The sequence below is a fragment of the Paenisporosarcina sp. P4_D4 genome (assembly GCF_056401835.1).
Genome location: NZ_JBFUIO010000017.1, coordinates 1 through 42,554, shown reverse-complemented (window position 1 = coordinate 42,554; position 42,554 = coordinate 1). Strand labels below are relative to the sequence as shown.

Sequence of the window (42,554 nt, the reverse complement as noted above, 5' to 3'; positions counted from 1 at the left end):
AGCTAAGCGCATTGATTTGCCTTCGTATGTATCAACGTCTTTATTCGCTTATAAAGATCGTTACTACTTATACGTTAAAGCAGATGCTGAGTTAATGAATGACGAAGAAATTGAAAATATGGTCAGCATACTTTCTGAATATACGTCCGGTTCAACTGTGACGGTTCATCGTATGAAAGAGTATGGCAAAGAAATAATGGCCGATGAGGTTTTTGAGCAAATCAATAAATATTTCAGTTAATCGCCTCCCTTAACGGGGAGGATTTTTTTATGTCTTGCTTCAAAATAAATATTCTTTTTTGCATTGCTGTCATTGTTCTAAAGAGGTGCGTGACAATTTTTTAATTGCCTTTATGTCGGAATATTCGTAAAATGTTCAAAAGGAGGTGTTGTGTATTCTAACGGCACAAATAAATAACGAGAAAAATTTCACACTGGAAAGACACATGACAAAAAGTCAGTTGGAACTAATACGAAGTACAAGCCAATTTACATGCCCCCAATGCGGAAACCCCCTTCGCTTAAAAATTGGCAAAGTCGTCACTCCCCATTTCGCCCATATCGTGCTAAGCGATTGTTTTACTTCATTTTCAGAAAGAGAATCCCCAACACATTTAATTGGAAAACAGCAGCTTGCTGAATTCTTTACACGAGTAGGTTTTCAAGTAGAGGTCGAAGCATTCATTCCGAAAATTTCACAACGACCTGATTTATTGGTGCAAAAAGGAAGAAATTTATTTGCTGTAGAATTTCAGTGCAGTGTAATACCCATAGACGATGTCTATAAAAGAAATCTTGGATATAGTCAAGTGAAAATTCCATCCGTTTGGTTACTTCGCACCCCTGCTAATATTAATGTCAAGGCAGCTGGCGTAACTTTCATCAAATTATCCAAGTTTGAGCAGTCGTTTATCACAATAGATTCTTCATCCAAGCCCACGTTAATTACCTATGATCCGACCAGTACTCAATTTGTTTATATTAGTCATCTTTTACATATTAGCGGGTCATCATTTATTGCCAAGATTTGTACTTTGCCGAATATGTTGCAAACTTTTCCTTTTGCACACATAAAACCACTTACTCAGACCGAAGCAAATCAGTATTGGAATATTTACCAGCATAAACGCTCAAAGTTTTTAACCAATCGAATTTATTCCAGTAAATTTGGTACCAGAGATAAGTTTTTAAACAATTGTTATGTTGAACGCATTCTACCAAAAGATTTACCGTTATATATAGGCTTTCCACTACTTGGATCACAAGTCTTCCAAAACCATTCTACAGAATGGCAGTTAGCGCTAGTATGCGCGCTATCCCAAAAGCAAGTAGATTTCGATAATATCAGCGAAGTGTGGATCGAAGCATTTCTTGCCGAATACTGTAGAGTAATAGACTTTAAAATAGCGAAAGATGTAGTCATGCAATATTGCCAATTGCTACAGCAAATAAATTTCGATTTATCTAAATTAGTATCACAACAAATCATGCAAGAAACATTTTTAAAACAACTTTTTCATAGGTTAATAGTTGCAAAACGTTAGGAAAATTGAGAAAATATAGAAGTTATTCGATTTTTCTATCAAATCGGCTCAAGGGGGAACGGAAATGACGACAGAAACAAAAAACAAAATTTTATCACGTAGTGAAGTACCAACAGATTTGACATGGAAGCTTGAAGACATTTTCTCTAGCGATGAAGCATGGGAAAGTGAATACAAAGAAGTAAGTGGGCTCGCAGAAAAAGCAGAAACATTTAAAGGTACCTTTGAGAACGGGTCAGAAGCTCTTTTCAATGCTTTTACGTATAAAGATGAAGTGTTGGAGCGTATTTATCGCTTATATACTTACTCTCACATGCGTTACGATCAAGATACAACAAATAGCCACTACCAAGCAATGGACAGCCGTATTAAGACGTTGCTTGTAAAAGTATCAACAGGTTTATCTTTCATGACACCAGAACTATTGGCGTTGGATGAAACGAAAGTCAAAGATTATGTAGAAGAACATGAAGGTTTGAAATTATATAAACAAGTATTAAAAGAAATTAATGAAATGCGTCCACATGTTCTTCCTGCAGAACAAGAAGCGTTATTGGCTCAATTCGCGGAAGTGGCAAATGCTTCTTCTGAAACATTTGGAATGTTGAACAATGCCGATTTAGAATTCCCTACGATTAAAGATGAAAATGGGGAAGATCTGGAATTGACCCACGGTCGATACAGCCGCTTACTTGAGAGCTCTGATCGTCGAGTGCGTGAAGATGCTTTCCGTGCCATGTATGGTACATATGGAAAGTTCCGTAACACATTCGCTTCAACATTAGCTGGGAATGTTAAACGCGATAACGTGAATGCTAGAGTTCGTAATTATACTTCTGCACGTCACGCTGCAATGTCTGAAAATCATATTCCTGAGCAAGTGTATGATAACTTGGTTGATACCGTAAATAAGAACTTGCACTTATTACAACGTTACGTCTCTTTACGCAAGAAAGTATTAGGTGTCGACGAATTGCATATGTGGGATCTTTACACACCATTAGTTAAGGAAGCAAAGATGGAAATTCCTTATGAAGAAGCAAAAGAAATTATGCTTAAGAGCTTTGCGCCACTTGGTGAAGAGTATGTATCGATTGCCAAACAAGGATTGGAAAATCGTTGGGTGGATGTTGTAGAGAATAAAGGAAAACGTTCAGGTGCATATTCTTCTGGTGCATATGGAACAAATCCTTATGTACTAATGAACTGGCAGGATAATGTGAATAATTTATTCACACTTTCCCATGAGTTTGGTCATAGCCTTCACAGCTATTATTCACGCGCAAATCAACCATTTATTTATGGGGACTATTCTATATTTGTAGCTGAAGTTGCATCAACGTGTAATGAAGCATTATTGAACGAATATATGTTAAACACAATTGAAGACGAGCAAAAACGAATTTACTTGCTGAACTATTGGTTGGAAGGGTTCCGTGGTACTGTATTCCGTCAAACGATGTTCGCTGAGTTTGAGCATTTGATTCATAAAATGAACCAAGACGGGGAAGCATTGACAGCAGATAAGTTGACTGAAGTTTATTATGATTTGAATAAAAAATACTTTGGTGACGACTTGGTTGTTGATGAAGAAATCGGTCTGGAATGGGCTCGTATCCCACATTTCTATTACAATTATTATGTTTATCAATATTCGACTGGTTACAGTGCTGCAGTAGCTTTGAGCAATCAAATCCTTTCTGAAGGCCAACCAGCAGTTGATCGCTATATCAACCAATTCCTGAAAGCGGGGTGCTCAGATACGCCGATTGAAGTGCTGAAAAAAGCAGGAGTTGATATGACATCCGCTGCACCGATAGAAGAAGCGTGTAAAGTGTTTGAAGAGAAGCTAGCTGAACTTGAAAGTCTGTTATTAAAATAATCATTATCCACCTCCATCTGAAATAGATGGAGGTGTTTTAGTTATATCGGTATATCATTCAAATGGTAGAAATAGAATCGCATTTTACTGGAAGCGCTTACCTTATGACGATTTTGTGAAAAAGATTGTGAAGGATTGATTTACTCGTTATGTCATGATATCGTTTAAATGTGAAATAAATCACACACAAACATACACCCCTTTGTTTGAACGTGAACATTTCTCCCATCCCCTTTGTGAAAAGAACCGTCACTCCAGAAATGGAAGGACGGTTCTTTATTTTTTTCTAAAACTATACTGTTGTTTATCTTACAGTTGCGCAAGCAGCCTGTTCCGCATGAGCCTTCAAGTATTAAAACCAATTACCTTCAGGTCTCACGATTCACGCTCTTGCGTCAACACTCCAGTGGGCAATACCCTGGAGCGATAACGATGGAACGAAGGCTAAGAACGCCACTTTGTGGAAACGCCTTCGTGACCAACATCCTGTTGGCCAAAGAGGCTTGTCTGTTCGTCCGCGGAAAGGAAAAGGGATTCTATTGCCTCTCTTTTTTCATGACTAGTATTAACAGCATTCTTTAACAAACCATGTTTAATGGATATATCTCCATAAAAACAGCACCCCACTTGTTAGTTGTGGCTAACAAGTGGGGTGCTGTTCACTTTTGTCTTTGGATCGTTTTTATAAAGCGAATGCCCGATTTAAAGGGAGGTTTCACGCTTTTTGCATATAAGATTTGAGTCTCCATTGATTTGTATCTGCCAATGGAATGCGTTCAAGTTGCTGTAGTAGTGTTCGTTTTTTTAATTCTCGCTCCGCGGCATAGTTTGTCACACCGTAAATGGAAGCGATTTCTTTAGTAGACAATGTATGATAGCGTATAAAAAGTTCATCTAGTGTGGGTGGTTCTTGAGGACTTAGTTCCATATCCAACATCTCAGCCAGAATTTTCTCGTATACTTCGTAAGAATACACTCCACACACTTTCAGTCCTTCATCCTCAATATGTTCATTGAAAAATACCATGCTAGGCGATTCACTGACTTCCATTTCCCGACTGATATGGAGATCGCATTGAAAGGCGCGGGTGGCTTCTTTTGACTGAATATCTGACTTGAATTCTTCTACATCCAACTGTGCTTCTTCCGCAATTGCTATGAGGCTTGTAAATGAAGCAACGTTTTTTGTATCCAAGAAAAACTGTTCTTGAAGTTTTTGAAGATATCGGACTCCAGCTCGTTTACCTTGTAGCTCCGCAGCTTTAATAGCAACAGAGGGAAGTGCTGGATGTGTAAAATCATCGGCATCTACCGAATCATTTGCACAAAATGAATTAAGAGTAGAAAGCTTCGTACTAAGTACTACACGTAACGTGAAATATTGTTCATATTCGACTTGTAATTTTCGCACAATCGGTTGTAAATCAAAGCATGAAGAGCAGAGTGGGTCAATAAATGCGTAAAGCTCAATTGGCTTTGTTGAACTCGTAGAAACTATCGCTTCGGGCGGAATCTGCAAGTTATTCACTCGATTTCCTCCTCTTGATCTGGCCGGTTCGTCATATGATGAGCCGTTAGCACAAGGCGATGATAAAAGTCGTCACGGATTTTTCCTTCTAACTCGACCTCATCCATTGCATCATGCATACACTCAAGCCATGCTTGTGCTCTGTCTGGTGTGATAGGGAAAGGCATATGTCGGGCACGTAACATCGGGTGTCCGTGTTCTTGTGAATAAATATTAGGTCCACCTAAATATTGTGTCAAAAATTGTTTTTGTTTACGAGCGGTTTCCATCAAGTCATCTGGAAATATAGGCTTAAGCTTTGGGTGTGCCGCGACTCTCTCGTAAAATGCATCAACAAGTTGCGACAATTTATCCGGACCAATTTCCTCATAAGGAATAATAGGTTTTCGGGTCATTTTATAAACTCCTTTGCTTGCGCTGTATTCCCATTCTATCAACCTCACGTATATTTCTCAAACAAATCGATTTTGTTAATTCTTACATACAATTTTATTTTCGTAACAACGAATGGAAGTTTATAAATGTACAAGCGGTATTACTATTCATACAGTTTATTTATGCTGAGCCGCTTTCATGAACCGGGCAATTTTTTTTGGTGTTTTACGAATTGGAATTCTATAAGTTGAAAGCATTTCATTAAAGCTATGTTGTCCACTTAAATAATCATTCACTTCAAATTCAACTTCATAATCTGTCTTCCCCAAATAGTCGGAGCGATCCAATACGAGCAAGCCATCTTGATACGGAATTTCTACACGATGTGTATGAAGCGATCCAAATGCGAATAGAACCTCGGGTAAAGACTGGAATTCACTGTAAGATTGGGGCATAATAAAGCCGTTTTGCAAAATTTCATCTTTTTCTTTTGCACTTAACAGGCGTGTAGTTTCAATCATGGTATGTTTATTTTCACCAGGTGCTTTTAAGGTTAATTCAGTGCGCTGTCCAACGACTCGTAAACGAAATCCCATGTAAGCATCACGTAACTGAAAATCCTTCGTGTCGAAGTATGTGTTTGTCTGCATGCGAAAGTCATGCTCAGATACGCCAAATTCACGGCATAAATTATGAAACTCTTCTTTTTCCAACAGATTTTTAAATTCTATTTCTTTTTGAATGGACATCGTGATTCACCACCTTCCTTCTTATTATGCTGAAAAAATTGCAAACTGCAACATATGGGAACCTATGATAAAATATGGGGTAGTAAAGATTGAAAGGAAGAGCAAACATTGCGTAAAACTTATATTGTCGATAGCGGCGTGCAAAATGAAAACGATATCCGTTTTTTATTGCAAGAAGATCCAACCAATCAGGAAGTAAAAGCGGCTGGTCAGTTAATCACTGATTCAGATGAGAATGCATTCGTTTATTTAATGGATGACTCCGATGGGTATACATATGTTCTATTTCCCAAAACAGTGTGGCCATTACTGGCAGTGTCACTTGGTGCAGACAAGGACCCAGTGTTAGTTTGGGGAAAGACGGATATTGTGCTTGATAATTTCAGAGAAGAATTAAATATGCTGATCTTCAATATCGAAGGAAATCACAATTACGGTGAAGAATTTGCAAATGCAGTAGAAGAAGCTTTTAAAGAACAACTGGCTGCAAATTGAATTCGTAATAAATTCACGAAGATAGCATTGGCAAGGGGGACTGGTCATGGGGCAATGGAGACGTTTTTTAGAGCCTTATAAGCAAGCAGTAGATGAATTGAAAATAAAATTAAAGGGTATGCGGACGCAATATGAAATAGCAAATACAAACTCACCAATTGAGTTTGTTACTGGCCGTGTGAAACCTCTTGCAAGTATCTATGATAAAACACTTGAAAAAGGAATTGCTTTTGAGCCCTCTGCCATACTAGTTAATGAACTGCAAGATATTGCAGGGTTGCGCATCATGTGTCAATTCGTTGATGACATAGAGACAGTGGTAGAGTTACTGCGTAATCGTCACGATATCAAAGTGGTTGAAGAACGTGATTATATCTCACATGAGAAACCAAGTGGCTACCGTTCATATCACATGATTGTTGAATATCCCGTCCAAACCATTCATGGGAAAATTCATATCCTGGTGGAAATTCAAATCCGCACGTTGGCAATGAATTTTTGGGCATCCATTGAACATTCGTTAAACTACAAATATAAGGGATTATTTCCCGAAGAAATAAAAAACCGCTTGCAAAGTGCAGCTGAAGCAGCATTTCGTTTAGATGAAGAGATGTCACTAATCCGTGATGAAATCCAGGAAGCACAAAAATATTTCAGTGAATATAAAGAGAGTGGAAATGCGAATTTCCCATCTAACTCTGGGGAAGGTAGGTCCAAGCATTTATGAAATTTGCCATTCAATCAAGGAATGATGCACACTCAAACGAATTGATGGCCAATGCCAAAACCTACTTGTCGGATTTTGGACTGGTGTGGGATGAAGAGTCACCCGATATCGTGATTTCAATCGGTGGAGATGGGACATTGTTGCACGCGTTTCATCGCTATAGTGAACAATTGTCGAAAGTAGCCTTTGTTGGAATTCATACAGGTCATTTAGGATTTTATGCAGATTGGAAACCAGCTGAAATCGAGAAGTTAGTGATTTCCATTGCCAAAAAAGAATTCGAAGTGATTCAATATCCTTTGCTCGAAGCGACCATTAATTATCGTAATACGGATGAAGAAAGTGTTTATTTGGCTTTAAATGAAAGCACAATCAAATCTCCAGATGTGACATTGGTGATGGATGTCGAACTGAATGACAGCCACTTCGAACGTTTCCGTGGCGATGGGTTATGTATGTCGACACCTTCTGGAAGTACCGCCTACAATAAAGCGCTTGGTGGAGCAATTATTCACCCATCTTTGGAAGCGATGCAGTTGACGGAAATGGCGTCCATCAACAATCGGGTCTTCCGTACAGTCGGCGCTCCTCTGGTTTTACCATCACATCATACATGCGTTTTGAAACCAGTGAAGGCCGTTGATTTCATGGTGACGATTGATCATTTGCAATTGCTCCATAAAGACGTAAAATCCATCCAATATCGTGTAGCAAAAGAAAAAGTGCGATTTGCTCGATTCCGTCCATTTCCTTTCTGGAAACGTGTACATGATTCATTTATCGACAGCGATGTATAAACAATTTCATTTACTATTTAACGTAACGGAGCCTATATTACTTCGTGAAGCCCTAGGTAAATGGGGGATTTCCAAACGCACTTTAACATCAATTAAATTTGATGGCGGTTCCTTACTAGTTAATGGACAAGAAAAAACGGTCAGACATCCACTTTCAGTTGGGGATGTAGTGACCGTTCTTTTTCCCTATGAAGAAGTGAGTGCAGGGCTGATTCGCCAAGAAGGTCCACTGGAAATCATTTACGAAGATGATGTCCTCTTGATTGTCAATAAACCACCTGGTCAAAGCACCATTCCTTCCAGGGAACATCCATCAAACACGTTAGCCAATTATGTAGCTCACTATTATGAAGAAATGTCGATTCCTTCGACAGTCCATATTTTGACTCGACTAGACCGTGATACATCTGGCTTAGTCTGTTTAGTTAAAAATCGACACATCCATCACATCATGAATCAAGGACATGTCATGAATAAGACATATGAAGCCATTGTTCACGGCAGAGTCGAGAAACAGACACAAGAAATCATCGAACCGATTGGACGTAAAGGAAGCAGTATTATTGAAAGAGAAGTACGGAATGATGGTCTATTTGCTCATACCGATGTCAGTATCATTCGATACGATTCACATTTTTCACACGTGAAATGTCTATTGCACACGGGAAGAACTCATCAAATTCGTGTACATTTGGCTCATATTGGTCATCCAATCATGGGAGATGATCTATACGGGGGGAAACTGGACTTAATTACACGACAGGCACTCCATTGTGCATCTGTAGATATTAAACATCCTTTAACCGGAGAAATTTTAACCATTACGAGTCCATTGCCAGACGATATGAGTAAATTACTCCATTAGTTTTCATAGTTTTCATAGTCGTGAAATTTTTCTTCTACATATGGCTGGAGTGAAGGTACTGAAACCACTTCCATCTCAGGATATCTGAGGGCAGATAATTTCCCGCCGAACACACAGCCCGTGTCGATATTCACCGTTCGGTTTTTAAAGCGTGCTTCTTTGGTAGGTGTATGACCGTATACAACAAATGCAGGACCTTTATAATGTTTGGCCCAATCTCCCCGTATTGGACGACCATCAGCATGTTGTTTACCGGAAATATCACCGTATAAGACAAAAACAATAATATTTTTTTGTATCGGTTTACCGATCATATCTTCGCGTATTCCAGCATGAGCGATAATCAGTTGATCATCGTCAAGCTGCTGGTAGGGTGAAAGTGCTTCATAAAAAGCAATATATCGCTTTCTGAATGGATCTTGTTTATTTGGAGATAATTGCTTAAATTCTTCTACGGTCGTTTCCAGACCATGAGTAATTTGAACTTTATGACCTTTAAAATAGCGATAAAGTTTGTTGCAATGATTTCCCGGGGAATAAATTAATTGCGTGGCATCCTGCAAATCAAACAATAAGTTCAGGACTGCCAAGGATTGCGGTCCTCTATCAGCTGCATCTCCGACAAAGGCAAGTTTGCGTCCATGTGGATGAACGAATCCCTCTTCAGTCGGTTGATAGCCTAATTTTTCAATCAATGCAGTCAGTTCTTCGTAACATCCATGGATATCTCCAACGATATCGTACAACAATTCTTTCACCTCATTATAAAAATAGTTTGCTATAACTTCAGTTTACCCCATACAATGGGGAATGTAGAATTGTAACGGGCAAAGAAAGGAGGGGGCATACATGACAGAGGAGCGTAAACATAACGAAGAAAACCAATTCGATGCTGAACAACTGCTAGCATTTCTGACTGACCAACAAGTAGATGAATTCAGAGATGAATTTTTAGCGCTTCATCCATATGATCAGGCACAATTTTTTGAAAAGGTGGGACCTGACAGCAGGCAAATTATCTATCAGTATCTCTCTCCGAAAGAAATGGCAGTAATTTTCCAGTCGATTGAACTCGATGACGATGAATATGAACCTTTTCTAAAAGAAATGGACAATACGTATGCGGCGGATATGTTATCCGAAATGTATGCCGATAATGCTGTAGACGTACTAAATGAGCTGGGCAAAGATCAAGTAGCCAGCTATTTGACTATCATGGATGATGAGTCGGCTAAGGAAATCAAAGACTTGCTCCATTATGAAGAATATACGGCCGGATCCATTATGACGACCGAATATGTAGCAATTCCCGAAAATTCAACATGTCGCTCTGCGATGACCATCTTGCGAAACGCTGYCCCTGAAGCTGAGACCATTTACTACCTTTTCGTCGTCAACGATGATCACCAGCTGACGGGAGTTGTTTCATTACGTGATTTAATTATTGCCGAAGAAGACACTCTTATACGTACGATTCGAAATGAACGTGTAGTAAGTGTGTCAGTCAGTGACGATCAGGAAGAAGTAGCAAGAATGATAAAAGACTATGATTTCCTGGCAGTGCCTGTAGTAGATTTTCAAAATCATTTACTTGGAATCATCACAGTTGATGATATTTTAGATGTACTCGAAGAAGAAGCGAATGATGATTACTCGAAATTGGCAGCCGTATCAGAGATGGATACATTTGATAAAGGGCCATTAACAGCAGCAAAAAAAAGGTTGCCATGGCTCATCATTTTATTGTTTTTGGGGATGCTCACTGCAAACTTGATGGGTATTTTTGAGGAAACACTAGACCAGGTTGCCATTTTAGCCGTTTTTATTCCGTTAATTGCAGGAATGGCAGGCAACAGTGGGACCCAAGCTCTTGCTGTAGCCGTTCGGGGTATTGCAACAGGCGATATCGCCGAACAAAGCAAATTGAAATTGTTGATGCGTGAAGCGGGTACAGGCCTAATCACCGGTATTGTTTGTGCGGTATTTGGCGTGGGCATTGTGTTTTTCAGTCAACACGATTTATTGCTTGGACTGTTAGTCGGGGCAGCAATTTTCGGCTCCATTTTTGTTGCTACCTTGTCGGGATCTTTCATTCCGTTACTCATTCACCGGATGAATATCGACCCTGCTGTGGCGTCTGGACCATTTATTACGACACTCAACGACATTATCAGCATCTTAATCTATTTAGGATTGGCTAGCATGTTTCTCACACAACTTTAGCTTAATGAAAACCAGAACCCCATTGATTTGGGGTTCTGGTTTTTTGTTATATGAAAAGCGCCTTCACAAACCCACTAACTATTACTAGTGTCATATTCTTTTTGCACTTTCTTTTTTTGTGATGTATTATTAGTACCAGGTATTAATGAAGAATATTAATTAGGGGGATTTTTATATGTCTTTGTCATTGCAGGGGAAAACGTTTGTCATCATGGGTGTAGCAAATAAACGCAGTATCGCTTGGGGAATCGCACAGTCGTTGGATAAAGCTGGAGCGAATATCATTTTCACGTACGCGGGGGAACGATTCGAGAAACCCGTGCGTGATTTAGTAGCAACATTGGAAGGGAAACATGAAATTGTTCTTCCATGTGATGTAACAAATGACGAAGATGTGGAGAAATGCTTCGCAACAATTGGACAAGCAGTAGGAAAAGTAGATGGTTTAGCCCATTGTATCGCATTTGCTAAAACAGAAGAGTTAGCGGGGAACTTCTCAGATACTTCACGTGAAGGGTTTTTGCTTGCACATAATATAAGTGCTTTCTCATTAACGGTGGTAGCGAAAGCTGTTAAGCCATTAATGACAGAAGGCGGAAGTATTGTCACTTTAACTTATTTAGGCGGAGAAAAAGTGGTACCGAATTACAATATCATGGGTGTTGCCAAAGCATCGCTTGATATGTCAGTACGATACTTGGCAGCAGATCTTGGGAAATATAACATCCGTGTCAATGCCATTTCAGCTGGCCCAATCCGCACGTTGTCTGCTAAAGGTGTAAGTGATTTTAACAGTGTGTTGAAAGAGATCGAAGAACGTGCACCGCTTCGTCGCAATACTACACCTGAAGAAGTAGGGGATACGGCACTGTTCTTATTTAGTCAATTATCACGCGGGATTACAGGTGAAACCATTCATTGTGACAGCGGTTTTCACATATTGTAAACCTGCAGCATAAGCTATTTCAAAAAGGGTGTGTGTATTCCATTGGAAAATGATCCGCTCCTTTTTGTCCAAGGTCCGCCGGTCTATAGGTATGTCCGTAAGGTGTCTCGTTGGCAAGAAGAAAGTACTTCAATCTTCCCGGAGCCTGTTGTTAAAGACCTCGAAGCCAAATTTGAAGCCAAAGTCGAAGCCGAAGCCGAAGCCAAAGTCGAAACCGTAATTGAAACCGATCCATTGATGTGGCAAAGATTGCGCTTTTTGACGTCAGATTTTGCAAAGTTTGTATATAAGCCACTTTTTTTTCAATTAAAAGATGGTGAAAAAATTGGCGGTATCGTGGATGTGCTTTATTCAGATAGTGTCCAAATTAAATCAGCTGAAGACGAGATTATGGCATTTGAAATTAACGAAATTAAAGAGATTTGGTGGGGAGGAAAAATTCTCCCGACTCGAGTGTGAATAGTAGTGAAGAAAACATCCATTTTAACATAGTGGATGTTTTTTCTTTTTATCTGGAACTAGCCGAATTATTTTTGTCATTTTACACATTCTGTTGACAAACCAAAACTAAGCCCGACTCCTTTTGATAGGAAGTCGAGCTAATTAGACACTGCACGCTTGACGTGTTTATTAATTAGTCACAAACACCTAGAAATACGTCTGCTACACATTCAATGCCACAGAAGCAATTCAAGTCAACGGTAATACAGCTATTAGAAAGTCTGAAATCTCGAACTTTACAAATTTTTCTTAAATCCAATTTGTCGCCACAATCGTTTAAAAGATCTACTTCTTTATGATGATGATCCAAAGGTTCTAGTACACGAAGTGTTGCACAGCAACCATCGAATATTTCTTCTACACGGAAGAATACAGAGAAGCAATCACAGTCTTTACGATCATTATCGCGGAAGAAAGCTTTGAACGGTGTACCGTCATCCGTCAAAAGCATGAATACGCGAGTATCAGCTTGGTGACGAGAAGGACTTACTAATCCACCAAGTGGCTCCAAGAAGCAATTTGTTGGACATACCGGACAGTCCATGTCCGTTGCTCGATCTTGAATGTCTTTGATTGCACGAACTACATCACAGATACATTGATCTTTCTTCTTGAAATGTCCAGAAGATGAAGATGACGATGACGATGATGATGATGATGATTCCAAGTTACGTCCACATCCCATTTTGTTTTCACCTCACTCTCTTTAAGAGTCTTTATACAATATGTAGATTGTGTTCGTTGGTCAGGGCGCGTAACCAATTTATACATAAATTTTTGGAAAAACATCATACTAGGATAAAAGGTGAATTGAAAATGAAAAAATTCGGATTGTTGATCTGTATATTATTGCTATTGGTGGGTTGTTCAAATGACCAACCGCAAGTATCCATTTATCATGTTGATGATGATCAGGAAGAAATTGAATCACTCAAGAAAATCCTCCAGGACAATGAAAAAATAAGCGAGGCTGCTGCCGTGTTCTTTGATCATCAGTTGGTTGTGTCCTTGCAAGTAGAACCAATGTCGAAATTCAGCAAAGAAAAAATTGCAAAATCAATTGAAAAAGAAGTGAAATCGCTTTTCCCTGATCATGATGTATTTGTATCTCCTGATTTGAAAATCACTTGGGAACTTAAGAAAATAATTGAAAAGAAACCGACAGAGGATGCTTTGAAAAAAGATTTAGATAAACTTCGAGCATTGGCAAAGGAGAATACGTAATGGATCCCAATTCATATCAACAAACAGTGGACGAGATGGCACCGAAGCGACCCGTTTTAAAGAACTGTCTGAAAGCATTTCTGACTGGCGGTATCATTTGTGCTGTCGGACAAGTCATTTCATTTTTCTACATGGCCTATTTTTCATTTACTGAGCGAACTGCGAGCAATCCTACCGTAGCCACGATGGTTTTTATTTCCATGTTATTAACAGGGTTCGGTATTTATAAAAAAATTGGCCAGTTTGGTGGTGCAGGTTCGGCAGTTCCTGTAACAGGTTTTGGTAATGCCGTAATCTCTGCAGCAATTGAACATAAATCGGAAGGTTTTATTTTAGGAGTAGGAGTCAATATGTTTAAACTGGCAGGTCCAGTAATCGTCTATGGTACTTTCTCTGCCTTTGTCGTAGCGCTCATCAAAACCATACTCGTTAAGATGGGGGTGATCTCTTGGTAAGTAATTCGCGGACGTATCAGTTTGCTTCAAAGCCAAGTATCGTATCAACGGCAGTTGCTGTTGGTCCTCTAGAAAAAGAAAGTCCCTTCCATCCTCATTTCGACCATGTCTACGATGATGAACGTCTTGGACAAGACACAAACGAAAAAGGGCATTCCCAGTTAATAGAGGATACTTGTAATTTGGCCATCATGAAAGGTGGATTTCAACTCCCGGATATCGATTTGTTTCTTGGAGGGGATTTAGTCAATCAAATGACACCAACCAATTTTGCGGCACGCCAGCTCGCTACTCCGTTTATGGGCATGTTTTCTGCTTGTGCAACAAGCATTTCTTCTCTAATTACAGCAAGTTTCTTTCTTGAAACCAAACAAATGGATCGGATCTTATTTGGTGCAGCCAGCCAGCATAACGCTGTTGAGAGACAGTTTAGGTATCCAATTGAATACGGTGCACAAAAGCCTCCTACAGGCCAATGGACTGTAACAGGAGCAGGTTACGGAGTTCTTTCCCACAATCAAGTTGGTAAACCGTTCGTGCAGTCTGCCACAATTGGTCAAGTTATGGATTGTGAATGTACGGATCCACTTGATATGGGGAGTGCTATGGCACCGGCAGCCTTTGATACAATTCAGCGACATTTAGCTCAAAATAAAGGAACTTCTTATGATTTTGTCATGACTGGGGATCTTGGGAAGAATGGCTTTGCCATTTTACAGGAACTTATCAAAACAAGTGGAGTTTCTTCTTATCTTGTTGATAAATATCGTGATGCAGGATCGGAATTTTACGGAAATGACGATAAATTTTTATCTGGAGCCAGCGGAGCTGGTTGTTCTGCAACGGTCTATCTAGGACCAATTTATGCTGAATTATTAGCGAAACAGTATAAGAAAATACTGCTAGTAGCCACTGGTGCTTTATTATCCCCACTTTCATTTCAACAGGGTGAAACGATCCCATGTATTGCGCACGCTGTTGAATTGTCGATGGAATGAGGTGACAATATGATCGTTTCAATCATTTTAGCATTTATCGCTGGTGGACTTATTTGTGTAGTGGGACAACTACTTTTTGATGTGGCGAAATTAACGCCAGCGCATACATTAAGTTTATTGGTAGTCATTGGTTCTGTTCTAGATGGGTTTGGCTTATATGAGCCTTTCATCGATTTTGCAGGAGCAGGAGCAACTATTCCCATTACTTCTTTTGGTAATTCACTTACTCATGGAGCTATGGCGGAGGCAGAAAAACATGGTTTTATCGGCGTATTAACCGGTATGTTCGAAGTGACAAGCTCAGGTATCAGTGCAGCCATTGTATTCGGTGTGGTTGCAGCAATCATTTTCAAGTCCAAAGGTAAAGTATCCTGAGGAAAATGCCCTCTTCCTTTTAATTCGTTCGCATATTCTAGTTCGAATGGAAAGGGAGGGAATCGTATGTGTGAGGGTTATAGTCCTTGCGGTGGTTATCCAAAAATGTATCCAGCTCGTGCTCCTTATCAAGGGTCAACATTTATCCTCATAGTTGTACTATTCATCCTATTAATCATCGTAGGGAGTAGTTTCATCAGATAGGAGGGGAACAAATGCAAGACTCATTTTTTAAGAAGATTGAGCAAAAAACTGGTGTATCGATGGATGAAGTTTTTACATTGGCCAATGCCATCCAGCACGCTGATTTTTCAGATGAACGCCAAGTGAAAAAAATCGTTCGAAGAGTATCTAAAATTGCTGGAAAGCAGATTTCAAGCGATTTCGAAGACCAAATTGTTCAATCAGTTGTTCWAAAAGGAAACAAGCTAAATCTTAATGAGATAGCAAACATGATGAACCAAAAAAACGAATAAAAAAAAGCACTTGTTCAGTTGAACAAGTGCTTTTATTATAGATTTTTTTCCATGGCACGATGGGGTATACCTGCATCCATAAATTCAGGCGAGGTAATTTGATAAGAGAGTTTTTCATAAAAAGGAACGGCATAAGACTGAGCATTTAGTTTAACTGTCGTTAAACTAGCTTCTCTCGCATAACTTTCCATCGTTTCCATCATCAAATTTCCTAAATGCTTGCCACGATATTGAGGCAAGATACAGACACGTTCAACTTTTGCGACACCTGGTTCAGGTTCTCGAATTCGGCCCGCACCTATAGGCATTTCATCGTCATACGCCACGAAATGAACAGCAGACTGATCATATTCATCCATCTCTAAATGTACTGGGACATCCTGTTCATCCACGAATACTTTTTGACGAACAAAAAATGCATCATCCAGCTCTTTTGGTATTTCCACTCGTTTGGCAGTAATCAAATCAATTTTCAGCTCCAGTCAAACGGAATGTTTCATAAACCGTCCAAGAGCCATCTTCAAGTTGATACAGCAAATGCAAGCGATCGATAGTTTCCTCGTGATCGACACCAATCATTTTCAATTGGCCATAAATATCGTCATGTTCACCGGATGACATTTTTTGTGCGATGGTAATATGAGGGACAAAGGCGTATTCAGCATTGCCACCCACTTCTTCAGAATGCAAATCTTCATGTAAATTAAGCAATTCTTCACTCGGTTCCACTTTGAAATAAATTGCATTCGTAACCGGTGAAAAGGAACTAACTTTAGTTGTGTGTATTTTGAAGGGTTTGTGACGTTTGACAACGTTGCTGATTTTTGTAGAAAGTTGTTCAATCTCAGTGTCACTAGCTTCGAATACGCCCTTGACCGTCATGTGGGGGGTGATGAGTGCATAATGTGGATCATAACGTTTGCGGTATGAGTTTGCCAAGTCTTGTAGTTTTTTAGATGGGAATGCAACGACTCCATATTTCATCCTAAAAACCTCCTTTTAGTTAAGTAAGTACATACTTATAGTATAGCAAATTTTCTGGATAAGGCTTCATTTGACGATCAATGTCCGAAATTCATTTTAATCGCACGTTTCAAATCCGGTTGCCAATGTTTCCAAGTATGCTCTCCTTCAAATTCGTCATAGAACAACGAAAATCCTTTGTCTTGCATCAATGAATTTAAAACCCTGTTCGGTTCAAGGAAGTTTTCAATCTCGCCATTGGTTAGCTTTACTGCATTTTCGCCAGTTCCAATGACATGATAAACCGAGAACGAATGCGGTGTCCGGACATTTTTAATTTTTTCCAATACATCTTCATTGACCATCGGGGAGTGTAAAAGAACTTTTCCAAATATATTGGGGTATTTGATAGCGGCAAGAAGGGAAGCAGTTGCTGCCAATGAGTCGCCGATTAGTGCTCGTCCCATTCCAATCTGATATGTAGGGTAGGTTAAATCCAAATAAGGAACAAGTTCATGTGCAAGAAAACGTAAGTACGCATCATGCTGATCCCCGGACGGATGGTATTTACGACGTCGATCTTCCACGTTTTTATACGGGACACCGACAATGATCATATTTTCAATTTCTTTGTTTTCGAGTAATTCGTCCGCAACACGGGAAATTCTTCCTAATTGGAAGTAATCTTTTCCGTCAGACGCAATTAAAACTGTATATTTATAAAGTGGTGAATAATTTGCTGGTATATAAATCAGCAGTTGCATATCTTCTTGTAAGGCGTCACTAAATAGCGTTACGTCTTGGATTGTACCTTTAGACAACGGTTTAACCTCCTCTAAATCTTGCTACAGAAATTGTACCATACTGAAGGTGGAAGGTATAATTATGAATAATGACAACAAGGATTGAAAGAAATGGAGATGGCACAATGGATAGGAATGGTTTGCGCGTACACTCTAAGCAAGTATTCGAAGCTACAAAAGAGGCTTTGCAGCGTCGAGGTGTATCAATTGAAGAAATAGCGAAAATTGTATACGAAATGCAAGTTGCATACAATGTAGGCCTTACATTGGAACATTGCATAGAATCGGTCGAAAGTGTTCTTAAAAAAAGAGAAATGCAACATGCCATTTTGGTTGGCATTGAGCTTGATGAATTGGCAGAGAAGAAAATGCTGTCTGCGCCATTGCAACAGATTGTTGAAGCAGATGAAGGATTATTTGGAGTAGATGAAACGATTGCATTAGGTTCCGTTTTTACGTATGGAAGTATAGCGGTAACCACATTCGGTCATCTGGATAAGAATAAAATTGGGATTATCAAAAAACTGGATACCAAAATAGGTGAAGGCATACACACATTCTTGGACGATCTTGTTGCAAGTATCGCCGCATGTGCATCGTCAAGAATTGCACACCGTACACGGGACTTAGAAGAGCATAATGAGACATTTGCCGATATTAAACCAGAAGAGACAGCTCCAGAAACAAATATTGAAGGAACAACGACCTAATAAGAAAAAAGTAGTACCATCTTACCATCTTTTTAAGCTAGAGTTATAGAAAAACGTTGAAGGATTTTCGTCTTCAACGTTTTTTTGTTCTGATAAACACATGTTGAATCACCCTTATCCTTATATAAACTTGAATATGATTTCATGTATATGGACAAGCTATTGATGAATAGAATAAATGAATCCATCAAAACAGCAGGAGGAGTTTAAATGGAAGAGCGACTCATTGAAAGCTTGGGACAATATTTCGTGTATCATAAAATTAGAGAACGATATGGTCTTACGTTTGAGCAATTTATTGAGAAGTGGGAACGTGGAGTTTGGAGAGCTTAGAGAAAAGTAGGGAAGCGTCTTCTCAAATGAGATGACGCTTTTTCGTTCATACGTTTAAAACATTTTTTCGCAATATGCTATACATGGAAGAGTATTATTTGAAACCTTGAAGTAAATGAGCTGACATCTTTTTTCTTTTTTTACCCAATCTTTTACCTCAGTCCCTGAGTAAATGTGATTGTGAATAATCGGTTTTGATTAAGGCAATGATTAATTCTACTTACTCAGAGGAGGAATATTAATGAAAAAACTTGCAGCATTTTTCCTTGCTTTTATGATTGCTTTTTCATTTGCAGAAACAACTACTTATGCTACACCTATCACGATAAATAAGGATGCCGTGGAAGACGACGTTGATGATATGGAATGGGGTTGGCTTGGATTGTTAGGCTTGTTTGGATTAATGGGCTTAAAAAGAAAAGATGATCACCGCGATCGCCATGTGAAATAGCTTGTTCCCACTCATTTTAGTGGGTTTTTTAATTTGTCGTACAAAGGAATTAAAGAAAGAAGCTCAAGTAGACTGAGCTTCTTTTTTGATTCGATTAATTCCGATTACATCTGACCTAGCCGATGTTCTACCGCTTGTACTACGTTATCAATAGACATTCCTGACATAGCTACAACCGGAAATTCAAATTCGTCATTATGACCTTCATTAATGGTCCTTACGACACCCATATCGTAACCTGAAACATTCTCATCAGTGCTGAACATCTTCACTGTGTGACCTTTTTCTTCTAAAGCCTTTTTAACGTCTTCATAGGGTTTTTCTACAGCAATCTTTGCCATTTCTTAATCCTCCTTCATAAAAATAAAACAACATCATTAATCTTCCCCAAAGTTGCTCCAATAACCGTAGAAGACATAGAAGAATAAAAAGATAACCTCTAAACAATATTGCAGACGTCAAATGGCAGTTAATATCTTGCCTGCTCGAATATTATCCACGATCCATGATTAAAAGCCTTTCTTAAAGAGATAACTATTCTTTTTTAACTTACCCTCAAATGATATATAAATGCGGGTGACTTTAGCTTATGGACACTTTATATCCAAAAGCAAAAGAGCCATCAAAAATAAAGTTAATGAGTAATATGAACTTGAGAGAAAGTTTAATAAGGGTTTAATAAGCAATTCTGTACATAAACAAGGTGGTATTGCATAAACTATATTGACTGCGGAACTTAACCAGGTTGTCAGTCAAACCAAAGAAGTGTCTAGGCAATTGCCTGGACGCTTTTCTTACTTTTAAAGGACTTTTTGCACTTTCGTCATTTTAAGCAGTTTATTCTGTTCTTTTTTTCGCTTAATTGGTAGCATAAATATAATGAAGTTGATGTAGTAGGACTTTTTGAAGAATTGAAATAGCCCAACCACAGTTATTGTGGATGGGCTATTATTTTGGCAATTTTTCTAGGATACTTTTTTCACTTGATCAACAATATTCTTTCAGATGACATTGTGTTAAAAGTATTTCAGAAGCGGAAGAGCATTTAAGACTTTAATGATATCTTAAGGGATCATAGTGATAAATGGAGAATGTTGTAACAAGATTAAAGAACTAGAAAAATTATTTAAGAGAAAGCAGACGGTCGATTAGTTTCAGATGCAATGGAACGTATGCTATTAGCAATCAAAAATTGTGCGCTGTAATAAGTCGTCATAATAAGGATTCCTGAATACGGAATATCGGACACAAACATATTCCAGGACAAAATGGAATCGGAAATGACAAACAAAATACTTCCAACAATCGCCCATTTGTTGCCTGTCATAAATGCGGACCATGCCATCAAAGAAATGACGATGATATAAAACAAGACGGGTAATACTAATGAATCGTTGCCATCAAGAGTTAGAGCACTGATGATTTCTTTACCGAAAAAGTAACCGTATATCGCAATCGGTACGATGGTTGCAAAACGGATTTTTGAAAAGTTCCATCTACTCAAAAATCCCGCAAAATAAAACAGGTGTCCAATCAGAAAAGCGGATAAACCAACGACAAACCAGTAGACGAGAAAGCCGTCTCCGAGCATACAAAAAAATAGACCGATTAACAGAAGCCAATGTGTAAGCAATTTCTTAGCAGGCGCTTGTAAATAGGCATAGTAAATAATCAGCCACATTGGAATTAATTTAAACAAGAGCTTAACAGCAAGTGCATCTTTAGGAATGATGAAAATGTAGAGAATGCTCATGAATAGAATGAGCACTGGTAACCAATATTTTTTAAGTGTCATGACTACCTCCAAGTGTAAATTAAGTAACTAGCAATTCTATCAAGTATTCAGTAATGTATTCTTCAAAAAATCTACGATTTCCTCTTTTATATTATGCATACTATCTAAGTTTCGAACTCCATCTAGACATGATGAACGTAGTGTCACTGTATCCTCTTTAACCACTCCGGCTTGAATTCGCTTGGTAACCCCATCAATAAATGATCGCCTACGGTATGTCCTAACGTGTCATTTATGTATTTAAAACGGTCCAAATCGATAACATGATACCAATTTTATTTGCCTGATTAAGTGCTTGAGTGGGGTGATCATTTAATAAATGACGATTCACCAACCCTGTTAAATTCTACTTGTTTTGTTTCACAATCGCGGCCGATTATGGAATATTTTTCTGCATTACCGTGCTGTAAAACCTTTCTATAAACTAATCTGCTTGCTTATATTTATTTAGTTTGCTAATATAACTTACGAACGTTCGTTAAATTTGAGGTGATATTATTGAAAAGCAATGAAATTAAGAAGGCAGCTCTAAAATATTTCACAATTCATGGTTATGAAGGAGCATCCCTTTCTCTAATAGCTGAAGAAGTCGGCATGAAAAAGCAATCCATTTATGCCCATTTTAAAGGAAAGGATGATCTTTTTCTGCAAGTTTTACGGGATGCGAAAGAGACGGAGCTATCTTCAAAACTTCAATATTTTAGTCAAGTTGATTCAGAAAACCCTGAAAAAGATTTATACGGATTTCTACAATTGGTCATCGATCTTTTCCAAAAAAATGAGCAGTTAAAGTTTTGGCTGCGTATGTCTTTTTTTCCGCCAGCCCATCTTGAAAAAGCAATCGAACAGGAAGTCATAGATATCGAGGAAAAGGTACAGATGATATTGGAAAGAAAATTTCAGGATTGGATCAATGCAAAATTAATCTTCGGAGATGTGGCAATAACGCCTACCTATGCTTTCTTAGGAGTAGTCGATTCCATTTTGCTGGAGCTTGTATACGGCAATAATGAGAAACGGCTGAAGGACAAATTAGCAGCCTCTTGGACAGTATTTTGGAGAGGTATTTCACATCAATGAGCCATATAGAAAAAAGGTGTTAAAACATGAAAAAACCAATTAAAAAACAAAAAATGGTATTAATTATTCTTTTAAGCAATATATTCATTGCATTTCTAGGAATTGGACTCATCATCCCCGTTATGCCGTCATTTATGAATATCATGCATTTATCAGGAAGTACGATGGGCTATCTTGTTGCCGTATTTGCGGTAGCGCAACTGCTTCTGTCACCATTCGCAGGTCGGTGGGTTGACCGTTACGGTAGAAAGAAAATCATCATATTCGGCTTATTCCTTTTTGGTGTTTCAGAACTTATCTTTGGTGTAGGCACGAACGTATCGGTTCTTTATATATCAAGGTTTCTAGGGGGAATTAGTGCCGCCTTTATTATGCCGGGTGTTACTGCATATGTTGCAGATATTACATCAGTTCAGGAACGGGCAAAAGCAATGGGCTATATTTCTGCCGCCATTAGTACTGGCTTTATTATAGGACCTGGTATAGGTGGATTTATTGCAGAATATGGTATTCGCTTGCCCTTCTTCTTTGCAGCAGGAATTGCTTTTTTAGCATGCATTTCATCAATGTTTATTTTAAAAGAGCCGCTAACAAAGAAAGAGCTTTCAGAAATTTCTGCTAATACAAAGCAAACAAACTTTATTGACGATTTAAAAAGATCACTTCATCCGCTTTACTTTATTGCATTTATCATTGTATTTGTACTCGCTTTCGGTTTATCAGCATATGAAACTGTTTTTAGCCTATTTTCTAATCATAAATTCGGCTTCACGCCTAAAGACCTTGCAGCTATTATTACAATAAGCTCAATCTTTGGAGTTGTTGTGCAAGTATTTATGTTTGGAAAATTGGTAGATATACTCGGAGAAAAGAAACTGATCCAATTATGTTTGATTATAGGTGCAATATTGGCGGTGGCGTCCACCTTGGTCTCTAGCTTCTTCGCAGTACTGGTGGTAACTTGCTTCATCTTCCTCGCATTTGACTTGCTTCGTCCGGCAGTGACGACATTTTTATCAAAAGCTGGCGGGAAAGAGCAAGGATTTGTTGCAGGAATGAATTCAACCTATACGAGCTTAGGTAATATCGTCGGGCCAGCCATGGCCGGAATACTATTTGACGTAAACATCCACTATCCTTATCTATTCGCAGCTGTCATTATGGTCTTTGGCCTATGTATTACAGTCATGTGGAAAGAAAACGAATTGGCAGAAAGCTTAGCGAATTAATTAGAAAAGCACAATGGCCTTCGGAACAATAAAAGGCCAAGATTGTTCCTGCGATGATCATTCAAAGTAGCTTCCATGTGGAGCTAGAAAACTCTCTTACTCAAAAAGCCATACTCTTATCTTTGAACCTAAACACCTTGTTCATATGAACAAGGAGTTTAGGTTTTTAAATTTCCATTCTACTTTAATTAAAAAGCTCTATTCCTTAAATCTAATTTTTAAATATCAAATATCGCTTATTCCACAATCTGGTCCAATTATGAATGCTTACACTAGAAAATAAATAGATATATATGGACCGTTAAATTAATCTGTCTTATTCAACTAACGGGTGCTTTACTTCAATAAGCAGGTATATTTGGTAGGACGCTGAAATAGGTAACAAAAGGGATTAGATTGAATTGAAGAATATTTCTATGTGCATTTTTATCATATGTTTAAAGAATAAACAGATGAAAAAAAGGAGGAAATGACATTTCAATTATTCGATTGAAGAGAATAAGTTTTCTGTTGCTTGTTTTAGTTTTATTACTCTTAGGATGTACAGAAGAAAAAGATAATGATGGAGATTGGAATCTAAGTCCTACATTCAATGTCGATAATCTAACTTTGCATGGAACTGAAGGGGAATTTGGTGTTATTAAAGTAAATGGAGAAAGCAATGAACCTGAGTTTCCAGYRAAACAAGGAAGACTTTATGCAGTTTATTTCTTGGATAGTCTCGAAGAACTTAATGGAAAAAAATATAAAATGACGGCTACACATAAAGAAACTGRYGAATCTGTCAARCTTCATGAAAAAAATATTGAAAMGGAACAGAATGGAGCGAAATTCGGATTTGACAAATTAGGGTTATGGAAAATTGATGTAACTATTGATGAAAAACCTTATACAAGTTTTGTTGTGGAAGCGAAATAAGGGATTGTGTTTTTCAACTAACGGATGCTTTACTTCAATAAGGAGTAAAGCCTTTTTCTTCTTCAACTAACGGAGCAGGTTAGTTGAAGAAGCTGTGAGAAAAAATATAAATTAAGTGTTGATGATAAACATTAATATATATAAATCAGGAGGAAATAATATGGGAAAATCTATAAATTATACGATAGAACCCCCTAATAACTTTGAGCAATTACTATCCTTATATGAAACTTTAGGATGGAATTCACTTGAATTAACAATTAATGATTTAGAGAAAATGTGCAATCAAAGTTGGTATGCAATTTATGCATTTGATGATAAACAATTAGTGGGTATGGGACGTGTTATTTCAGACGGTGTAATTACTGGTATAGTTTGTGGATTGTGTGTTCTACCAAACTATCAGACCGAAGGAATCGGCAAAGAAATGGTGAATCAAATAATTCAACATTGTGAGCAAAATCGGGTAATTCCCCAACTAATGTGTGTGGAAAGTTTAGAGCCATATTATGAAACTTTTGGGTTCAAGAAATTTACCATTGGAATGTCCAAAAATATAAATCGATAAAGTTTAATTTGTTGTTTAACTAACGGGTGGTTAAGAAAAAAGATCATCGGGTTGGTAAGCAACTCTTTTCATATTGAACAACGGGGTAATTTTATAAATAAAGAAACAAAACGGGAGAAAATAATGATATTTTTAATTGGAGTTTCGTTAATTATTGTTGGAATTGGGATTGTCCTTTTTATGGTTTGGTACCAAAGAGAATCTGAAAATATGAGTGAATTTGAGACATCAAGTTCGAAATATAGTGTACTAATAGAAATTTTTTCTGCATTACTTGGTTCAAGTTTTATTCTTTTGCCATTAGGTTTAATACTTTTAGGTGTAGTTATACTAATTTACCGATAGTGTAAAAAATCTTACTTCAAATTTGATAAGGTGTTTTAATTCTGAAAGCAGAGTTGGGATGACGCCTATTTTCTTGTACAACTAACGGGGCAGCTTAGTGCAAGAAGGTATAAAACTTTCAGGGGGAGGTTTTGTAAATGAAAAAAAATAGACAAGCCATTATTTGGGCTATAATCGCTTTTGTTCTTGTTTTAATTTGGCTTTTTACAAGATAGGGTTTGTTAAAATAACGGATGCTTTACTTCAAGAAGGAGTAAAGCATTTTTCTTTTTAAACTAAAGGGGCAGGTTCTTCAATAAGCAGAAATGGACTTTTGTTAATTTTATATGGAAATTTTTTGTAACTTATTTTTATTTCAAACGTATTAAAGTAAATGGAAAGTTTTGTTCAATTTAAATAAGGGGTGTTCTGAAAATGACTGTATTTAAAAATAGGCATTTTACAGGTGGGTTATTGATTTTAGTTTTAGCTTTATTTGGATTCGCTTTTTTAACGATTTCATCTAGTTATTTCAATACTTCAGAAATAAATTTAGCTAGTACTCGCTGTTATGAAATTGGTGGAGAAGTCATATTAGAAATCCATAATAATTTCACAAGTGAATATTCTTTTGAGTGTAAAAAATAAAAGGCATTGTGTTTGAATAATTCCTCATTTCTTATTCGACTAACGGGTGTTTTAGTTAAAGATCATCGGGCTATTTGTCAGCCCTTTTCTTATTGAACTAAAGGGGCAGGTTAGTTCGATAAGGATGTACTCTAATATTTAAATGAAAGGATTTTTCTAATTAAAAATAAGTTAGTTATGTTTTTTAGTTGTTTAATACTCGTCACTTTGTTAATTGGATGTTCAAAAACAGAAGAAGAATCAAAGGAAAGTAACTGGAAGGAGTTAATGACTCGTAATCCGGAACTGGAGACAAACCAAGAGGAAATCCCCGAAGATATCTTAAATAAAATAAAAATACCCACGTATACAACTATTCCGTTTAAAGTTGAAAGTGTTCAGATAACTCCCTTGCCGACCAATATAAGAGGTGAAGGACCAATGTTAATCGATATTGTATTTATTGGTGAGCAAGATGTACTACACGTATCCAACCTTTTCACCAAAGCATTCGATACGTTTGCCGCTCAGGAAACAGTGAAGTTAAGTAATGGAATAGACGCTCAATGGGATGATCAAGGAGATGCTAAAGTAATTTCGTGGCACGATAGTGAAGAGAATGTGGACATCGGTTTAATGATACCTCCTCACAAGGGAGAGAAGAAAAACTATACACTTAAGGAATTTTTAAAAATGGCTAATTCAGTTAAATGAATATTACAGTATTTGTTGTCCAACTAACGGGGCGGATTAGTAAGCGTCCTTTCTCTTCATTCCGCCAAAATGATTACTTTATATGATAAGATAAAATAATTTTTGGGAGGATTATATTGATGAAAATAATAAGAATTATATTAGGAATAATTGTTATTGCTTTATCCAGTTATAGTTTAATAAGTAGAAACTTTGAGTTGATGCCGTTTATGATGTTGTTCTTAGGTGCGTTTATGTTGGTAACAGGATTATCCGAAATTCAGAAAGACAGAAAGAGATTTGAAGGGTATATGTTCATTATTGTTTCTTTATTTATTTTCTTTGTTTCCATACAGGGTTTCTTATTGAACTAACTAGGCAGGATAGTTCAATAAGAAATGTAAATCCAAATCAACAAATTGTATGAGGTGAATTAATGAAAGAAGGATTACTCTTTTGTTTTTGTCTCTGTCTCTGTCTCTGTCTCTGTCTCTGTCTCTTGGCTGCTTGTAGTCATTACAGCGAACCCTTAATAGAAGATGAAATGATTAAACTCCACAATTGAATGTACAAGTGGTAAAACGATTGAAATTAATGAGCAAAAAACCATTAATAAAGTAATTAGGGAAATTAACGGTTCAAGAAGAGAAGGTACAGAAGAAATGGAATTCGATTTCGAACATCGAGCTACCCTTGAAAACATTGATGGAATGAAAGAATCTTTCGACTTGTTCACAAGCGGGAAATCCATTGTGTCTGGATATTATATTCACTCAAGCATTGATGACTTTTGTGGGAAGTAAACTATTTAGTATTTCTTATTCAACTAACGGGTACTTTAGTTGAACAATCGGCTGCCTTGTAAGGGATAATTGGCAATACACCTTAAATATTGATAAGCGAAATTCAAACAAAGTTTAGCCTGATACCTTAGTAGATATAGCTAACTCTTTGATTATTGAACTAACTTAAAATTTCTTCTTCAACTAATAGGTACTTTAGTTGGAACTTTCTGCCGCCTTTACAGGTGGCTTTTTCTTATGGATGAAATGAAGTTCTCACCTCAAAGATCTACATCAGAGCGAAAAAACCATGATAACAATAATATGCTTCTAACATTCTAATCGAAAAAGTGGAGTGGTATTATGAAATGCTTGGTTAGTTCAAGAAGGATTTCTTCTATTTTTAACGAATTACAAATAATACTAAAAGCTATCAAGATTAGGTGATATTAATAGAAGAGCAAATTAATTTTTATATGGACGACGAAACAAAAATAAGTATAATAACCAGGCTTCGGACAGCTGGTTGTGTATTCGCAGAAGATGAGGCACGGTTGTTTTTCTCTGAGGCAAGGACGCCGGCTGAATTTGCCACCATGGTGGAACGACGAATAAACGGCTTGCCCCTTGAATACGTCTTAGGGTGGGCTGAATTCTGCGGTATCCGGATAGCGGTGGACTCTGGAGTATTCGTACCCCGCCGTCGCACTGAGTTTTTAGTCCGTCAAGCAGCAGCTCTCGTAACACAAGGCGCCATTGTAGTTGACCTGTGCTGCGGCACAGGTGCGGTGGGCTTAGCGCTGGCCGTAGCTGTGGAAGGAATCGAGTTGTACGCCGCCGACATTGATCCAGCCGCGGTGCGGTGCGCCCGCCGAAACGTAACTTCCGTCGAGGGTCACGTGTATGAAGGAGACCTCTATGAGCCGCTGCCAGCCACATTACGGGGCCGTGTCAATGTACTGGTCGCAAACGCACCCTACGTCCCTACCGAAGCAATCGTGCTGTTACCCCTGGAGGCCCGCATACATGAGGCGCGGGTGGCACTCGACGGGGGGGCGGACGGGCTTGACGTCCAGCGGCGAGTGGCTGCTGAGGCAACACTCTGGCTTGCACCGGGCGGTCATCTGCTGGTTGAGACTAGCGAGCGACAGGCACAGTTGACCGTCGAGATTTTTGCTCAAAACGGGCTAATAACACAGGTGGCATATTACGACGAACTTGACGCTACAGTCGTCATTGGAACCAGGCCCAACCTATGAACATGGAACTTCGCCAGGAGCAGGAACGAGTGTACAGCGTAATTGGTTGATCAGATGAACAATTTTTGTCATATGATTCGTCTTGGTATTGAGCGATATATGGGAGGGAAAGAAATGAAACGATATGTACTAGAGTTTCGGGAGATTGATAAAACGAAACAAACGGTGGTCGGTGGCAAAGGGATGAATTTGGGCGAATGTTCGAGGATTGAAGGAATACTTGTTCCAAAGGGATTTTGTGTTACCACTGAGGCATATAAAAGAGTCATAGGAAAAAATGAGAAGCTTCATCAACTACTGGATCAATTGGCTGTTCTAAAAGTGGACGAACGGGAAAAAATTAGCCAGATTAGCAGGAAGATTCGTGAGCTGATCGAGGGAATCGAAATGGAGAAGGAGATCGAAGAAGATATCGATCGATGTCTCTTAACTTTTGGCTATGAGCAAGCTTATGCCGTGCGTTCCAGTGCCACGGCTGAAGATTTGCCATATGCTTCTTTTGCCGGCCAGCATGACACCTATTTAAATATCACCGGTAAAGAAGCCATTTTGCGGCACATCCGAAAATGCTGGGCTTCTCTATTTACGGATCGTGCAGTGGTTTACCGCATACAAAACGGTTTTGACCACAACCAAGTGTATTTATCCGTTGTTGTCCAACAGATGGTGTTCCCACAGGCTTCTGGAATTTTATTTACTGCAGATCCCGTTACTTCCAATCGGAAGTTGCTATCAATCGATGCCAGTTTTGGACTAGGGGAGGCCCTTGTCTCCGGCTTGGTATCTGCGGATTGCTATAAGGTGCAAGAAGATAAAATCGTAGATAAGATGATAGCAAACAAAAAATTGGCTATCTATGGACTAAAGGAAGGCGGAACAGAGACACAGCAGATTGATCCTGATCAGCAAAAGACGCAAACACTTACTGAACAACAAATTTTACAGCTCGCACGCATAGGCAGAGAGATTGAAGCTTATTTTGGTTGCCCACAAGATATCGAATGGTGTCTGGTTGATGATACATTTTATATTGTCCAGAGTCGGCCAATCACTACTTTATACCCGATCCCTGAAGCAAATGATCAAGAAAATCACGTTTACGTATCTGTCGGTCATCAACAAATGATGACCGACCCCTTGAAACCATTAGGAATGTCTATATTCCAGTTAACATCTTTTGGACCAAGGTTTAAAGCTGGTGGGAGGTTGTTTGTTGATATCACACATAAACTAGCTTCACCTGTTAGCAGAGAAATTTTATTAGATACCCTGGGACAATCCGATCCGCTCATAAAAGACGCACTTATTACCATAATAGAGCGAGGAGATTTTATTAAATCGTTACCAAATGATAAAAAAGAACTGAGTCCCAGTAAAAGCAATAAAGGTATGTCGTCTGCGGGTTTTCAAGCACAAATCGAAAACGATCCGACAATCGTTTCTGATTTGATTAAGAGTAGTCAAACATCGATAGAAGAGTTAAAACAAATCATCCAAACGAAATCAGGATCCGATTTATTTGATTTTATTCTAGAAGATATCCAGCAATTAAAGAAGATTTTATTTGACCCACAAAGTTTGGGTGTGATTATGGCTGCTATGGATGCTTCATCATGGATTAATGCAAATATGAACAAGTGGTTAGGTGAAAAAAACGTAGCAGATACGCTTTCTCAATCTGTACCAAACAATATTACTTCGGAAATGGGTCTGGCGCTATTGGATGTCGCAGATGTGATTCGTCCTTATCCAGAAGTAATTGATTATCTACAACATGTAAAAGATGATAACTTTTTGGACGAACTGGTTAAGTTTAATGGTGGACAGGAAACCAAAGACGCTATCTATGATTATCTCAGCAAATACGGAATGCGATGTACCGGAGAAATCGATATTACTAAAACTCGTTGGAACGAAAAACCAACTACACTTGTCCCCATGATTCTCAATAACATCAAAAACTTTGAGCCTAATGCTAGCAATCGAAAATTTGAGCAAGGGCGACAGGAAGCTTTGAAAAAAGAACAAGAGTTATTAGATCGATTGAAGCAATTACCGGATGGTGAACAAAAAGCCAAAGAAACAAAACGAATGATCGACCTAATCCGGAATTTCATCGGTTATAGGGAATATCCAAAATACGGCATGGTTAATCGCTACTTTGTTTATAAGCAGGCTTTACTGAAAGAAGCCGAACAACTCGTACAAGCCATCGTTATTCATGAAAAAGAAGATATATACTATCTCACTATTGAAGAACTTCACGAAGTCGTTCGCACAAATAAACTAGATTACCAGATCATCAGCAAACGAAAAGACGAGTACAAATTATATGAAAAACTAACTCCACCACGTGTTATTAAGTCTGATGGTGAAATCATTGTAGGTGAGTACAAACGAGAAAATCTCCCAGCCGAAGCTATTGTAGGTCTACCTGTTTCTTCCGGAGCTATAGAGGGACGAGCACGTGTCATCTTAAACATGGAAGATGCTGATCTAGAAGATGGAGATATATTAGTCACCTCCTTTACTGACCCAAGCTGGACACCATTGTTTGTATCCATAAAAGGCCTAGTGACCGAAGTTGGTGGACTGATGACCCATGGAGCAGTTATCGCACGTGAATATGGCTTACCAGCAATTGTTGGGGTGGGAAATGCTACCAATCTAATAAAAGATGGGCAACGTATTCGAGTAAATGGAACAGAAGGTTATATAGAAATACTATAATTCATCACATTTAAATCATAAAAGAAGAGTATTCGAATTAGGAGAATCATTGACATCATGGTGCTTTGCGGTCTATGTAAGAACCCTGTCACTAGGACATTTAAGGGGGCAGGAACTGAATCAATAAGGAAGATTAGTTTCTAACAAGCAAAACCCCTTCAAATAAGGTTGAAGGGGTTTTGCAATACTAATTTTTCTCGTTAATAACGAATAAAACACCAGTGAGAATTAGGATAGATCCTATCCAAAACGTTACACCTATGTTCTCGCCTAAAATAAGCCATCCAAGTAATGTTCCAACCACGGGCTGAAAGAAGAAAAATAAYCCGCCATTTGAGGCGTTAAGCATTTGCAATCCACGATTCCAAAGTAARAATCCAACTGCTGTTGAGATAACACCCAAATACAAAAGTCCTCCCCAAATAGTCGGGTGAGTCAGTTCAGAGATATTTACTTCGTGTAACCGAGGCAGAACAAAAGGGGTCAATACAATTAGCGCAACCAATATAGAATAGGTCGTTACTACAATTTGTGAATAATCACTCGGCAACTTTTTTACAAGTACAGACATGAGTGCCCATGTTAAAGCAGCAATAAGAAGCCAAATACCACCAAGTGTACTGGACATACTCATATTACCAATTCCAACAATGAGTAGTACTCCAATTGTTGCTAAACAAACGGAGATTCCCTTTTTTAAAGTCAAACGTTCTTTAAGGATTAAGCGAGCAAAAATAACCATAAATGCTGGTGTTGAAGAAGTTATAATGGCTCCCATTTGTGCTGTGGATAGCATTGTACCAGTTTCCTGAGCAACAATTGAAATCGCATTACCAATGACCCCAATAGCTACGATTAATAAGAAATGACGTTTCTCAATTCGCCAGTTTTGTCGTGTTATGAAGCCGATAACGAGAAGTGCAACAATTGCCACTAAATATCGCATCCACACAAGTTCGAGTGGAGGTATGACAGATACCACGACTTTAACAACAACGTACATACCGCCCCAAATACTTGATGCTAAAACTAAATATAATGAACCTAATAAGGTATTGTTTTTCATTTTTCGTACCCTCCGTCTTTTGTTTAGGTCGAAATTGTACCTAACGGAGAGATGTAGTCACCTTCACTCCATTAAGAGCAGAAGAGTACTACTGGTACATCGTTTTCAAATAATGGAGTCCAATACATATTGATTCACCTCTGTTCAAATCTAACTTCAAATATATGTGTATTATTATAGCAGAGAATATTAAGTATTTGGCCGAAACACCCACACAAAATAAACTCGTAGCTAACTGGTGCTTTAGTTGAACATTTGGTTGCCTTTCATGGCAGAACGAGTGCGTTAATCCACCAAGGAGCAATAAATCGCTATCTTGTAATGCAAAGTAGTTGATTTATTACATTTTATTAGCTATAGTGTATTACAAGTTACTTGTTTTCTTTGCATCATTTAATGAAAGGCAGTGAGTTTATTGGCTACGTCCACCCAAATGTTGAAAGGAATCTTGGAAGGTTGTTTGTTGGCGATTATCAAACGCGGAGAGACGTATGGATATGAAATGATCGAGAAATTAGAAGATTTTGGTTTCAATATGGTCAGTGAAGGGAGTATTTATCCTGTTTTAATGAGGATGCAGAAAGAAAATCTGGTCACAACAGTAATGAAAGCTTCACCAAATGGACCGAACCGAAAATATTATACAATCACCGAAGCAGGGAAAGATGAACTAGCTGATTACCAAGCAAGGTGGAAAGAACTTTCACAGGCAGTGCATGCTTTATTTGATAATGACATAAACAAAGGAGCGGAATAAATGCTAACAACAAAAAGTGTGAATTTCATTGATAACCTTCGAATGTACTTACTCACTTCAGGGAAAAATGAAAATGAAGTGAAAGAAGTAACAGAAGAATTGCGTGATCATTTAATTGAATCTGAAAAGCGTGGAAAGAATATAGATGAAATAGTCGGGGGTACTCCTGAAGCTTATATGGACTCCATCAAGCTTGAGATGAAAACAGATTATATAAGTATAGTGAAAAACATTCCGATATACTTTTTAGGGATTATTGCTTATTTTATTATGGGACCTGCAATTAGGGGTGAATTTGAATTGAACATTGTTCAATTAATAGGGTTTCCAATAATTTCAGTAATTGGACTACTCATTTATGTTTTTTTGCTCCAAAAAGCTGGAAAAAATCAATATTCAACAAAGAAACTCTTCTTTATTGGAACGATTGCCAGTTCAAGTGTTACTGCATTATTCATCCTTCTTTTGTTAGGAAGTAACTTTCTAGTAGAACCTTTCTACAAAGCTGGCCCTATAGTAACCGTGGGCATTATAGTAATTTGCGTGGCAGTTTTTATCTTGTTAGCCTTTTGGGGTAAGACATTGTCAGCCATTTGGATACCAACGTTATTGTTCATACCTGATTATTTTTACCGTTTTTCAAATTTAAAGGACGAAACAATATTGATTATCGCTGCTGCATCGTATGTTCTTATTTTCATTTTCTTGATGTTGAACTTATTAATTAGTGATCGATTAAGAATGGCAAAAGTTATGAGATAAAGGAAGTAAATAGCTAATATTAATTGTCGCGTATCTGAGCAACACATTCTCTAGATAATTATAAAAACGCTAGTAATGTTATGTGTTTCTAATACAAAAAAATCAGGGTGCAATTACCTCCTAATGCGGGGGGTATTTCAACTCATACACTCACTTTCGAAAGGCTCGGTAAAAAGACACGTGTTGATTTTCCTTTCTAATTAACCTTCCCCGTTATTAGTACGCTCCTTATTGAACTAACGGGGAAGGTTAGTTGAACAAGGAATTAGTTACCAATACATAAGTTCTGATATTTTGAGACAATCAAACAGTATCTAGACTTTAAAGGTAAGGGGTAAAGATGAAGAAATATATGTCGTTAAATTTAATTTTGTTTACTGCTTTTTTGACAGGAACCATACTTACGATATTAATAATATATAAGGATATTGATACTTCGCTATCTCTTAAATTTATTATAGGACATGTAATTTATCTTCTTCTATATGGTTTGTTCTTCATCTTTTTAGTTATTGCGAATACAAGGAAATTAAATTGTATTCAAATAAGAAAAAGGTTTTTTACGTTTATTATTTGGTTTATTTCTTTAAGTGCATTGCACTATCTTCTTTCTTATTTTTTCAGACGTTCGGAAATGGATGTTTGGGATTTAGGTACTCCTTTGGGTGTATCAATTGGATTGGCATTTTCTGATTTAATGTATTGGAAAAAGAAAGTAAATTGATCCTTAATGAACTAACGGGTGCTTTAGTTGAATAAGGACCACTAAAAAAAGCTCAAACTTTTTTATAAAAAAMGAAATAACTTATAACAAATTTAGAAGTCATTTTGATCAATCTTTTTTCAAAATGGCTTCTTTTTGTCTGTCGTAAAATATTGGTTTGCGAAATGACCCTAGGAAGGGGAGTGAACACTATTCGTCATTTTACTCTTCGGGTATTGTTTTAGCTAAAACAATACCCTTGGTTAACACCTGAATATTATTACCGGAGATGGCAATGGTCCACTCTGATAATATTGAGTTTGATACTATCTCCAATCTATCAATGGGGTAGCTTGGAGATATAGATTGAAAAAAAAATTAAGGATGTGTTTTTAAATGGGATTGTTTTTTGAGAAGAGAAAATATAAAAGCACAAAACCATTTATATTCATTAATGTCCTGATAGTAATGCTAATCGGATTTGTTCTGTTAATGGGGATCATCAATAATTTTGAAAGCTTTTATGTTCTTCTATCATTCATTTTAGTAGGAGTGAGTTTCATTATCGAAGGATTAGAAACTTATTTGCATAAAGAAAAAAGTTGGGTCTATCTTTCAAGCTTTGGAATAGGCGTTCTGTTTATGATCTTACAGTTCTAATATTCATACTGGGGCTAACAAGCTACTAAACTAATTTTACTTTTACTTTGCATGCTCATCTTCGGACAATAATTATGAAGAGGGTGGACTATATAGCTAAAAGAATTCAAGCAGATATAATCAGTGATTAAGCTCTGGAATAATGGTTGACTCAACAGATATTAGCGTCATGCTTACAATTGAAATGGAGTGATACATCTGGGAAGCTTTAAAGATCTTCTGCCACGACATAAAACTGATGATGAAAGAGTTGAAATGATCAAAAAAATGGATAGAGCTCAAGTATTACCATTGTTGCCTGGTCTTCTCGAATGGATCCAAGATATGAATTGGCCAGTGGCACGAGGCGTATTGGAACTACTATTGACCTTTCCAGAAGAAATTGTTCCCCATGTGCAAGATGTATTAACATCATCAGATGATGATAGTTGGAAGTATTTTATATTAAATCATTTAGTCAACTACTTGACTTTAGAGTCTAGAAGGCAATTTAAAGAGTATCTAACCAGAGTTGCCGAGGCACCTACAGAAAGTGAACTGTACGAAGAACTTAATGAAATCGCTAAAGAGATTTTAGATACAATCTGAATCTACTAATTAATGATTTTTACATAGATATTGGATTAAAACTCGAAAAATACTTATGGAGAAGAGGACATTGTAAGAATGGAATACAAAAAACTAGTCTATCAAGCATGTATTAAACAACACAAAGAAGGGGATTTTGGTATATATTTTCCTAATCTATTTCCTGAAGATGGCTGGGAATATCCATTAGCAGTAGGAACAACCAGACTTGAAGCGATAAAAGAAGCCCAAAAGCAACTTGCCTTTTCTTTAGCTGGAATCTTATATGACAATGAAGACCTTCCAAAGCCATTACCTATTCAAAACAAAGACCTACTAGAAGGGATGGAAATAATTGATATAGAAACTGCTACTAGTCTTGATTCTGAAGAAATAAAGGAGCATTTGAAAGGGCGCCATTGGCATATTAGCTATTACCTTGAAGACAATGAAGATGAGGGTATCGAGGCAATTGGATATAAAAATGACCAGGGAGAGTGGGATATATACTTCGATGATTATTCAGAGGACGAGAAAACCCTATTTTTTGATTCCTCTTATAAAAAAAATCATGAGTGGCCATATAATATAATCCTATTTTCTGTTCATTTACGTTCCGAAGCACAGGAGAAATTTAATCACTTTGTTGAAAATGTAATTTTAAAACGACGTACTTCTATTGAGTGGTTGGAGAGGGAAAAAGATCGATTAGAATCTGAAGCGAATTTTAATAAAGCTCTTAATGACTTAATTGATGAAAAAGTGAAAATTGGAGAGATTAGTGAAAATGAAGCTGCTTTAATGAAAAATGAAATCACCACTAATGTAGATAACTAATTCCAGTTAACTTTAATTGCATAGTGTAACCGTAGATTTTCTGGAATTCTGTTAAGTATTCTAATTAAACATAGTTAAAAAGAGAACAAAGGATAATTTGCCAATGCTAAATGAAACTTTTTTAAATATAGTTGTACATATGATGGACTCATCACGGAAATGGTAGTGAAAAAAGTTTATGGAATTGTTAAGAGTGTTTTTTGGTCTAATCGCAATTTGTTAAGGTATTTTTTTACTAATACAACTATTTAAGTTCAAGAAAGAATTTGATAAAGCAAAAAATAAGCAAGAGAACTTTGTGCAAAAATGGAAGAAGAATTTCTCGAGGTATATTATGTTAGCAGTTGTTATGGTAATCTGTGGTTTAACTGCTACAGTGTTGAGTTAGTTTTAGATGAACGCTTGAATATGAACACAACAAAAGGACCTTTCATTAGGTCCTTATTAAATATCATTAAAAGAGACGGAAAAAGATCTTACCTTTTCCGTCTCTTTGATAATTATATATATGGAAAATTTATTTAAAGTTGGAGCTTTTATTCGTTTCAAACGTATTAAAGTAAAGGGGCCAGGTTAGTTGAACAGTGTTGTATAACTTGTTTTCAACAATCGGGGTATGAGGAGGGAAATTATTGGCTACACAAAAGAAGAGTAAATGGTCACTTGCTTTAAGTATTATAGGAGTAATTGCATTTGGAGTTAGCTATTTTATATCTGAAAATCCGACTTTTATAGAAAAAATCGTTATTGGGATACTTTTTTTCTCTGGAATTATCMTTATGGTAGGCGGTATTATCTCGGGCATTTGTGCCTTTAAGACAAAGGAGAAGGGAATTCTCAAATATATAGGATTTTTAGTAATAATTCTTCTTGTTATTAAACTAGCTTTACCACTGTTGCTTATGGTTTTATTTGGATTTGGGGGATAATTTGTATACGGTGATTCTGCAAACGGGCGCGAATGTTTAAGAAGTGTCTCTGTTCATATTCAACTAACGGATGCTTTAGTTGAATAAGGACAACTAAAGACTATAGTTAGGTTTTCCAACGATCGTCTTTTTGCTTCAATGTCAAAAAACTCACCATGCAGTAACGCTGTTTCCTTGATTGATACATTTTATGGGCAGTATAAGCATAATCTCTCCTGTAAACCTTCCAAGACTTCTTCTGGCACTTCCCTGACCTTGATATCCCCACCTAGGAAAAGTAGCCAATTTGTTATTTCGGTCAATTCTTCGGTCTTATTAACATTGATAAAAGTCTTTAGAATAGCTGTGGTTTGGTAAGGATTCGTATAGGAAATTGAAACTTTTAAAGGATGGTATTTTTTGAACTGGGCAATCGCTTTTGGACCAAGTTCAAGGACAAGGTTGATTACTTCTTCCTGCTTACTTAGTTTTTCTAAAATCTTTTTCTTACTTAATCTTTTTTTCGTTGGGTAGGGTTTGACATTGGTGAGATGCTCGACAGGAAAAATCTGCTTCTTTTCTTCCTTTAAGTCAAAGCCTTCAATCAGCCAAAGGCTTTTTTCATGATAAAGGTGCAAGAGATAAATTGGATAAGACTTTATTACCTTCTCTTCTTTGATGTTAATCAATAAATAGCTATCCAAAAGAAGGATTTGGATGAGTTTTTCTAACATGGGATGGGGGAGGTCTGAAAGATCAAGTAGGTCGGGATTATTGGGGTTGGTCCCTTCAAAAAGCAAGATTTGATTTAAAAGAACAAGGTCATTTTGCTGGTTTTCTGAGATGAGGCCTAGTAATTTTTCAGCTAAAGACTGACGACTCTTTAGATAGGGAAGTTGTTGATTTCTTGTGGCCATAAAGGCAATAAAAAGAGCTTTGACCTCATTATCGGTAAAGCGAACAGCGGGCAGGACAGAGTTGTGCATGACAAAATAACCCCCATCCCTTCCAACTTCAGCGACAAGTGGCATCCCCATGGCCTCAATTTCTCTGATATCTCTAATAGCTGTCGAACGAGAGATGTTAAATTCTCGCATGATTTCAGAAATTGTAAAGTGGGCGCGGTTGTTGATATACCGCATGATGATATTAATCCGTTCAACTTTTTTCATCGTGACTCCTAAACAGTATCATTTTTTGACATGATTTAAGGCTATCATAAACCTATCAAGTGAAGAAGACAATTCATTTGATAAATATAAAAAAGAGGAAGGTTTTGAATATGGCAGATTATACCTTAGAAGAAAAAGACAGCTTTACCGTTTTAGGTTTTGGAACTGAGCTTAAGAGCGATTACACAGACTTTGCTGGCATAAACAAGGAAAAGTCAGACTTTTGGCAAGCCTTCAGCCAAGATGGAAGGCTTGACTCTTTAAAAGCCATAGCCACAAATGACTACATTTTTGCCGTGAACGAAGCAGTGAATAACAAGATGATGCATTATGCTGGCGTTATGACAGAGGCATCGGCACCAGAAGAAGCCAGAGTAATCCAATTTCCTAAAGGGGAATACCTAGTTGTTAATGGGGAAGGTAAGACGGCTGATGAATTGAATAATAAGCTTGCTGGCCTTGCCTTCGGTCAAGTCTTGCCAGAAGCAAAGAATTTTGCCTATGTTGGTGGGCCAAATGCAACGGTTGAGATGGGGCAGCGAAACGGCTTAGTTTTTGGTGAAATGTGGATTCCTGTTGTTAGGAAATAAAAAGATAAAAGGAGAGATGGAAATGTCCTATATCGTTGATTTTAAAAATGTGTCTACGGTTGGTTTAGAATCTTCACCTGTAGTAGAGGCGCTTGCTGGTTTACGTGCTAATGAAGCCCGTTACTTTATGAACAAATACAAGCATGAATTTACGGTTGTACCAGCTAGCGAAAGCCAGGAGACCCTTGATTATGTGAACCGAATTTTGAAAGAAGATCGTGATATTGAGTTTGCGGCCAAACCTTTAGAAACGTCGCGTTTTCAACTGGAAAATATCAAATTTGCCTACGTCATTTATGAGGATGGCCTTGTGGTCAACGTCATGTATACAGTTGATGGCCCTAAGAAGCGGGCCGTTGGTTTTAAGCTTTCTGAGGGGATGGAGGTACCAAAGGAGTTGGAAGGGAAGTTTAAGTTTGCTAGGCAGAAGTCTAAACTAGCTGGAACAATTCGGGGCTCGTTTTTTGTAATTAAAGGAGAATATTAAAGTAAGCAAAAGCGCAAGTCCTTGTTATTCCATTAAAGGGCGCGATTGTGGAACAACACAGACAGAAATGATCAAACTTTTTTATAAAACCAAACTTAAATCTGCTGATAAAGAATCCATTTTGATCAATTTCTTTCAAAATGGATTCTTTTAATTTATCGTAAAATATGGGTTTTCGTGGTACTTTTTAATCAAACTTTATTCCAAAGCAACAAGAAGACTTTCTCCGAAGATAATTGGATATTTATGTTTAAAATATAATAGAAATTGCGAAGGGAAGTTCTTAAGTTACGCAGCAAGTTAGGAAAGTAATTCACAAAAAAGGGGGTGTATTAAAAAATTGGATTTATTACTTTGGATAACTGTTGGTTTCATCATAATCGGATTTATTGTTCTCGCTTCTATGAAAAAAAATATGGATAGTAAGCTCACTTTTATAATAAGAAATATGGAAAGTAAGAAAAGTTCAACTAAATCCATAGTTTGGTGGATAGTGGGAACCACAGTTTGGGGGGGAGCGAGTCTCATTCTTATTGGGTGGTGGTTTAGTGGGATTTAGTAAGTTTTTGGCAATGGTTTTAGAGGGAGGTAGTTCATTTTTTGAAGAAATGTACTTAAACAAACGGCGGCTTTACTTCAATAAGGGGTAAAGCCTATTTATTATTCAACTAACGAAGCAGGTTAGCCTAACGAAGAGGTATTTTATGGAAGTTTATCGAAATAGTTCTTTTATGTTGAAAAGTTCAGTAATTGAAAAGAGGGCTGTATGTTGGAACAAAGCTGGAGACTGAAAGTAGGCAAAGTATTACATAAGAAGTATAAGTTAATAACTTATCTTTATCTTGCACTAATGCTTTTATTTTATATGTGTTATATCTTGCTCGAAAGTTATAGGCGAAATAAATCAGATTATTGGATATCGAAAATCAACCTAACCCAAGAAAATATTCAAAGTATTAGCCTTTTAGGGACTTGGACATCGATTATGGAAGTAATGTTCTTAGCTTTATTTATTATAGTAGCTAGCATTGTATTAGTTTTGTATCGGAAAGATAAGAACATGTTTAAGCGTTTTTTACTAATTCATATTGGCGTATTTATAGCTATCCTTCTTGTGAGTTATGCTTTAGCTTTGATTACACCATTACCTATTGGGAATTTAACTCAACCTTTAATTACACCACTTTTATTATTGGGGATTTTATCAATTTATTTTGGATTGTTGAGGATAAAAGGGATTTGCCTCTAGTTGAAGATCACTGAGCTGCTTAAACTGTCTTTTTCTTATTCTACTAACGGGACAGGTTAGTTGAAAAACGGTGACCATAGAAAAACTATAAGGGGTGATTTGATGAAGAAATGGGTTTTACTTTTAATAGGATTAGTGATCGTAATCAGTAGTGGCTATGCAATACTTTCTAATGGGTTTTCAAATATTGAGAGCATTAAAGTGCAAAAGTTCGATAGAGGCACAAATGATTTTAATGAAGGAAAAGTTATTAAAGATAATTCTACGATAAAGACTTCAAAGTTATTAAACAGAGCAAACCACGAAAAGAATGTCAATTATGAAATGGAAAAGCGAGAAGACTATAAGGTTACTGTTATATATGAAAACGGTACTAATGATGGATTTCTTGTTTGGAATCACGAAGGATTAAACGTATTTGTAATGAGACCATCTAAAAACGACGTATTAAGAATAAAGAATGAAAATCATAGAATAGAATTTCTCGAAATACTAAAATAAATGGAAAATGCTTGGAATATTCTATCCAAGCGTTTTGCCAATGTGAATTACTCATGATAAGAATAGTATCAAAATACTTCTGGTGTGGAGGAAGATGAAATTGTATGTTGCAGTTCTAATATGCGGTATTGTTGGCTTATTAATGTTCTTAATGGCATATCTAATTTGGGTAAAGAAAAAATTATTTCTAATAGCTGGATACAATGACGAAACGTTCGGGGGGGACAAAGAAAAATTAGGTAAAGTAATGGGTATTTATTCGATAATTATAGGAATAGTCATTTTCCCGTTACCATTAGCAGTAGAATATATTGGGACATATATTATTTATTTCTTTATAATTTTTATTTCATTATCAACTATACCTCTAGTAATTTATATTAATATTTTAAATAGGAAGAAGGTTAATTAGCATTACATTATGATTGTCAGTAGGAGTAACTTTCTGTAAAAGGAAATGGCGGATTCCACATAATCTAGCACGACCATAAACAAAAGGTATTTGCTGTTGATAGGGGGGAAACCTTATTGAACTAACGGGGCAGTTTAGTTCAATAAGAAGGAAGTATTAAGAGAGTGCCGAATTGGTGTAAATGTAAATAATAGTTTTCGAATGGGGGGGTTAATCTTGAAAAAAGATTATAAGAAAATTGGGTTAGGTTCGATTTCATTATTGCTATTTATAATTGGAATATTATTTTCCATTTCATTCGGTAATCGAGAGTCCTATGGAGATGGTTTATTAAGATTTTTAGGGTTAAATCCTTGGTCAAACGGTGACAATGGATTGCATTATACAATATTTTATTCACTTATTTTCTATATACCAGCATTGATTCTGGGTTACAAGTTCAAAAATGACTTTGGAGC

At 37.2% G+C, this 42,554-nt stretch carries 55 protein-coding genes and 1 pseudogene; 43 read left to right on the top strand and 13 right to left on the bottom strand.

Annotated features, from left to right (window positions below):
- From AC1DSL_RS06820 to pepF, 3 genes are all read left to right on the top strand, one after another.
- On the top strand, positions 1–241 hold a 241-nt coding region (locus tag AC1DSL_RS06820; protein ID WP_477531660.1), incomplete at its 5' end, for an adaptor protein MecA.
- Positions 242–446: 205 nt separating this feature from the next.
- Positions 447–1,544 (top strand): competence protein CoiA, encoded by a 1,098-nt coding sequence (locus AC1DSL_RS06815; RefSeq protein WP_477531659.1) that lies wholly within the window; start codon positions 447–449, stop codon positions 1,542–1,544.
- Positions 1,545–1,608: 64 nt separating this feature from the next.
- Entirely contained in the window at positions 1,609–3,426 is a 1,818-nt protein-coding gene (gene pepF / locus AC1DSL_RS06810) for an oligoendopeptidase F (protein WP_477531658.1), read from the top strand.
- A 715-nt stretch (positions 3,427–4,141) separates the two neighbouring features.
- On the opposite strand, the gene AC1DSL_RS06805 is transcribed toward pepF, so the two are convergent.
- The 3 genes from AC1DSL_RS06805 to AC1DSL_RS06795 form a co-directional block, all read right to left on the bottom strand.
- Positions 4,142–4,954 carry a ClpXP adapter SpxH family protein gene (locus tag AC1DSL_RS06805; RefSeq protein ID WP_016428007.1) on the bottom strand — a complete coding sequence of 271 codons (813 nt, stop codon included), beginning with the start codon at positions 4,952–4,954 and terminating at the stop codon, positions 4,142–4,144.
- Complete coding sequence (locus tag AC1DSL_RS06800) at positions 4,951–5,349, bottom strand: globin domain-containing protein (RefSeq protein ID WP_477531657.1); 399 nt, start codon at positions 5,347–5,349, stop codon at positions 4,951–4,953. Before AC1DSL_RS06800 ends, AC1DSL_RS06805 begins: the two co-directional genes overlap by 4 nt.
- 156 nt (positions 5,350–5,505) lie before the next feature.
- A complete protein-coding gene (locus tag AC1DSL_RS06795; protein ID WP_477531656.1) occupies positions 5,506–6,078 on the bottom strand; it encodes a CYTH domain-containing protein in 573 nt (190 codons plus the stop codon).
- Positions 6,079–6,186: 108 nt separating this feature from the next.
- On the opposite strand from AC1DSL_RS06795, the gene AC1DSL_RS06790 reads away from it, so the two are divergent.
- Genes AC1DSL_RS06790 through AC1DSL_RS06775 form a run of 4 tightly spaced genes read left to right on the top strand, consistent with a single transcriptional unit; the run spans position 6,187 to position 8,962 of the window.
- Positions 6,187–6,573, top strand: a complete 387-nt coding sequence (locus AC1DSL_RS06790) for a UPF0738 family protein (RefSeq protein WP_016428004.1) — start codon at positions 6,187–6,189, stop codon at positions 6,571–6,573.
- A 46-nt stretch (positions 6,574–6,619) separates the two neighbouring features.
- A complete protein-coding gene (gene yjbM, locus AC1DSL_RS06785) occupies positions 6,620–7,300 on the top strand; it encodes a GTP diphosphokinase (RefSeq protein WP_016428003.1) in 681 nt (226 codons plus the stop codon).
- A complete protein-coding gene (locus AC1DSL_RS06780) occupies positions 7,297–8,097 on the top strand; it encodes an NAD kinase (protein WP_016428002.1) in 801 nt (266 codons plus the stop codon). Before yjbM ends, AC1DSL_RS06780 begins: the two co-directional genes overlap by 4 nt.
- On the top strand, positions 8,069–8,962 hold the full coding sequence (locus AC1DSL_RS06775; RefSeq protein WP_477531655.1) for an RluA family pseudouridine synthase: 894 nt from the start codon (positions 8,069–8,071) through the stop codon (positions 8,960–8,962). Before AC1DSL_RS06780 ends, AC1DSL_RS06775 begins: the two co-directional genes overlap by 29 nt.
- Here the strand turns inward: AC1DSL_RS06775 and prpE are convergent.
- Entirely contained in the window at positions 8,959–9,711 is a 753-nt protein-coding gene (gene prpE, locus AC1DSL_RS06770; protein ID WP_477531654.1) for a bis(5'-nucleosyl)-tetraphosphatase PrpE, read from the bottom strand. The genes AC1DSL_RS06775 and prpE overlap by 4 nt on opposite strands.
- Positions 9,712–9,811: 100 nt before the next feature.
- Here prpE and mgtE point away from each other — a divergent pair, with 100 nt between their 5' ends.
- The 3 genes from mgtE (at position 9,812) to AC1DSL_RS06755 (ending at position 12,590) form a co-directional block, all read left to right on the top strand.
- Complete coding sequence (gene mgtE / locus AC1DSL_RS06765; protein WP_477531653.1) at positions 9,812–11,185, top strand: magnesium transporter; 1,374 nt, start codon at positions 9,812–9,814, stop codon at positions 11,183–11,185.
- A 175-nt stretch (positions 11,186–11,360) separates the two neighbouring features.
- On the top strand, positions 11,361–12,131 hold the full coding sequence (gene fabI, locus AC1DSL_RS06760; RefSeq protein WP_016427998.1) for an enoyl-ACP reductase FabI: 771 nt from the start codon (positions 11,361–11,363) through the stop codon (positions 12,129–12,131).
- 42 nt (positions 12,132–12,173) lie between these two features.
- Positions 12,174–12,590 (top strand): hypothetical protein, encoded by a 417-nt coding sequence (locus AC1DSL_RS06755; protein ID WP_477531652.1) that lies wholly within the window; start codon positions 12,174–12,176, stop codon positions 12,588–12,590.
- A 175-nt stretch (positions 12,591–12,765) separates the two neighbouring features.
- On the opposite strand, the gene AC1DSL_RS06750 is transcribed toward AC1DSL_RS06755, so the two are convergent.
- Entirely contained in the window at positions 12,766–13,317 is a 552-nt protein-coding gene (locus tag AC1DSL_RS06750) for a CotY/CotZ family spore coat protein (protein ID WP_016427996.1), read from the bottom strand.
- A 131-nt stretch (positions 13,318–13,448) separates the two neighbouring features.
- On the opposite strand from AC1DSL_RS06750, the gene AC1DSL_RS06745 reads away from it, so the two are divergent.
- From AC1DSL_RS06745 to AC1DSL_RS06720, 6 genes are all read left to right on the top strand, one after another.
- Positions 13,449–13,856: a YhcN/YlaJ family sporulation lipoprotein gene (locus AC1DSL_RS06745; RefSeq protein ID WP_477531651.1), complete on the top strand. Its 408-nt coding sequence runs from the start codon at positions 13,449–13,451 to the stop codon at positions 13,854–13,856.
- The gene (spoVAC, locus tag AC1DSL_RS06740; RefSeq protein ID WP_016427994.1) at positions 13,856–14,311 is read left to right on the top strand and encodes a stage V sporulation protein AC; all 456 of its coding nucleotides are present in this window, start codon (positions 13,856–13,858) and stop codon (positions 14,309–14,311) included. Before AC1DSL_RS06745 ends, spoVAC begins: the two co-directional genes overlap by 1 nt.
- Complete coding sequence (locus tag AC1DSL_RS06735; RefSeq protein WP_477531650.1) at positions 14,305–15,309, top strand: stage V sporulation protein AD; 1,005 nt, start codon at positions 14,305–14,307, stop codon at positions 15,307–15,309. The genes spoVAC and AC1DSL_RS06735 overlap by 7 nt, the downstream gene beginning before the upstream one ends.
- Positions 15,310–15,318: 9 nt before the next feature.
- Complete coding sequence (spoVAE, locus tag AC1DSL_RS06730; RefSeq protein ID WP_016427992.1) at positions 15,319–15,684, top strand: stage V sporulation protein AE; 366 nt, start codon at positions 15,319–15,321, stop codon at positions 15,682–15,684.
- A gap of 66 nt (positions 15,685–15,750) precedes the next feature.
- Complete coding sequence (locus AC1DSL_RS06725; RefSeq protein ID WP_016427991.1) at positions 15,751–15,888, top strand: YjcZ family sporulation protein; 138 nt, start codon at positions 15,751–15,753, stop codon at positions 15,886–15,888.
- A gap of 11 nt (positions 15,889–15,899) precedes the next feature.
- A complete protein-coding gene (locus tag AC1DSL_RS06720; protein ID WP_477531649.1) occupies positions 15,900–16,160 on the top strand; it encodes a stage VI sporulation protein F in 261 nt (86 codons plus the stop codon).
- 35 nt (positions 16,161–16,195) lie between these two features.
- On the opposite strand, the gene AC1DSL_RS06715 is transcribed toward AC1DSL_RS06720, so the two are convergent.
- From AC1DSL_RS06715 to AC1DSL_RS06705, 3 genes are all read right to left on the bottom strand, one after another.
- On the bottom strand, positions 16,196–16,624 hold the full coding sequence (locus AC1DSL_RS06715) for a GNAT family N-acetyltransferase (RefSeq protein WP_016427989.1): 429 nt from the start codon (positions 16,622–16,624) through the stop codon (positions 16,196–16,198).
- 1 nt (position 16,625) lies between these two features.
- The gene (locus AC1DSL_RS06710; RefSeq protein ID WP_477531648.1) at positions 16,626–17,144 is read right to left on the bottom strand and encodes a YjcG family protein; all 519 of its coding nucleotides are present in this window, start codon (positions 17,142–17,144) and stop codon (positions 16,626–16,628) included.
- Between the two features lie 77 nt (positions 17,145–17,221).
- Entirely contained in the window at positions 17,222–17,944 is a 723-nt protein-coding gene (locus tag AC1DSL_RS06705; protein ID WP_342541998.1) for an alpha/beta hydrolase, read from the bottom strand.
- A 107-nt stretch (positions 17,945–18,051) separates the two neighbouring features.
- On the opposite strand from AC1DSL_RS06705, the gene AC1DSL_RS06700 reads away from it, so the two are divergent.
- The 3 genes from AC1DSL_RS06700 (at position 18,052) to AC1DSL_RS06690 (ending at position 19,420) form a co-directional block, all read left to right on the top strand.
- On the top strand, positions 18,052–18,636 hold the full coding sequence (locus AC1DSL_RS06700; RefSeq protein WP_477531647.1) for a phosphatidylglycerophosphatase A family protein: 585 nt from the start codon (positions 18,052–18,054) through the stop codon (positions 18,634–18,636).
- A gap of 210 nt (positions 18,637–18,846) precedes the next feature.
- Positions 18,847–18,969, top strand: a complete 123-nt coding sequence (locus AC1DSL_RS06695; RefSeq protein WP_342541997.1) for a hypothetical protein — start codon at positions 18,847–18,849, stop codon at positions 18,967–18,969.
- A gap of 241 nt (positions 18,970–19,210) precedes the next feature.
- Positions 19,211–19,420 carry a WGxxGxxG family protein gene (locus tag AC1DSL_RS06690; RefSeq protein WP_477531646.1) on the top strand — a complete coding sequence of 70 codons (210 nt, stop codon included), beginning with the start codon at positions 19,211–19,213 and terminating at the stop codon, positions 19,418–19,420.
- A gap of 104 nt (positions 19,421–19,524) precedes the next feature.
- On the opposite strand, the gene AC1DSL_RS06685 is transcribed toward AC1DSL_RS06690, so the two are convergent.
- The 3 genes from AC1DSL_RS06685 to AC1DSL_RS06675 form a co-directional block, all read right to left on the bottom strand.
- Positions 19,525–19,761 carry a YkuS family protein gene (locus tag AC1DSL_RS06685; RefSeq protein ID WP_477531645.1) on the bottom strand — a complete coding sequence of 79 codons (237 nt, stop codon included), beginning with the start codon at positions 19,759–19,761 and terminating at the stop codon, positions 19,525–19,527.
- Between the two features lie 785 nt (positions 19,762–20,546).
- On the bottom strand, positions 20,547–21,215 hold the full coding sequence (locus AC1DSL_RS06680; RefSeq protein WP_477531644.1) for a lysoplasmalogenase: 669 nt from the start codon (positions 21,213–21,215) through the stop codon (positions 20,547–20,549).
- Between the two features lie 143 nt (positions 21,216–21,358).
- Positions 21,359–21,469, bottom strand: coding sequence for a diguanylate cyclase domain-containing protein (locus AC1DSL_RS06675; RefSeq protein ID WP_477531643.1), 111 nt, complete (start codon positions 21,467–21,469; stop codon positions 21,359–21,361).
- Between the two features lie 244 nt (positions 21,470–21,713).
- On the opposite strand from AC1DSL_RS06675, the gene AC1DSL_RS06670 reads away from it, so the two are divergent.
- The 10 genes from AC1DSL_RS06670 to ppsA all read left to right on the top strand — a co-directional run bounded on the left by AC1DSL_RS06670 (position 21,714) and on the right by ppsA (position 31,425).
- A complete protein-coding gene (locus AC1DSL_RS06670; RefSeq protein WP_477531642.1) occupies positions 21,714–22,295 on the top strand; it encodes a TetR/AcrR family transcriptional regulator in 582 nt (193 codons plus the stop codon).
- A 26-nt stretch (positions 22,296–22,321) separates the two neighbouring features.
- Positions 22,322–23,524: an MFS transporter gene (locus tag AC1DSL_RS06665; protein WP_477531641.1), complete on the top strand. Its 1,203-nt coding sequence runs from the start codon at positions 22,322–22,324 to the stop codon at positions 23,522–23,524.
- Between the two features lie 510 nt (positions 23,525–24,034).
- Positions 24,035–24,442 carry a hypothetical protein gene (locus AC1DSL_RS06660; protein ID WP_477531640.1) on the top strand — a complete coding sequence of 136 codons (408 nt, stop codon included), beginning with the start codon at positions 24,035–24,037 and terminating at the stop codon, positions 24,440–24,442.
- A gap of 160 nt (positions 24,443–24,602) precedes the next feature.
- Positions 24,603–25,010, top strand: coding sequence for a GNAT family N-acetyltransferase (locus tag AC1DSL_RS06655; RefSeq protein WP_477531639.1), 408 nt, complete (start codon positions 24,603–24,605; stop codon positions 25,008–25,010).
- Positions 25,011–25,769: 759 nt separating this feature from the next.
- A complete protein-coding gene (locus tag AC1DSL_RS06650; protein ID WP_016427977.1) occupies positions 25,770–25,982 on the top strand; it encodes a hypothetical protein in 213 nt (70 codons plus the stop codon).
- A 267-nt stretch (positions 25,983–26,249) separates the two neighbouring features.
- Positions 26,250–26,675 (top strand): hypothetical protein, encoded by a 426-nt coding sequence (locus AC1DSL_RS06645; RefSeq protein ID WP_477531638.1) that lies wholly within the window; start codon positions 26,250–26,252, stop codon positions 26,673–26,675.
- A gap of 119 nt (positions 26,676–26,794) precedes the next feature.
- Positions 26,795–27,028 (top strand): DUF3953 domain-containing protein, encoded by a 234-nt coding sequence (locus tag AC1DSL_RS06640; RefSeq protein WP_477531637.1) that lies wholly within the window; start codon positions 26,795–26,797, stop codon positions 27,026–27,028.
- Between the two features lie 288 nt (positions 27,029–27,316).
- On the top strand, positions 27,317–27,457 hold the full coding sequence (locus tag AC1DSL_RS06635; protein WP_477531636.1) for a hypothetical protein: 141 nt from the start codon (positions 27,317–27,319) through the stop codon (positions 27,455–27,457).
- A gap of 455 nt (positions 27,458–27,912) precedes the next feature.
- Complete coding sequence (locus AC1DSL_RS06630) at positions 27,913–28,695, top strand: putative protein N(5)-glutamine methyltransferase (RefSeq protein WP_477531635.1); 783 nt, start codon at positions 27,913–27,915, stop codon at positions 28,693–28,695.
- Positions 28,696–28,809: 114 nt separating this feature from the next.
- Positions 28,810–31,425 (top strand): phosphoenolpyruvate synthase, encoded by a 2,616-nt coding sequence (ppsA, locus tag AC1DSL_RS06625; protein ID WP_477531634.1) that lies wholly within the window; start codon positions 28,810–28,812, stop codon positions 31,423–31,425.
- Between the two features lie 187 nt (positions 31,426–31,612).
- Here ppsA and AC1DSL_RS06620 read toward each other — a convergent pair whose 3' ends face one another.
- Positions 31,613–32,491 carry a DMT family transporter gene (locus AC1DSL_RS06620; RefSeq protein ID WP_477531633.1) on the bottom strand — a complete coding sequence of 293 codons (879 nt, stop codon included), beginning with the start codon at positions 32,489–32,491 and terminating at the stop codon, positions 31,613–31,615.
- 433 nt (positions 32,492–32,924) lie between these two features.
- Between AC1DSL_RS06620 and AC1DSL_RS06615 the strand changes: the two genes are divergently transcribed.
- The 7 genes from AC1DSL_RS06615 (at position 32,925) to AC1DSL_RS06585 (ending at position 37,706) form a co-directional block, all read left to right on the top strand.
- Positions 32,925–33,248 (top strand): PadR family transcriptional regulator, encoded by a 324-nt coding sequence (locus AC1DSL_RS06615; protein ID WP_477531661.1) that lies wholly within the window; start codon positions 32,925–32,927, stop codon positions 33,246–33,248.
- On the top strand, positions 33,249–34,010 hold the full coding sequence (locus AC1DSL_RS06610) for an HAAS domain-containing protein (protein WP_477531632.1): 762 nt from the start codon (positions 33,249–33,251) through the stop codon (positions 34,008–34,010).
- A gap of 340 nt (positions 34,011–34,350) precedes the next feature.
- On the top strand, positions 34,351–34,734 hold the full coding sequence (locus tag AC1DSL_RS06605; RefSeq protein WP_477531631.1) for a hypothetical protein: 384 nt from the start codon (positions 34,351–34,353) through the stop codon (positions 34,732–34,734).
- A 375-nt stretch (positions 34,735–35,109) separates the two neighbouring features.
- A complete protein-coding gene (locus AC1DSL_RS06600) occupies positions 35,110–35,373 on the top strand; it encodes a hypothetical protein (RefSeq protein ID WP_477531630.1) in 264 nt (87 codons plus the stop codon).
- A 189-nt stretch (positions 35,374–35,562) separates the two neighbouring features.
- Positions 35,563–35,961, top strand: coding sequence for a DUF5071 domain-containing protein (locus tag AC1DSL_RS06595; protein ID WP_477531629.1), 399 nt, complete (start codon positions 35,563–35,565; stop codon positions 35,959–35,961).
- A 78-nt stretch (positions 35,962–36,039) separates the two neighbouring features.
- The gene (locus AC1DSL_RS06590) at positions 36,040–36,777 is read left to right on the top strand and encodes a type II toxin-antitoxin system HicB family antitoxin (RefSeq protein WP_477531628.1); all 738 of its coding nucleotides are present in this window, start codon (positions 36,040–36,042) and stop codon (positions 36,775–36,777) included.
- A gap of 632 nt (positions 36,778–37,409) precedes the next feature.
- Positions 37,410–37,706 carry a hypothetical protein gene (locus AC1DSL_RS06585; RefSeq protein WP_477531627.1) on the top strand — a complete coding sequence of 99 codons (297 nt, stop codon included), beginning with the start codon at positions 37,410–37,412 and terminating at the stop codon, positions 37,704–37,706.
- A 188-nt stretch (positions 37,707–37,894) separates the two neighbouring features.
- Here the strand turns inward: AC1DSL_RS06585 and AC1DSL_RS06580 are convergent, their stop codons facing one another.
- On the bottom strand, positions 37,895–38,857 hold the full coding sequence (locus tag AC1DSL_RS06580) for a helix-turn-helix transcriptional regulator (protein ID WP_477531626.1): 963 nt from the start codon (positions 38,855–38,857) through the stop codon (positions 37,895–37,897).
- A 110-nt stretch (positions 38,858–38,967) separates the two neighbouring features.
- On the opposite strand from AC1DSL_RS06580, the gene AC1DSL_RS06575 reads away from it, so the two are divergent.
- The 7 genes and pseudogenes from AC1DSL_RS06575 to AC1DSL_RS06545 form a co-directional block, all read left to right on the top strand.
- Positions 38,968–39,447, top strand: coding sequence for a GyrI-like domain-containing protein (locus AC1DSL_RS06575; RefSeq protein WP_036659425.1), 480 nt, complete (start codon positions 38,968–38,970; stop codon positions 39,445–39,447).
- A gap of 22 nt (positions 39,448–39,469) precedes the next feature.
- Positions 39,470–39,934 (top strand): phage tail protein, encoded by a 465-nt coding sequence (locus tag AC1DSL_RS06570; protein WP_477531625.1) that lies wholly within the window; start codon positions 39,470–39,472, stop codon positions 39,932–39,934.
- Positions 39,935–40,274: 340 nt separating this feature from the next.
- On the top strand, positions 40,275–40,493 hold the full coding sequence (locus AC1DSL_RS06565) for a hypothetical protein (protein WP_016427953.1): 219 nt from the start codon (positions 40,275–40,277) through the stop codon (positions 40,491–40,493).
- Positions 40,494–40,700: 207 nt separating this feature from the next.
- Positions 40,701–41,183 (top strand): hypothetical protein, encoded by a 483-nt coding sequence (locus tag AC1DSL_RS06560; protein WP_477531624.1) that lies wholly within the window; start codon positions 40,701–40,703, stop codon positions 41,181–41,183.
- Positions 41,184–41,285: 102 nt separating this feature from the next.
- Positions 41,286–41,684 (top strand): hypothetical protein, encoded by a 399-nt coding sequence (locus AC1DSL_RS06555; protein WP_477531623.1) that lies wholly within the window; start codon positions 41,286–41,288, stop codon positions 41,682–41,684.
- 100 nt (positions 41,685–41,784) lie between these two features.
- Entirely contained in the window at positions 41,785–42,096 is a 312-nt protein-coding gene (locus AC1DSL_RS06550; protein WP_477531622.1) for a DUF3784 domain-containing protein, read from the top strand.
- 216 nt (positions 42,097–42,312) lie between these two features.
- Positions 42,313–42,554 (top strand): annotated as a pseudogene (locus tag AC1DSL_RS06545) (hypothetical protein); the annotation flags it as partial.

Coding starts and splice junctions, on each gene's coding strand:
- AC1DSL_RS06815 (WP_477531659.1), top strand. CDS start 447: ATGACAAAAAGTCAGTTGGAACTAATACGAAGTACAAGCCAATTTACA.
- pepF (WP_477531658.1), top strand. CDS start 1,609: ATGACGACAGAAACAAAAAACAAAATTTTATCACGTAGTGAAGTACCA.
- AC1DSL_RS06800 (WP_477531657.1), bottom strand. CDS start 5,349: ATGACCCGAAAACCTATTATTCCTTATGAGGAAATTGGTCCGGATAAA.
- AC1DSL_RS06795 (WP_477531656.1), bottom strand. CDS start 6,078: ATGTCCATTCAAAAAGAAATAGAATTTAAAAATCTGTTGGAAAAAGAA.
- yjbM (WP_016428003.1), top strand. CDS start 6,620: ATGGGGCAATGGAGACGTTTTTTAGAGCCTTATAAGCAAGCAGTAGAT.
- AC1DSL_RS06780 (WP_016428002.1), top strand. CDS start 7,297: ATGAAATTTGCCATTCAATCAAGGAATGATGCACACTCAAACGAATTG.
- AC1DSL_RS06775 (WP_477531655.1), top strand. CDS start 8,069: ATGATTCATTTATCGACAGCGATGTATAAACAATTTCATTTACTATTT.
- fabI (WP_016427998.1), top strand. CDS start 11,361: ATGTCTTTGTCATTGCAGGGGAAAACGTTTGTCATCATGGGTGTAGCA.
- AC1DSL_RS06750 (WP_016427996.1), bottom strand. CDS start 13,317: ATGGGATGTGGACGTAACTTGGAATCATCATCATCATCATCGTCATCG.
- AC1DSL_RS06745 (WP_477531651.1), top strand. CDS start 13,449: ATGAAAAAATTCGGATTGTTGATCTGTATATTATTGCTATTGGTGGGT.
- spoVAC (WP_016427994.1), top strand. CDS start 13,856: ATGGATCCCAATTCATATCAACAAACAGTGGACGAGATGGCACCGAAG.
- spoVAE (WP_016427992.1), top strand. CDS start 15,319: ATGATCGTTTCAATCATTTTAGCATTTATCGCTGGTGGACTTATTTGT.
- AC1DSL_RS06725 (WP_016427991.1), top strand. CDS start 15,751: ATGTGTGAGGGTTATAGTCCTTGCGGTGGTTATCCAAAAATGTATCCA.
- AC1DSL_RS06710 (WP_477531648.1), bottom strand. CDS start 17,144: ATGAAATATGGAGTCGTTGCATTCCCATCTAAAAAACTACAAGACTTG.
- AC1DSL_RS06700 (WP_477531647.1), top strand. CDS start 18,052: ATGGATAGGAATGGTTTGCGCGTACACTCTAAGCAAGTATTCGAAGCT.
- AC1DSL_RS06695 (WP_342541997.1), top strand. CDS start 18,847: ATGGAAGAGCGACTCATTGAAAGCTTGGGACAATATTTCGTGTATCAT.
- AC1DSL_RS06690 (WP_477531646.1), top strand. CDS start 19,211: ATGAAAAAACTTGCAGCATTTTTCCTTGCTTTTATGATTGCTTTTTCA.
- AC1DSL_RS06685 (WP_477531645.1), bottom strand. CDS start 19,761: ATGGCAAAGATTGCTGTAGAAAAACCCTATGAAGACGTTAAAAAGGCT.
- AC1DSL_RS06680 (WP_477531644.1), bottom strand. CDS start 21,215: ATGACACTTAAAAAATATTGGTTACCAGTGCTCATTCTATTCATGAGC.
- AC1DSL_RS06665 (WP_477531641.1), top strand. CDS start 22,322: ATGAAAAAACCAATTAAAAAACAAAAAATGGTATTAATTATTCTTTTA.
- AC1DSL_RS06655 (WP_477531639.1), top strand. CDS start 24,603: ATGGGAAAATCTATAAATTATACGATAGAACCCCCTAATAACTTTGAG.
- AC1DSL_RS06650 (WP_016427977.1), top strand. CDS start 25,770: ATGACTGTATTTAAAAATAGGCATTTTACAGGTGGGTTATTGATTTTA.
- AC1DSL_RS06645 (WP_477531638.1), top strand. CDS start 26,250: ATGACTCGTAATCCGGAACTGGAGACAAACCAAGAGGAAATCCCCGAA.
- AC1DSL_RS06640 (WP_477531637.1), top strand. CDS start 26,795: ATGAAAATAATAAGAATTATATTAGGAATAATTGTTATTGCTTTATCC.
- AC1DSL_RS06635 (WP_477531636.1), top strand. CDS start 27,317: ATGGAATTCGATTTCGAACATCGAGCTACCCTTGAAAACATTGATGGA.
- AC1DSL_RS06630 (WP_477531635.1), top strand. CDS start 27,913: ATGGACGACGAAACAAAAATAAGTATAATAACCAGGCTTCGGACAGCT.
- ppsA (WP_477531634.1), top strand. CDS start 28,810: ATGAAACGATATGTACTAGAGTTTCGGGAGATTGATAAAACGAAACAA.
- AC1DSL_RS06615 (WP_477531661.1), top strand. CDS start 32,925: ATGTTGAAAGGAATCTTGGAAGGTTGTTTGTTGGCGATTATCAAACGC.
- AC1DSL_RS06610 (WP_477531632.1), top strand. CDS start 33,249: ATGCTAACAACAAAAAGTGTGAATTTCATTGATAACCTTCGAATGTAC.
- AC1DSL_RS06605 (WP_477531631.1), top strand. CDS start 34,351: ATGAAGAAATATATGTCGTTAAATTTAATTTTGTTTACTGCTTTTTTG.
- AC1DSL_RS06600 (WP_477531630.1), top strand. CDS start 35,110: ATGGGATTGTTTTTTGAGAAGAGAAAATATAAAAGCACAAAACCATTT.
- AC1DSL_RS06590 (WP_477531628.1), top strand. CDS start 36,040: ATGGAATACAAAAAACTAGTCTATCAAGCATGTATTAAACAACACAAA.
- AC1DSL_RS06580 (WP_477531626.1), bottom strand. CDS start 38,857: ATGAAAAAAGTTGAACGGATTAATATCATCATGCGGTATATCAACAAC.
- AC1DSL_RS06575 (WP_036659425.1), top strand. CDS start 38,968: ATGGCAGATTATACCTTAGAAGAAAAAGACAGCTTTACCGTTTTAGGT.
- AC1DSL_RS06570 (WP_477531625.1), top strand. CDS start 39,470: ATGTCCTATATCGTTGATTTTAAAAATGTGTCTACGGTTGGTTTAGAA.
- AC1DSL_RS06560 (WP_477531624.1), top strand. CDS start 40,701: ATGTTGGAACAAAGCTGGAGACTGAAAGTAGGCAAAGTATTACATAAG.
- AC1DSL_RS06555 (WP_477531623.1), top strand. CDS start 41,286: ATGAAGAAATGGGTTTTACTTTTAATAGGATTAGTGATCGTAATCAGT.